This is a genomic window from Brevibacillus schisleri, assembly GCF_055685845.1.
Genome location: NZ_JBVNDM010000001.1, coordinates 192,501 through 248,305, shown reverse-complemented (window position 1 = coordinate 248,305; position 55,805 = coordinate 192,501). Strand labels below are relative to the sequence as shown.

The 55,805-nt window shown below is 47.9% G+C and carries 69 protein-coding genes, 1 rRNA gene and 2 other annotated features (2 of these 72 cut by a window edge); of the genes, 2 read left to right on the top strand and 68 right to left on the bottom strand.

Translation table 11 applies throughout. The features are described 5' to 3' along the window. From ACUUHJ_RS01470 to rpsJ, 32 genes are all read right to left on the bottom strand, one after another. On the bottom strand, positions 1-679 hold the 5' portion of the coding sequence (locus ACUUHJ_RS01470) for an energy-coupling factor transporter ATPase (protein ID WP_056493554.1). The gene continues 194 nt to the left of window position 1, outside the view; only the first 679 of its 873 coding nucleotides appear in the window; the start codon lies at positions 677-679; its stop codon lies beyond the left edge, outside the window. Beyond that, entirely contained in the window at positions 655-1,506 is an 852-nt protein-coding gene (locus tag ACUUHJ_RS01465; protein ID WP_289675652.1) for an energy-coupling factor transporter ATPase, read from the bottom strand. The genes ACUUHJ_RS01470 and ACUUHJ_RS01465 overlap by 25 nt, the downstream gene beginning before the upstream one ends. Positions 1,507-1,674: 168 nt before the next feature. Continuing rightward, positions 1,675-2,034, bottom strand: coding sequence for a 50S ribosomal protein L17 (rplQ, locus tag ACUUHJ_RS01460; RefSeq protein WP_012684000.1), 360 nt, complete (start codon positions 2,032-2,034; stop codon positions 1,675-1,677). Positions 2,035-2,090: 56 nt separating this feature from the next. After that, on the bottom strand, positions 2,091-3,035 hold the full coding sequence (locus ACUUHJ_RS01455) for a DNA-directed RNA polymerase subunit alpha (protein ID WP_005828801.1): 945 nt from the start codon (positions 3,033-3,035) through the stop codon (positions 2,091-2,093). A gap of 156 nt (positions 3,036-3,191) precedes the next feature. Continuing rightward, positions 3,192-3,593, bottom strand: a complete 402-nt coding sequence (gene rpsK, locus ACUUHJ_RS01450) for a 30S ribosomal protein S11 (protein ID WP_005828803.1) — start codon at positions 3,591-3,593, stop codon at positions 3,192-3,194. A gap of 16 nt (positions 3,594-3,609) precedes the next feature. Then, the gene (rpsM, locus tag ACUUHJ_RS01445; RefSeq protein WP_012683999.1) at positions 3,610-3,978 is read right to left on the bottom strand and encodes a 30S ribosomal protein S13; all 369 of its coding nucleotides are present in this window, start codon (positions 3,976-3,978) and stop codon (positions 3,610-3,612) included. Between the two features lie 21 nt (positions 3,979-3,999). After that, entirely contained in the window at positions 4,000-4,113 is a 114-nt protein-coding gene (gene rpmJ / locus ACUUHJ_RS01440) for a 50S ribosomal protein L36 (protein ID WP_003333770.1), read from the bottom strand. 34 nt (positions 4,114-4,147) lie between these two features. Further along, the gene (infA, locus tag ACUUHJ_RS01435; RefSeq protein WP_003333772.1) at positions 4,148-4,366 is read right to left on the bottom strand and encodes a translation initiation factor IF-1; all 219 of its coding nucleotides are present in this window, start codon (positions 4,364-4,366) and stop codon (positions 4,148-4,150) included. A gap of 118 nt (positions 4,367-4,484) precedes the next feature. After that, positions 4,485-5,231, bottom strand: coding sequence for a type I methionyl aminopeptidase (gene map / locus ACUUHJ_RS01430; RefSeq protein ID WP_012683998.1), 747 nt, complete (start codon positions 5,229-5,231; stop codon positions 4,485-4,487). A 6-nt stretch (positions 5,232-5,237) separates the two neighbouring features. Then, positions 5,238-5,882, bottom strand: a complete 645-nt coding sequence (locus ACUUHJ_RS01425) for an adenylate kinase (RefSeq protein WP_012683997.1) — start codon at positions 5,880-5,882, stop codon at positions 5,238-5,240. A gap of 60 nt (positions 5,883-5,942) precedes the next feature. Continuing rightward, positions 5,943-7,238 (bottom strand): preprotein translocase subunit SecY, encoded by a 1,296-nt coding sequence (gene secY / locus ACUUHJ_RS01420; RefSeq protein WP_016742841.1) that lies wholly within the window; start codon positions 7,236-7,238, stop codon positions 5,943-5,945. Beyond that, entirely contained in the window at positions 7,238-7,678 is a 441-nt protein-coding gene (gene rplO, locus ACUUHJ_RS01415; protein ID WP_007716272.1) for a 50S ribosomal protein L15, read from the bottom strand. The genes secY and rplO overlap by 1 nt, the downstream gene beginning before the upstream one ends. 33 nt (positions 7,679-7,711) lie before the next feature. After that, positions 7,712-7,897 carry a 50S ribosomal protein L30 gene (gene rpmD, locus ACUUHJ_RS01410; RefSeq protein WP_012683995.1) on the bottom strand — a complete coding sequence of 62 codons (186 nt, stop codon included), beginning with the start codon at positions 7,895-7,897 and terminating at the stop codon, positions 7,712-7,714. A gap of 16 nt (positions 7,898-7,913) precedes the next feature. Then, complete coding sequence (rpsE, locus tag ACUUHJ_RS01405; protein ID WP_007716268.1) at positions 7,914-8,411, bottom strand: 30S ribosomal protein S5; 498 nt, start codon at positions 8,409-8,411, stop codon at positions 7,914-7,916. Between the two features lie 18 nt (positions 8,412-8,429). Further along, positions 8,430-8,792: a 50S ribosomal protein L18 gene (gene rplR / locus ACUUHJ_RS01400; RefSeq protein WP_017247053.1), complete on the bottom strand. Its 363-nt coding sequence runs from the start codon at positions 8,790-8,792 to the stop codon at positions 8,430-8,432. 32 nt (positions 8,793-8,824) lie between these two features. Then, positions 8,825-9,361, bottom strand: coding sequence for a 50S ribosomal protein L6 (gene rplF, locus ACUUHJ_RS01395; RefSeq protein WP_016742843.1), 537 nt, complete (start codon positions 9,359-9,361; stop codon positions 8,825-8,827). A gap of 35 nt (positions 9,362-9,396) precedes the next feature. Beyond that, positions 9,397-9,795 (bottom strand): 30S ribosomal protein S8, encoded by a 399-nt coding sequence (gene rpsH, locus ACUUHJ_RS01390; protein WP_012683992.1) that lies wholly within the window; start codon positions 9,793-9,795, stop codon positions 9,397-9,399. Between the two features lie 27 nt (positions 9,796-9,822). After that, on the bottom strand, positions 9,823-10,008 hold the full coding sequence (locus tag ACUUHJ_RS01385) for a type Z 30S ribosomal protein S14 (RefSeq protein ID WP_007716256.1): 186 nt from the start codon (positions 10,006-10,008) through the stop codon (positions 9,823-9,825). Positions 10,009-10,032: 24 nt separating this feature from the next. Continuing rightward, entirely contained in the window at positions 10,033-10,575 is a 543-nt protein-coding gene (gene rplE / locus ACUUHJ_RS01380; protein ID WP_047074703.1) for a 50S ribosomal protein L5, read from the bottom strand. A gap of 26 nt (positions 10,576-10,601) precedes the next feature. Further along, positions 10,602-10,916, bottom strand: coding sequence for a 50S ribosomal protein L24 (rplX, locus tag ACUUHJ_RS01375; protein WP_007716253.1), 315 nt, complete (start codon positions 10,914-10,916; stop codon positions 10,602-10,604). A 49-nt stretch (positions 10,917-10,965) separates the two neighbouring features. Beyond that, positions 10,966-11,334 (bottom strand): 50S ribosomal protein L14, encoded by a 369-nt coding sequence (gene rplN, locus ACUUHJ_RS01370; protein WP_012683990.1) that lies wholly within the window; start codon positions 11,332-11,334, stop codon positions 10,966-10,968. Positions 11,335-11,375: 41 nt separating this feature from the next. Then, entirely contained in the window at positions 11,376-11,642 is a 267-nt protein-coding gene (gene rpsQ / locus ACUUHJ_RS01365; RefSeq protein ID WP_012683989.1) for a 30S ribosomal protein S17, read from the bottom strand. 22 nt (positions 11,643-11,664) lie between these two features. Then, complete coding sequence (rpmC, locus tag ACUUHJ_RS01360; protein ID WP_012683988.1) at positions 11,665-11,862, bottom strand: 50S ribosomal protein L29; 198 nt, start codon at positions 11,860-11,862, stop codon at positions 11,665-11,667. Beyond that, positions 11,852-12,286: a 50S ribosomal protein L16 gene (rplP, locus tag ACUUHJ_RS01355; protein ID WP_007716249.1), complete on the bottom strand. Its 435-nt coding sequence runs from the start codon at positions 12,284-12,286 to the stop codon at positions 11,852-11,854. The genes rpmC and rplP overlap by 11 nt, the downstream gene beginning before the upstream one ends. A gap of 2 nt (positions 12,287-12,288) precedes the next feature. After that, entirely contained in the window at positions 12,289-12,951 is a 663-nt protein-coding gene (rpsC, locus tag ACUUHJ_RS01350; RefSeq protein ID WP_012683987.1) for a 30S ribosomal protein S3, read from the bottom strand. Positions 12,952-12,964: 13 nt separating this feature from the next. Further along, a complete protein-coding gene (gene rplV / locus ACUUHJ_RS01345; RefSeq protein ID WP_012683986.1) occupies positions 12,965-13,297 on the bottom strand; it encodes a 50S ribosomal protein L22 in 333 nt (110 codons plus the stop codon). A 29-nt stretch (positions 13,298-13,326) separates the two neighbouring features. Further along, entirely contained in the window at positions 13,327-13,608 is a 282-nt protein-coding gene (rpsS, locus tag ACUUHJ_RS01340; RefSeq protein ID WP_007716246.1) for a 30S ribosomal protein S19, read from the bottom strand. 49 nt (positions 13,609-13,657) lie between these two features. Then, complete coding sequence (gene rplB, locus ACUUHJ_RS01335; protein ID WP_012683985.1) at positions 13,658-14,488, bottom strand: 50S ribosomal protein L2; 831 nt, start codon at positions 14,486-14,488, stop codon at positions 13,658-13,660. Positions 14,489-14,520: 32 nt separating this feature from the next. After that, complete coding sequence (gene rplW / locus ACUUHJ_RS01330; protein ID WP_007716243.1) at positions 14,521-14,811, bottom strand: 50S ribosomal protein L23; 291 nt, start codon at positions 14,809-14,811, stop codon at positions 14,521-14,523. Then, entirely contained in the window at positions 14,811-15,434 is a 624-nt protein-coding gene (rplD, locus tag ACUUHJ_RS01325) for a 50S ribosomal protein L4 (protein ID WP_016742844.1), read from the bottom strand. The genes rplW and rplD overlap by 1 nt, the downstream gene beginning before the upstream one ends. A 20-nt stretch (positions 15,435-15,454) precedes the next feature. Then, positions 15,455-16,084, bottom strand: coding sequence for a 50S ribosomal protein L3 (gene rplC / locus ACUUHJ_RS01320; RefSeq protein ID WP_012683983.1), 630 nt, complete (start codon positions 16,082-16,084; stop codon positions 15,455-15,457). Positions 16,085-16,234: 150 nt separating this feature from the next. Beyond that, positions 16,235-16,543 (bottom strand): 30S ribosomal protein S10, encoded by a 309-nt coding sequence (gene rpsJ / locus ACUUHJ_RS01315; protein WP_005828858.1) that lies wholly within the window; start codon positions 16,541-16,543, stop codon positions 16,235-16,237. A 356-nt stretch (positions 16,544-16,899) separates the two neighbouring features. Here rpsJ and ACUUHJ_RS01310 point away from each other — a divergent pair, with 356 nt between their 5' ends. Continuing rightward, positions 16,900-17,286 (top strand): globin domain-containing protein, encoded by a 387-nt coding sequence (locus ACUUHJ_RS01310; RefSeq protein WP_472298094.1) that lies wholly within the window; start codon positions 16,900-16,902, stop codon positions 17,284-17,286. Positions 17,287-17,312: 26 nt separating this feature from the next. On the opposite strand, the gene ACUUHJ_RS01305 is transcribed toward ACUUHJ_RS01310, so the two are convergent. The 26 genes from ACUUHJ_RS01305 to ACUUHJ_RS01180 form a co-directional block, all read right to left on the bottom strand. Beyond that, positions 17,313-18,248, bottom strand: a complete 936-nt coding sequence (locus ACUUHJ_RS01305; protein ID WP_472298093.1) for a DMT family transporter — start codon at positions 18,246-18,248, stop codon at positions 17,313-17,315. Positions 18,249-18,401: 153 nt separating this feature from the next. Beyond that, positions 18,402-19,592 (bottom strand): elongation factor Tu, encoded by a 1,191-nt coding sequence (gene tuf, locus ACUUHJ_RS01300; protein ID WP_012683980.1) that lies wholly within the window; start codon positions 19,590-19,592, stop codon positions 18,402-18,404. A 120-nt stretch (positions 19,593-19,712) separates the two neighbouring features. Further along, complete coding sequence (gene fusA, locus ACUUHJ_RS01295) at positions 19,713-21,791, bottom strand: elongation factor G (RefSeq protein ID WP_016742848.1); 2,079 nt, start codon at positions 21,789-21,791, stop codon at positions 19,713-19,715. A 69-nt stretch (positions 21,792-21,860) separates the two neighbouring features. Continuing rightward, entirely contained in the window at positions 21,861-22,331 is a 471-nt protein-coding gene (gene rpsG / locus ACUUHJ_RS01290) for a 30S ribosomal protein S7 (RefSeq protein WP_007716226.1), read from the bottom strand. A 56-nt stretch (positions 22,332-22,387) separates the two neighbouring features. Then, positions 22,388-22,822, bottom strand: a complete 435-nt coding sequence (rpsL, locus tag ACUUHJ_RS01285; protein WP_012683978.1) for a 30S ribosomal protein S12 — start codon at positions 22,820-22,822, stop codon at positions 22,388-22,390. 123 nt (positions 22,823-22,945) lie between these two features. Continuing rightward, the gene (locus ACUUHJ_RS01280; protein WP_012683977.1) at positions 22,946-23,200 is read right to left on the bottom strand and encodes a 50S ribosomal protein L7ae-like protein; all 255 of its coding nucleotides are present in this window, start codon (positions 23,198-23,200) and stop codon (positions 22,946-22,948) included. 137 nt (positions 23,201-23,337) lie between these two features. Beyond that, a complete protein-coding gene (gene rpoC / locus ACUUHJ_RS01275) occupies positions 23,338-26,964 on the bottom strand; it encodes a DNA-directed RNA polymerase subunit beta' (RefSeq protein WP_016742849.1) in 3,627 nt (1,208 codons plus the stop codon). 29 nt (positions 26,965-26,993) lie between these two features. Further along, on the bottom strand, positions 26,994-30,533 hold the full coding sequence (rpoB, locus tag ACUUHJ_RS01270) for a DNA-directed RNA polymerase subunit beta (protein ID WP_172143225.1): 3,540 nt from the start codon (positions 30,531-30,533) through the stop codon (positions 26,994-26,996). Between the two features lie 309 nt (positions 30,534-30,842). Continuing rightward, complete coding sequence (locus tag ACUUHJ_RS01265) at positions 30,843-31,439, bottom strand: class I SAM-dependent methyltransferase (protein ID WP_173606576.1); 597 nt, start codon at positions 31,437-31,439, stop codon at positions 30,843-30,845. A gap of 102 nt (positions 31,440-31,541) precedes the next feature. Next, on the bottom strand, positions 31,542-31,904 hold the full coding sequence (gene rplL / locus ACUUHJ_RS01260) for a 50S ribosomal protein L7/L12 (RefSeq protein ID WP_007716218.1): 363 nt from the start codon (positions 31,902-31,904) through the stop codon (positions 31,542-31,544). Between the two features lie 55 nt (positions 31,905-31,959). Continuing rightward, the gene (gene rplJ / locus ACUUHJ_RS01255) at positions 31,960-32,475 is read right to left on the bottom strand and encodes a 50S ribosomal protein L10 (protein WP_012683973.1); all 516 of its coding nucleotides are present in this window, start codon (positions 32,473-32,475) and stop codon (positions 31,960-31,962) included. A 24-nt stretch (positions 32,476-32,499) separates the two neighbouring features. Next, positions 32,500-32,663: a sequence feature (ribosomal protein L10 leader region), on the bottom strand. A gap of 42 nt (positions 32,664-32,705) precedes the next feature. Further along, positions 32,706-33,389 (bottom strand): 50S ribosomal protein L1, encoded by a 684-nt coding sequence (gene rplA, locus ACUUHJ_RS01250; protein WP_064202934.1) that lies wholly within the window; start codon positions 33,387-33,389, stop codon positions 32,706-32,708. A gap of 89 nt (positions 33,390-33,478) precedes the next feature. After that, positions 33,479-33,904 (bottom strand): 50S ribosomal protein L11, encoded by a 426-nt coding sequence (gene rplK / locus ACUUHJ_RS01245; protein WP_005828886.1) that lies wholly within the window; start codon positions 33,902-33,904, stop codon positions 33,479-33,481. 187 nt (positions 33,905-34,091) lie between these two features. Continuing rightward, the gene (nusG, locus tag ACUUHJ_RS01240; protein WP_012683971.1) at positions 34,092-34,628 is read right to left on the bottom strand and encodes a transcription termination/antitermination protein NusG; all 537 of its coding nucleotides are present in this window, start codon (positions 34,626-34,628) and stop codon (positions 34,092-34,094) included. Between the two features lie 45 nt (positions 34,629-34,673). Beyond that, positions 34,674-34,922 carry a preprotein translocase subunit SecE gene (secE, locus tag ACUUHJ_RS01235; RefSeq protein ID WP_012683970.1) on the bottom strand — a complete coding sequence of 83 codons (249 nt, stop codon included), beginning with the start codon at positions 34,920-34,922 and terminating at the stop codon, positions 34,674-34,676. Further along, the gene (gene rpmG / locus ACUUHJ_RS01230; RefSeq protein WP_003392018.1) at positions 34,922-35,071 is read right to left on the bottom strand and encodes a 50S ribosomal protein L33; all 150 of its coding nucleotides are present in this window, start codon (positions 35,069-35,071) and stop codon (positions 34,922-34,924) included. The genes secE and rpmG overlap by 1 nt, the downstream gene beginning before the upstream one ends. Before the next feature lie 237 nt (positions 35,072-35,308). Next, positions 35,309-35,959 (bottom strand): RNA polymerase sporulation sigma factor SigH, encoded by a 651-nt coding sequence (gene sigH / locus ACUUHJ_RS01225; RefSeq protein ID WP_005828894.1) that lies wholly within the window; start codon positions 35,957-35,959, stop codon positions 35,309-35,311. 83 nt (positions 35,960-36,042) lie between these two features. Continuing rightward, positions 36,043-36,567 carry an NYN domain-containing protein gene (locus tag ACUUHJ_RS01220; protein WP_472298092.1) on the bottom strand — a complete coding sequence of 175 codons (525 nt, stop codon included), beginning with the start codon at positions 36,565-36,567 and terminating at the stop codon, positions 36,043-36,045. A 1-nt stretch (position 36,568) separates the two neighbouring features. Next, positions 36,569-37,324, bottom strand: coding sequence for a 23S rRNA (guanosine(2251)-2'-O)-methyltransferase RlmB (rlmB, locus tag ACUUHJ_RS01215; RefSeq protein ID WP_289675577.1), 756 nt, complete (start codon positions 37,322-37,324; stop codon positions 36,569-36,571). Between the two features lies 1 nt (position 37,325). Then, positions 37,326-37,730 carry a Mini-ribonuclease 3 gene (locus tag ACUUHJ_RS01210; RefSeq protein ID WP_289675576.1) on the bottom strand — a complete coding sequence of 135 codons (405 nt, stop codon included), beginning with the start codon at positions 37,728-37,730 and terminating at the stop codon, positions 37,326-37,328. A 17-nt stretch (positions 37,731-37,747) separates the two neighbouring features. Continuing rightward, positions 37,748-39,154, bottom strand: a complete 1,407-nt coding sequence (gene cysS, locus ACUUHJ_RS01205) for a cysteine--tRNA ligase (RefSeq protein ID WP_289675574.1) — start codon at positions 39,152-39,154, stop codon at positions 37,748-37,750. Continuing rightward, entirely contained in the window at positions 39,135-39,800 is a 666-nt protein-coding gene (gene cysE, locus ACUUHJ_RS01200; RefSeq protein WP_472298091.1) for a serine O-acetyltransferase, read from the bottom strand. Before cysE ends, cysS begins: the two co-directional genes overlap by 20 nt. An 88-nt stretch (positions 39,801-39,888) precedes the next feature. Then, positions 39,889-40,148 (bottom strand) — a binding site (T-box leader). A 27-nt stretch (positions 40,149-40,175) separates the two neighbouring features. Continuing rightward, positions 40,176-41,642 (bottom strand): glutamate--tRNA ligase, encoded by a 1,467-nt coding sequence (gltX, locus tag ACUUHJ_RS01195; protein WP_289675572.1) that lies wholly within the window; start codon positions 41,640-41,642, stop codon positions 40,176-40,178. 87 nt (positions 41,643-41,729) lie between these two features. Beyond that, positions 41,730-42,203 (bottom strand): 2-C-methyl-D-erythritol 2,4-cyclodiphosphate synthase, encoded by a 474-nt coding sequence (gene ispF, locus ACUUHJ_RS01190; protein ID WP_289675570.1) that lies wholly within the window; start codon positions 42,201-42,203, stop codon positions 41,730-41,732. A gap of 3 nt (positions 42,204-42,206) precedes the next feature. Then, positions 42,207-42,893, bottom strand: a complete 687-nt coding sequence (gene ispD / locus ACUUHJ_RS01185; protein ID WP_472298090.1) for a 2-C-methyl-D-erythritol 4-phosphate cytidylyltransferase — start codon at positions 42,891-42,893, stop codon at positions 42,207-42,209. A 27-nt stretch (positions 42,894-42,920) separates the two neighbouring features. Further along, a complete protein-coding gene (locus ACUUHJ_RS01180) occupies positions 42,921-44,009 on the bottom strand; it encodes a PIN/TRAM domain-containing protein (RefSeq protein ID WP_012683961.1) in 1,089 nt (362 codons plus the stop codon). A 286-nt stretch (positions 44,010-44,295) separates the two neighbouring features. On the opposite strand from ACUUHJ_RS01180, the gene ACUUHJ_RS01175 reads away from it, so the two are divergent. Then, a complete protein-coding gene (locus tag ACUUHJ_RS01175) occupies positions 44,296-44,691 on the top strand; it encodes a nucleoside triphosphate pyrophosphohydrolase family protein (protein ID WP_007716195.1) in 396 nt (131 codons plus the stop codon). Between the two features lie 97 nt (positions 44,692-44,788). Here the strand turns inward: ACUUHJ_RS01175 and pssA are convergent, their stop codons facing one another. The 10 genes from pssA to ACUUHJ_RS01125 all read right to left on the bottom strand — a co-directional run. Continuing rightward, a complete protein-coding gene (gene pssA / locus ACUUHJ_RS01170) occupies positions 44,789-45,517 on the bottom strand; it encodes a CDP-diacylglycerol--serine O-phosphatidyltransferase (RefSeq protein ID WP_017247027.1) in 729 nt (242 codons plus the stop codon). Positions 45,518-45,631: 114 nt separating this feature from the next. Next, positions 45,632-46,708 (bottom strand): DNA integrity scanning diadenylate cyclase DisA, encoded by a 1,077-nt coding sequence (gene disA / locus ACUUHJ_RS01165; protein WP_012683959.1) that lies wholly within the window; start codon positions 46,706-46,708, stop codon positions 45,632-45,634. Between the two features lie 8 nt (positions 46,709-46,716). Further along, positions 46,717-48,084 carry a DNA repair protein RadA gene (radA, locus tag ACUUHJ_RS01160; protein WP_016742863.1) on the bottom strand — a complete coding sequence of 456 codons (1,368 nt, stop codon included), beginning with the start codon at positions 48,082-48,084 and terminating at the stop codon, positions 46,717-46,719. Between the two features lie 106 nt (positions 48,085-48,190). Beyond that, the gene (locus ACUUHJ_RS01155; RefSeq protein WP_016742864.1) at positions 48,191-50,641 is read right to left on the bottom strand and encodes an ATP-dependent Clp protease ATP-binding subunit; all 2,451 of its coding nucleotides are present in this window, start codon (positions 50,639-50,641) and stop codon (positions 48,191-48,193) included. A gap of 60 nt (positions 50,642-50,701) precedes the next feature. Next, positions 50,702-51,775, bottom strand: a complete 1,074-nt coding sequence (locus ACUUHJ_RS01150; RefSeq protein WP_172143232.1) for a protein arginine kinase — start codon at positions 51,773-51,775, stop codon at positions 50,702-50,704. Positions 51,776-51,794: 19 nt separating this feature from the next. After that, positions 51,795-52,313 (bottom strand): UvrB/UvrC motif-containing protein, encoded by a 519-nt coding sequence (locus tag ACUUHJ_RS01145; protein WP_012683955.1) that lies wholly within the window; start codon positions 52,311-52,313, stop codon positions 51,795-51,797. 16 nt (positions 52,314-52,329) lie between these two features. Continuing rightward, positions 52,330-52,794 (bottom strand): CtsR family transcriptional regulator, encoded by a 465-nt coding sequence (locus ACUUHJ_RS01140; protein ID WP_064202944.1) that lies wholly within the window; start codon positions 52,792-52,794, stop codon positions 52,330-52,332. A 188-nt stretch (positions 52,795-52,982) separates the two neighbouring features. Further along, a complete protein-coding gene (locus ACUUHJ_RS01135) occupies positions 52,983-53,669 on the bottom strand; it encodes an HAD hydrolase-like protein (protein WP_289675564.1) in 687 nt (228 codons plus the stop codon). 20 nt (positions 53,670-53,689) lie between these two features. Then, entirely contained in the window at positions 53,690-54,811 is a 1,122-nt protein-coding gene (locus tag ACUUHJ_RS01130; protein ID WP_199926594.1) for an MGDG synthase family glycosyltransferase, read from the bottom strand. Positions 54,812-55,060: 249 nt separating this feature from the next. Beyond that, positions 55,061-55,805, bottom strand: a 23S ribosomal RNA gene (locus tag ACUUHJ_RS01125) (it continues 2,184 nt past the right edge of the window).

The window sequence follows — 55,805 nt, the reverse complement described above, 5'->3', positions numbered from 1 at the left end:
CCTGCAAAGCTACTTGACCTTGTGCCATCACAAGCAAATAGTCTGCATAGCGGGCTGCCTCTTCCATGCTGTGCGTGACCAATAGTGTCGTCAGGTTTTGTTCCCGATGAATCCGGTAGATCCCTTCGAGAATCGTGACTCGTCCCGCAGGATCAAGACCCGCAGTTGGTTCATCCAATACCAGAACCTTCGGCTGCATGGCAAGAACACCAGCCAAAGCAACACGTCGCATTTGTCCGCCACTCAAATGAAATGGCGAACGATCCTTGATCGTGGCATAATCCAGGCCAACAATTTCAAGGGATTCCTTTACGCGCGCTTCCACCATTTCCGTTGGCAAGTCAAAATTGAGCGGTCCAAAAGCAACATCCTTCGCAACCGTTTCTTCAAACAACTGATGTTCAGGATATTGAAAGACGAGCCCAATATCGCGCCTCTGTGCATGGGGTAATCGCCGCTTTGGAGTAATGACCGCATCACCCAGGGTAATCTGCCCTGAACTAGGCATCAGCAACCCGTTCAAGTGCTGAATCAGCGTTGACTTACCTGAGCCCGTATGGCCAATAATTCCGACAAACGAACCGGATGGAATCGTCAGCGAAATATTGTGTAAGGCAACTCTCTCGAACGGTGTTCCCTTTGCGTAGATATGGCTTACTTGGTCAAAAGTAATTTGCATACGTGCTCCACCAGCTCCTCTTGATGCAGGACAAACGGTAAATCAATCCCTTTGGACTGAAGTGCATATCGCAGTCGTACGGCAAATGGCACATCCAGTCCCACCTGTTTCAAACGATCTACCTCATTAAACACTTCACTCGGCTTACCTTCCATCAGGACTTCACCCGCATTCATGACGATGACCTTATCCGAATAGATGGCTTCTTCCGGAAAGTGGGTAATGTTTATGATCGTGAGTCCCTCATCACGGTTCAGTTGACGAGCCAGGTTCAGCACTTCCATTCTCCCTTGTGGATCAAGCATCGCTGTCGCTTCATCCAAGATGATGACAGATGGACGCATCGCCATAATCCCTGCAATCGCCACTCGTTGCTTTTGACCACCAGACAGACGATGAGGTTGTGCTTGTAAATAAGACTCCATCCCTACAGAAACGAGCGCCTCATCGATACGATCTCGCATCTCTTTGGGGTCCACACCCATGTTCTCTAGGCCAAAGGCGACATCATCTTCCACAGTAGCCCCAACAATCTGATTGTCCGGATTCTGAAAGACCATGCCAACATGTCGTCGAATTTCCCAAAGCTGCTCCCCATCTTTCGTATCCATTCCACTGATAAGTACTGTGCCGCCTTCTGGAAGCAACAGAGCATTCATCAGCTTTGCCATCGTTGATTTGCCGGAACCGTTGTGACCCAATACGGATACAAAGGAACCTTTTTGAATGGTAAGGTCAACACCTTGTAATACCGGAACCCGTTGGCCATCCTCACCATCGTAGGTATAAGAAACATCTCGCAATGCCAGCAGGTTATCTTCATTCATGAGGCATTCACAACCTCCCCAGCCTTCACAGGGAACTGACTAGCAGGATTTCGCAGAGAAAGGAAAAAAGGGTTGAATCAGAGTCCAGCCTATGACCAGATCTGCCCCCACCCTTTTCGCGGTAATCTACCAGGCTTACAACCTGAGTAAATGACCAGTTTACATGTATTAAACGAATTCGATGTACGCCATTGGAGCAGCGTCGCCACGGCGAGGGCCGGCTTTCAGGATACGAGTGTATCCACCGTTGCGCTCTTTGAAGCGAGGAGCGATTTCATCGAACAGTTTTTGAACAGCATCGCGGCCTTCAGCATTCGCAACTTCTTTGCGAACGAAAGCAGCAACTTGACGGCGAGCATGCAGATCGCCACGTTTCGCGAGCGTGATCATTTTTTCAGCGATTGGGCGCAGTTCTTTCGCCTTCATCTCTGTAGTTTCGATGCGCTCGTTGATGATCAGGTCTGTTACCAAGTCGCGGAACAGCGCTTTACGAGCTGAGCTACGACGACCCAATTTACGTTGTGCCATGTGGTTTACCTCCCTCTTAATCGAGAGAACAAAAGTTTGCTTCTTGGTTTGCTACTCTAGTCGTCGCTGCGCAGGGACAGGCCCAGTTCAGCTAACTTTTCTTGAACTTCTTCAAGAGATTTGCGCCCCAGATTGCGTACTTTCATCATGTCCTCTTCGGTCTTCTGCGTCAGCTCTTGCACGGTATTAATACCGGCACGCTTCAAGCAGTTGTAGGAACGAACAGAAAGATCGAGCTCTTCGATAGTCATCTCCAAGACTTTCTCTTTCTTGTCCTCTTCCTTCTCTACCATGATTTCTGCATCCTTCGCCTCGTCAGTCAGACCGACGAACAGGTTCAGGTGCTCCGTCATGATTTTTGCGCCGAGACTCACGGCTTCTTCCGGACTGATGCTACCGTTAGTCCAAACCTCAAGTGTTAACTTGTCATAGTTGGTCATTTGCCCTACACGGGTATTTTCCACTTGATAGTTAACGCGCTTGATCGGCGTGTAGATCGAATCAATCGGAATCACACCAATAGGCAGATCCTCAGACTTGTTTCCATCAGATTGAACATAACCACGACCACGTCCAGCTGTCATGCGGATATGCAGACGACCGCCATTGGCCAACGTTGCAATATGAAGATCAGGGTTTAAGACCTCCACATCACTGTCAGCACGGATATCTCCCGCTTTGACAACGCCTTCGCCTTCTGCATCGATCTCGATTACTTTTTCTTCATCGGAATGGATCTTCAGCGCCAAGCCTTTGATGTTCAGGATGATCTCGGTTACATCTTCAACGACGCCTTCAACCGTAGAGAATTCGTGAAGAACCCCATCGATTTGAACAGTACGAACTGCCGCGCCTGGCAAGGACGAAAGAAGAATTCGTCTCAGCGAGTTGCCAAGGGTAGTTCCGTATCCGCGCTCTAGAGGTTCTACAACAAACTTTCCATACGAGTTGTCGTCGCTAACTTCCACAACCTCGATTTTTGGTTTTTCTATTTCTATCATTAAACAAACCCTCCTTCAAAACGTCGAAATCCTTGGGTGGGCCGCATACGTGCCCACTCAGGAATTTCCCCGGCGGTTTACCGTTTGCGTGCATGACAAGCTATAAATCAGAATTTACCATTCTAGTATGGACATGTTCTGAACGATATAAACCAGTTACACGCGGCGACGTTTTGGTGGACGGCAACCGTTGTGCGGAATTGGCGTCACGTCTTTAATCATGTTCACTTCAAGACCAGTTGCTTGCAGGGAACGGATCGCAGCTTCACGACCTGCACCTGGGCCTTTTACCGATACTTCAAGGGAACGCATGCCGTGTTCCATAGCAACGCGTGCAGCCGCTTCAGCAGCCATTTGCGCAGCAAATGGAGTGCTTTTACGGGAGCCTTTGAAGCCGAGGGAACCAGCACTGGACCAAGAGATCGCGTTACCGTGTGGATCCGTGATTGTGACGATCGTATTGTTGAAAGTAGAACGGATGTGTGCTACGCCGACTTCAACATTCTTACGGTCACGACGACGGGTACGTGTTGCTGTAGCTTGTTTTCTTTTCGCCATGTCAGATTACCCTCCTTTACTTCTTCTTGTTTGCTACTGTACGGCGTGGACCTTTACGCGTACGAGCATTTGTTTTAGAACGTTGACCGCGAACTGGAAGTCCACGACGATGGCGGATGCCACGGAAGCAACCGATTTCCATCAGACGCTTGATGTTGAGGGAGATCTCACGACGGAGGTCACCTTCTACCTTCACAGTTTTGTCGATGTACTCACGAAGTTTGTTCACTTCATCTTCTGTCAGATCGCGAACACGAGTGTTCATGTCTACGCCAGTAGCGGACAGAATTTTTTGAGACGTGGGGCGGCCAATACCAAAAATGTAGGTAAGAGCAACTTCAACGCGTTTTTCGCGCGGCAAGTCTACGCCTGCAATACGTGCCATGTGTCAAAAGCACCTCCTTGTTTACCCTTGTTTTTGCTTATGCTTCGGATTTTCACAAATAACCATTACGTTACCTTTGCGACGGATAACCTTGCATTTCTCGCAGATCGGTTTAACCGAAGGTCTCACTTTCATGGTTCTTGCCTCCCTTTTCTAGGGGTTTTGCTTACTATTTATAGCGGTACGTAATACGTCCGCGGGTTAAGTCGTACGGCGACAGTTCAACAGTTACTTTATCCCCCGGCAGGATACGGATAAAGTGCATGCGGATTTTTCCGGAGACGTGAGCAAGGACTTTATGTCCATTCTCTAATTCTACTCGAAACATAGCATTTGGCAAAGGTTCGATTACCGTACCTTCCACCTCAATTACATCATCTTTTGCCATGGTAAACTCTCCTTTCTTCTGCTCTTCAGTCGGACCATGAGTTTTGCGAAATGATCACACAACGAACTTATCGTCGACACGTTGGACGACAATCCCGAATCGTTCGGAACTACCGTTTTTATGTCCGTGTAAAAATCTCATAGCCATCTTCCGTAATCGCGATGGTGTGTTCAAAATGAGCACAAGTTTTCCGATCCACTGTTACTACCGTCCAATTGTCCTCCAATGTGCGGACATAACGTTCGCCGGCATTTACCATTGGCTCAATTGCCAACACCATGCCTGGTTTTAACCGTGGTCCTCGATCAGGAGGGCCGTAGTTAGGAACCTGCGGATCTTCGTGCAAGTTTTGCCCGATCCCATGCCCCACATACTCGCGAACGAGTGTGAAGTCGGCAGCTTCTGCATGAACCTGAATCGCATGAGAGATATCGGATAAGCGTCCACCTGGAACAGCTTTTTCAAGCCCCTTGTACAACGACTCTTCCGTTACTCTGAGTAGCTTCTGGTTTTCTGTTGAAATCTTACCGACCGGATACGTCCAAGCGGAGTCGCCATGATACCCCTGAAACTGGGCACCAATGTCGATACTGATAATGTCTCCTTCTTGTAACGCCCGTTTACCTGGGATCCCGTGTACGAGTTCTTCATTGACTGAAGCACAGATACTTCCTGGAAAGCCACCATAGCCTTTAAACGATGGAATTGCTCCCATGCTTCGAATAAAGGTCTCGGCAATTTCGTCTAGCTGCTTCGTCGTGACACCAGGCTTGATCGCCTTGGCCAGTTCTTGATGGGTGAGTGCGACGATACGACCAGCTTCGCGCATAACCTCAAGTTCTGCTTTCGACTTTAGGATAATCATTCGCAATTACCCTCGCAACAAAGACTTAATTTCCGCAAACACTACCTGGATATCTTGTTCTCCATCGATATCTCGCAGAAGTTCCTGTGCGGAGTAGTAGTCGATAAGTGGCTGTGTTTGAGCGATATTCACGTCAAGGCGTTGTGTTACCACTTCGATCTTGTCGTCTTCACGCTGATACAGCTTACCACCATCTTTATCACATACGCCAGCCTCTTTTGGAGGATTGAACATCGTGTGATAGCTAGCACCGCAAACAGGGCAGATCCAGCGACCGGTCAGACGTTCAATCAATTGCTCGCGTTGAACGTTGATGTTAATTACATGGTCAATTTCGCGTCCCAGCTCTTTTACTGTAGCTGTCAACGCTTCCGCCTGAGGAACTGTGCGCGGAAAACCATCTAAGAGGAATCCCTTTGCGCAGTCATCCATCGAAAGGCGCTCCCGCACAATACCAATGACAACCTCGTCTGGGACGAGATGACCTTTATCCATGTAGGATTTAGCCTCTAGTCCGAGCGGCGTTTCGTTTTTGACCGCAGCTCGGAACATGTCTCCAGTCGAAATGTGCGGGATGTCAAACTCTTTTACGATACGTTCTGCCTGTGTCCCTTTACCGGCTCCAGGCAGTCCCATCAGAATTATATTCACGTCCATTCCCTCCGTCCCATCAAAAAAGCTACAGAAGCTTTTCTGTAAACATCTAAGTCATTACTTGATAAACCCTTGGTAGTGGCGTTTGATCATTTGACTTTCAATCTGCTTCATTGTATCCAAGCTTACCCCAACCACGATCAACAGCGATGTACCACCGATGTAAATGGATTGTGGCAAGTTTGCAAGACTACCGAAGAAGAATGGCAATATCGCAATAATCATCAAGAACAAAGCGCCCGCCAATGTTAACCGGTTTAATGTGCGAGTAATGAATACCTCAGTGTTTTTACCAGGTCGGATACCAGGAATGTAACCGCCATTTTTTCTCATGTTTTCTGCCATTTGTACAGGGTTGATCTGTACAAATGTGTAGAAGTAGGTGAATCCGAGAATCAAGATAGCGTAAAGCGTCATTCCTAATGGTTTGTTGACTTGGAAGTTCTGATAAATCCAGTTAGCAAATCCTTGTCCAGATGCATCCACCCAGAACTGAGCAATCGTTGACGGGAACATTACCAGCGATACCGCAAAGATAACAGGAATAACACCAGCAGAGTTGATTTTCAGTGGAATGTGGGTAGATTGACCACCGTACATTTTGCGTCCAACCACTCGTTTCGCATATTGCACTGGAATCTTACGAAGGCCTTGCTGCATAAAGATAACCCCGACAATAATGGCGAGGATCACCAATAGGATAAGCAGAACTTTGACGACGCTGAAGAATACGTTTTGAGATGGGTCAGCGAACTGTGTTGTGTAAATCGTCGTAATCCCTTGCGGAATGTTAGCGACGATCCCGCCAACGATCAGGATCGAAATCCCGTTTCCGATACCCTTCTCCGTAATCTGTTCCCCCATCCACATCATGAATGCGGTCCCAGCTGTCAAAGTCAACGCAATGAGTGCATAGCTGCTAGCCGACGTGTCGTTTAGCAAACCAGGCGCCATATTGTTGAATCCAATCGTCATCCCTACAGACTGAATCAAACCAAGGATAATTGTAGCGTAACGGGTAACGGTGGCAATCTTGCGACGACCAACTTCCCCTTCACGAGCCCATTGCGTAAGCTTAGGCACAACATCCATGGACATCAGCTGCATGATAATCGATGCCGTAATGTACGGCATGATACCCATGGCAAAAATCGAGAAGTTATGCAGTGCTCCACCTGAGAAGGTGTTCAACAAGCCCAGTAATTGGTTTGTGTTCTGCTGAAACAACGCGACATTTACGTTAGGAACTGGCACATAGCTACCGATCCGGAAAACGACCAGCATCATGAGCGTAAAAAGGATTTTGCGACGAAGGTCGCTAATTTTGAAAATGTTAGTTAAGGACGCTAACATTAGATCACCTCGGTTGTTCCACCGACTTGTGCGATCTTCTCAGCAGCAGCTCCGGAGAACTTGTGAGCTTTTACAGTCAGCTTCACAGTCAGTTCACCGTTAGCAAGAACCTTAACACCGTCGCGCAGCGCGCTGATAACACCAGTTTCTTTCAACAGCTCAGGTGTTACTACAGTGCCCTCTTCGAAACGGTTCAGCGCGTCCAAGCTAACAATCGCAAATTCTTTGCGGCTGATGTTAGTGAAACCACGCTTAGGCAGACGACGGTACAATGGGTTTTGACCACCCTCGAAACCTGGGCGTACGCCGCCACCGGAACGAGCGTTTTGACCTTTGTGACCTTTACCAGCAGTTTTGCCAGTACCGCTACCAATACCGCGACCGATGCGCTTACGAGTGTGACGGGATCCTTCTGCAGGTTGCAGTTCATGCAATTTCATACGTTGCACCTCCTAACTAATTGAGATGTTCAATTAAGCTTCTACTTCTTTCACTTCTACCAAGTGCTTCACTTTGAAAACCATTCCACGAATTGCAGGATTATCTTCCTTCACTACAGTGGAGTTGATTTTGCGAAGACCCAGAGCTTTTACAGTGTCTTGCTGATCTACAGTACGACCGATCAGGCTGCGTTTGAGGGTGATTTGCAATTTTGCCATGTTCATTCCCTCCTTATTAACCCAACAACTCGTCAACAGTCTTACCGCGCAATTTCGCGACATCTTCCGCTGTTTTCAGACGACCGAGGCCTTCCAGCGTAGCGTTGACCATGTTGATAGGATTGTTGGAACCAAGAGACTTACTCAAGATATCGCCTACACCAGCCAGTTCGAGTACGGCACGAACAGGTCCACCAGCGATAACACCTGTACCAGGGGCAGCAGGCTTGATGAGAACCTTACCAGCGCCGAATTGGCACAGTACTTGGTGCGGAACAGTTGTTCCTCTCATCGGTACACGGATCAATTTTTTCTTAGCATCGTCAATCGCTTTGCGAATGGCGTCTGGAACTTCTTGAGCTTTACCCATACCAGCACCTACGTGGCCGTTACGGTCTCCCACAACAACCAAGGCGCTGAAGCTCATACGACGTCCACCTTTAACCGTTTTTGCTACACGGTTAACTGCGACTACTTTTTCTTCGAGCTCTAATTTGCTAGGGTCGATACGCATTCCTTACCCTCCTTGTTGTTAGAATTGCAGACCAGCTTCACGAGCTGCTTCTGCCAGTGCTTTAATACGTCCATGATAGATGTAACCACCGCGGTCAAAAATCACTTCAGTCGCACCTTTTTCTTGTGCACGCTTAGCGATCAGTGTGCCAACAGCTGTAGCAGCTTCCACGTTAGCGCCATTATTCAGGCCCAGCTCTTTATCCAAAGAAGATGCAGATACCAGTGTTACGCCAGTTGCATCGTCGATCAATTGAGCGTAGATGTGCTTAGAAGAACGGAATACGTTCAGACGTGGGCGAATGGTAGAACCAATCACACGTTTGCGGATTCGCAGATGACGTTTTTTCCGAGCTTTGTTTTTATCAGCTTTCGTAAACATTAAGCGGCCTCCTTTCTCATGAAGCTAGAAGCTTATTTACCTTTTTTACCTTCTTTACGACGAACAACTTCATTGCTGTACTTGATACCTTTACCTTTGTATGGCTCAGGTTTACGCAGAGAACGGATTTCAGCAGCAATTTGGCCTACGCGCTCTTTGTTGATACCTTTTACCACCAAAGTGGTTTGGTTTGGTACATCAATTTCGATACCCTCTTCTGGAGTAACTTCCACTGGGTGGGAGAAACCAAGAGAGAGAGTAACACCGTTGCCGGACTTAGCAGCACGGTAACCTACACCGACCAGTTCCAGGGTACGAGTGAAGCCTTCAGATACGCCAGTTACCATGTTGGATACCAGCGCACGAGTCGTACCATGCAGGGAACGGTGAAGTTTGTTATCGCTTGGACGCTCAATGATTACTTCGTTTTCAGCGATGTTGATTTTGATATCTTCATGGAAGCTACGAACGAGTTGACCCTTAGGGCCTTTTACCGTCAGCTCAGTACCGTTCAGAGTGAGGGTAACGCCTGCAGGGACCACGATCGGTTTTCTACCGACACGAGACATGTGGTGCACCTCCTGTGCTATTTACAATCTGTTAATTACCAAATGTATGCGAGAACCTCTCCACCTACGTGAGCTTGACGAGCTTGCTTGTCAGTCATTACACCAGTGGATGTAGAGATGATCGCGCAACCGAGACCACCCAAAACCTTAGGTACTTCATTGTTCTTTGCATAAACACGAAGTCCTGGCTTGGAGATACGTTTCAGACCTGTGATAACACGCTCGTTGCCTGCACCATATTTCAGGAATACGCGGATGATTCCTTGTTTGTTGTCTTCAACAAACTCCGCATCGCGGATGAAGCCTTCTTCTTTCAGAATGCGCGCGATTTCCTTCTTGATGGTGGACGCCGGGATTTCCACTTTCTCGTGGCGAACCATGTTGGCGTTACGAATTCGAGTCAACATATCTGCGATTGGATCAGTCATAACCATGAGAGAAAACCTCCTTCCCGTTTCAAATTACCAGCTTGCTTTTTTCACGCCTGGAATTTGACCTTTATAAGCAAGTTCACGGAAGCAAATACGGCAGAGTTTAAATTTGCGCAATACGGAGTGAGGACGTCCGCAACGCTCGCAACGTGTGTACGCGCGTACTGCAAACTTCGGCTCCCGCTGTTGCTTGATGATCATTGATTTCTTTGCCACATTCTTCCCTCCTTACGAGTGGGTTTATTTACGGAATGGCATACCCATTTGAGTCAGCAACTCACGAGCTTCCTCATCCGTTTTCGCGGAAGTAACAATAACGATGTCCATACCACGAACTTTATCAATTTTATCGTACTCGATCTCAGGGAAGATCAGTTGTTCCTTCAGACCAAGTGTATAGTTACCGCGACCGTCAAAAGCCTTGGAAGAAATTCCACGGAAGTCACGAACACGTGGGAGAGATACGTTCATCAATTTGTCGAGGAAGTGGTACATACGCTCGCCGCGCAGAGTAACCTTCGCACCGATCGGCATACCTTCACGCAATTTGAAACCCGCGATGGATTTCTTAGCCTTTGTTACTACAGGCTTTTGACCAGCGATGATTTGCAGGTCTTCAATTGCAGTATCCAAGGACTTAGCGTTCGCTACCGCTTCGCCAACACCCATATTGATGATGATCTTTTCTACTTTCGGCACTTGCATGATGGAAGTGTAGTTGAACTTGCTCATCAAGCTAGGCACGATTTCGCTCGTATACTTTTCTTTCAATCTTGTTGCCATCTAGGATATCCTCCTTTCCAACCTGACTACTTGTCGAGTACTTCGCCAGACTTTTTCGCGTACCGAACTTTCTTGCCGTTATCCAAAACTTTGTAACCGATGCGAGTAGCTTTTCCGGACTTCGGATCGATCAAAGATACGTTGGATACGTGAATAGCTGCTTCTTGAGTCACAATGCCACCTTGCGGGTTAGCTTGGGACGGACGGCTATGTTTCTTCACGAGGTTGATACCTTCAACCAGAACGCGTTCTTTCTTTGGATAAGCAGCGAGAACGCGACCTTTTTTGCCTTTATCTTTGCCCGCATTTACGATAACAGTGTCGCCTTTTTTAACGTGCATCGCTTGGTGCACCTCCTATCGAACAAACTGCCTGAGTTTTGCCGTTCAATTAGATAACCTCTGGAGCCAGAGAGATGATCTTCATGAAATCCTTATCGCGGAGCTCACGAGCCACAGGTCCAAAGATACGAGTACCACGTGGGGATTGATCGTCTTTGATAACTACAGCTGCATTTTCATCGAAACGGATGTAAGAACCATCGTTACGACGAACGCCACTTACTGTGCGTACTACTACCGCTTTAACTACTTGACCTTTCTTGACAACGCCGCCGGGTGTAGCGGATTTTACGGAGCACACGATAACATCACCGATGTTCGCCGTTTTACGACCGGAACCACCCAGAACCTTGATGCACATGAGTTCCTTTGCACCGGAGTTGTCAGCAACAGCCAATCTCGTCTGAGTTTGGATCATTTACTGTTCCTCCTTTCGGAATTAATATCCGAAAATCTGACTTATACGATTACTGCCTCTTCGACGATACGTACCAAACGGAAACGCTTGTCTTTAGACAATGGACGAGTTTCCATGATTTCTACGATGTCGCCCACTTTTGCCGTGTTGTTCTCGTCGTGAGCCTTGAACTTTTTCGAGAATTTCATGCGTTTGCCGTACAAAGGATGTGTCTTGTAAGTTTCAACAAGAACAACAATGGTTTTATCCATCTTGTCGGAAACAACGCGACCTACAACTGTTCGACGCATATTGCGATCTGCGGTCATCGTTCAAACCTCCTTCCTATAATTAGCCGATTCCCAATTCTCTCTGGCGCAGGACGGTTTTCGCACGAGCAATATCCTTACGCACTTGTTTAATACGAGATGTGGTTTCGAGTTGACCCGTAGCCAGCTGGAAACGAAGGTTGAACAACTCTTCTTTCAAAGAAGTAACGTTTTGTTCGATCTCGGCAGTGGTCAAATTACGGTACTCATTAGCCTTCATGTGCGTCACCACCCACTTCTTCACGCTTCACGAACTTGCACTTGATTGGCAGTTTGTGCATAGCCAGACGCATAGCTTCGCGAGCGACTTCTTCAGGAACACCAGCAAGCTCGAACATGATCTTGCCTGGCTTCACTACCGCTACCCATTTCTCAGGAGAACCTTTACCGGAACCCATGCGGACTTCGAGCGGTTTTTGTGTTACTGGTTTATCTGGGAAAATCTTGATCCAAACTTTACCACCACGTTTGATGTAACGAGTCATCGCGATACGAGCTGCCTCGATCTGACGGTTAGTTACCCAAGATGGTTCCATTGCTTGCAATCCGTATTCACCGAACGCAACAGTAGTACCGCCTTTTGCGTTACCAGCCATTTTCCCGCGGTGTTGTTTACGGTGTTTCACGCGTTTTGGCGTCAACATGATTACTTGCCTCCTTCCTCAGTAGCGACGTTCTTTCTCGCTGGAAGGACTTCTCCACGATAGATCCACACTTTAACACCGATGCGACCATAAGTGGTATGTGCTTCAGCAGTACCGTAGTCGATGTCAGCGCGCAATGTGTGAAGTGGAACAGTACCTTCGCTGTAACCTTCAGAACGTGCGATGTCCGCGCCGCCAAGACGACCGCTTACCAAGGTTTTGATACCTTTAGCACCAGAGCGCAGCGTACGAGTGATCGATTGCTTTTGCGCACGGCGGAAAGAAATGCGGTTTTCCAATTGGCGTGCAATATTTTCAGCTACCAGAGTAGCATCCAGATCCGGACGTTTGATTTCATTGATATTGATATGAACGCGTTTGCCAGTCAGATCAGTCAGGGTTTTGCGCAGAGTTTCAACCTCTGAACCACCTTTACCAATTACCATACCAGGCTTAGCGGTGTGAATCGTAACGTTCACGCGATTAGCTGCGCGCTCGATTTCGATCGTGGATACAGCAGCATCTTTCAGACGCCCTTTTACATACTTGCGGATTTTCAAGTCTTCGTGCAACAGAGTTGCGAAGTCCTTGTCAGCGTACCATTTGGACTCCCAGTCACGAATGACACCGATCCGAAGACCTACCGGGCTTACCTTTTGACCCACACGTAATCCCTCCTTATTTCTCGTTTAGTACCACTGTGATGTGGCTCGTGCGTTTATGGATGCGGCTAGCGCGACCCATAGCGCGCGGACGGAAACGCTTCAACGTAGGACCTTGGTCTACGAAGACTTTACCCACTACGAGGCTGTTTGGATCCATCTCATAGTTGTGCTCAGCGTTTGCAATAGCCGACTTCAGGAGTTTTTCAACAACTGGAGAAGCTGCCTTTGGCGTGTGTTTCAAGATCGCCAAAGCTTCACCTACTTGCTTGCCTCTGATCAAGTCTACCACCAGGCGGACTTTACGAGACGCGATGCGAATGTTGCGTGCAACTGCTTTTGCTTCCATCTTTGTACCTCCTCTCTGTCAAGAGAAAATTAGCGCTTCTTGGACTTCTTGTCGTTGTCGACGTGACCCTTGAAGGTACGAGTTGGTGCGAATTCACCCAATTTATGACCAACCATGTCTTCCGATACGTATACTGGTACATGTTTGCGGCCATCGTAAACTGCAAACGTGTGTCCTACGAAATCAGGGAAGATGGTGGAACGGCGAGACCAAGTTTTGATCACGCGTTTCTCGTTCTTTTCATTTTGCTCGTCAACTTTTTTCATCAAGTGGTCATCCACGAAAGGACCCTTTTTTAAGCTACGTCCCATTAGTGAACCTCCCTTCGCCAAAGGCGTTCGGTTATAGTATCAGCCTACCTTACTTCTTGCGGCGGCGGATGATGTATTGGTCGGACTTGTTCTTCTTCTTACGAGTCTTGAGACCCAGAGTTGGTTTACCCCAAGGAGTAACAGGAGCCTTACGACCGATTGGAGCGCGACCTTCACCACCACCGTGTGGGTGATCGTTAGGGTTCATTACGCTACCGCGAACAGTTGGACGAATACCCAACCAGCGGGAACGTCCTGCTTTACCGATGTTCAGCAGTTCGTGATCCAGGTTACCTACTTGACCGATAGTAGCGCGGCATACGTTGTGGATGCGGCGAGTTTCACCGGAAGACAGGCGAACGATTACGAACTCACCATCACGACCAAGCAATTGAGCAGATGTACCAGCAGCGCGCACCAATTGGCCGCCTTTACCAGGTTTCAGCTCGATGTTGTGGATGGTAGTACCTACCGGGATTTTCTCCATTGGCAGTGCGTTACCGATTTTGATGTCGGCATCTGCTCCGGATACGATCTGGTCGCCCACTTTCAGGTTGTGTGGAGCGATAATGTAACGCTTTTCACCGTCTGCATAGTTGATCAGCGCGATGTTAGCGGAACGGTTTGGATCGTATTCAATGGTTGCTACGCGACCAATGATACCATCTTTGTTACGTTTGAAGTCGATAATACGGTATTTACGTTTATGACCGCCACCTTGATGACGAACGGTAATTCTACCTTGGTTGTTGCGACCAGCTTTTTTGCTGAGAGGCGCCAACAAGGATTTTTCGGGAGTCGACGTGGTGATCTCCTCGAAAGTAGAAACCGTCATTTGGCGACGACCAGGAGAAGTCGGTTTAAACTTTTTGATACCCATGTTAATACCCTCCTTTTCGGTAGTCGTCGAGGTTATACTCCCTCGTAGAAGGCCAATTCTTTGCTGTCATCAGTCAGCTTAACGATTGCTTTCTTCCACTCGGACGTGTAACCGGAGTATTTTCCGTAGCGTTTTGGTTTCGCAGGTACACGAACTGTGTTAACTGCTTCTACTTTTACGCCAAATACTTTTTCAACAGCTTGTTTGATTTCTGTTTTGTTAGCTTTGAGAGGTACTTCGAAAACGTACTTCTTCTCAGCCATCATATCAGTGGTGCGCTCGGTAATGACAGGGCGTTTAAGGACATCATGAAGGCTCTTCATTATGCGAGCACCTCCTCTACTTTCGCAACCGCTTCTTTCGTCACGATTACTTTGTCATGCGCTACCAGATCAAGAACGTTAATGCCTGCAGCATCTACGATTTTTGCACCTGGGATATTGCGGGAAGCGAGCGCTACGTTTTGGTCGTACTCGGAAGTAACGATCAGAACTTTGCGATCTACTTTCAAGCTGCTCAGCACAGCTGTCATTTCCTTAGTTTTTGGAGCTGCGAAGTTCAAAGCTTCCAATACCAGGAGTTCGTTGTTTTGTACTTTCGTGGAAAGTGCAGATTTCAGAGCCAAACGGCGAACTTTACGGTTCAGTTTGTAACCGTATTTGCGCGGAGTTGGACCGAATACAACACCGCCACCTTTCCATTGCGGAGAGCGAATGGAACCTTGGCGTGCACGACCTGTACCTTTTTGGCGCCATGGCTTGCGGCCACCACCACGTACTTCAGAACGGTTCTTTACATCATGTGTACCTTGGCGTTGGGATGCTTGTTGCATCACGATCGCATCGTACAGAACTGCGCTGTTAGGCTCAATACCAAATACGCTGTCTGCCAGATCGATTTCGCCAACTTGAGAACCGGTTTGGTTATAAAGAGCTACTTTCGGCATGTCAGTTCCTCCTTTCCTTACTAGTTCTTCTTGACTGCCGTGGATACCAGTACGCAGCTGTTTTTCGGACCAGGCACGGAGCCTTTTACGAGAACCAGGTTACGCTCTGTATCTACTTTAATTACTTCCAGGTTTTGAATAGTAACGTTGTCGCCACCCATTTGACCTGGCAGTGTTTGACCTTTAAATACGCGGTTCGGAGCTACAGCACCCATGGAACCTGGACCGCGATGGTAACGCGAACCGTGAGCCATAGGACCGCGGGATTGATTGTGACGTTTGATCGCACCTTGGAAACCTTTACCCTTGGATACGCCAGCTACGTCCACCATTTCTCCCTCGGCAAAAATGTCAGCCTTCAACTCTTGACCAACCTCGTAATCAGCGAGGTTAACTCCGCGAATTTCGCGAATGAAGCGCTTAGGAGCAGTGTTAGCTTTCGCTGCATGTCCTTTTTCCGGCTTGTTAGCGCGCTGTTCTTTTTTGTCTTCGAAGCCGATTTGAATCGCTTCATAACCGTCAGTCTCAACGTCTTTCTTCTGAAGAACTACGTTGGAACCAACCTCGATGACCGTTACAGCAGTCGCTGTTCCGTTTGGACCAAAAACTTGAGTCATACCAAGTTTTTTCCCTAAGATTCCTTTGGTCATTTGTGCCACCTCCTGTGCTTATTTCAGTAAAACGCTTTTTATGTTGTATCAAGTCCCCATCGATGCGCAGGGGTGCCATTTTAAGGGTTTGTTGCTTGGTGTAACACGCTTATCAAGACAACGTCTGCGCGTGTATCGCTTTTTGGGACCTTACAGTTTAATCTCGATATCCACACCAGATGGCAGATCCAGACGCATCAAAGCATCTACTGTTTGTGGTGTTGGGTTCAAGATGTCGATCAAACGTTTGTGTGTACGCATCTCGAATTGCTCGCGAGAATCTTTGTACTTATGAACCGCACGCAGGATCGTGTAAACTGCTTTCTCCGTAGGGAGTGGAATTGGACCGGATACGTTAGCACCGGAACGCTTCGCAGTGTCCACAATTTTTTCTGCGGACTGATCCAGGATTTTGTGATCATACGCCTTCAAACGAATACGAATCTTTTGCTTTGCCATTGAAGTCCCTCCTTTTTCGCCCATTTTTTAAACAGACATTTCTCCGTGGAAATATCCTGCACCCCGGTCATGGCAAAGGGGCCGGGTGTGTCAGCAACCTCCCACATCATCGCAAGTCCATGACCAACATTCAATATTGTACTAAAAAGATATGGGCAACGCAAGTTTTTTCTTGGGTTTCCGTATATTTTTTTGTACATGGTGTGCCTACTGAATGGCTCACCTTGACCATCATACAGATTTCAGGGAAGAAAGGCAAGCGGGATTACCTGCCAACCTGCCAGGTCATCTATCTATAATAGTAGGAAGACGTTATACTTAGGATTGTAATCGTTATGAAATGGAGGTTTTCCTCAATGTCTGATGTGAATCAAACCCCTTATGAAATCACTGGCGGTGCTGATACTTTGGCCCGTCTTGTCGATACCTTTTACGATCTGGTAAAACAGCATCCCGATATTAACGATCTCTTCCCTGAAGATTTAACCCACGTGAAGGAGCGTCAATATCAGTTTTTGACGCAGTTTCTCGGTGGTCCAAGCCTTTATTCGGACGCCCATGGTCATCCGATGCTGCGAGCACGGCACATGCCTTTCCCCATTGGACCTATACAAGCAGAGGCTTGGCTATCTTGTATGGATAAAGCCATGGACCTGACAGGGCTGGAAGGCGAAATCCGGAAGCAAATCTTTGATCGCTTGCGTTTAACTGCTCACCATATGGTCAATAAGTGGGATCAATAAGAAAAAGCGTAGGATAATTTACTGTCCTACGCTTTTGTTGTTATATCAGAGGGTGCTGCTGCACGTGTAGCTTTCGGTCTCACCAAGCTACGCGATCCCAAATATACACCGCCTACAATCATGCACAGTGCTAGTAGGTGTACGAGTTGAAGGCTTTCTCCCAGGAAGATCGAAGCAAATACCAAACTGGCCATTGGCATTCCATTTAAGAAAACAGCTGTTCGACTCGCTCCGAGCTGTCGTATCCCATAATTCCACCCGATTGAGCCGAGCGCAGTTGACAGCGCACCTGATGCAAAAATCACAAGCCACTGGAAGGATGAAACGTCCAAAGAAAGATAGTAGGAAGCTGGTTGAACAGTCAATGCGACTCCCCACAAGAAGATGACCCCAAACGTTTGCGATAAAGCCGTAATTAAGAGTACTGGTACACCTCTTACGACCAACTTTCGAATGAGTAAACCACCCGTTACATACATGAGCATGGAGAAAAACATAATGGCATCTCCCCAGCCATTCATATGAAGGCCACCGTGCTGAGAGATGACGACAATCAACACTCCTGCAAACCCCATTCCAATGCCAAGCCCTTTTTTCAAAGACATGCCTTCCCCTAAGAATAGCATCGCCAAGAGAGCAGTTGCCAATGGATTTAATCCAAGTATAAGAGATGCATTTCCTGCCGTCGTATATTGAACACCTGCTGCAAGGGTTATTTGATGAAGGGCGATAGAACTAGCTCCGACTCCAGCTAACAAGAACCAATCCGTTTTGCTAAATCGCAAACTCTTTCTGTATATGAAGATGAGTGGTGATAAACAGATTCCACCAACAGTCATGCGTATAGCCGCGACATATAATGGAGGAAACGTTGTTAAATACTTGACCATGACGACATTCAAGCCCCACAGTGTGACAACACCCGCAAGCATAAGAAACAATAATCGCTCATTATTCTTCATCTCTACTATCCCCCATCCAATCCTGATGGTATTGTAGCATATTGCTACGAGAGGCAAATTGAATGATTTTGATGGGAGTTATTTAAAAGTTCGATAAATGCACATAAAAAAACCCGACAACCAAAGTTGTCGGGTTTTGTGTATCCGTATATCTTACGCGTCGATAGAAGCTACAACGCCAGCGCCTACTGTACGGCCACCTTCGCGGATCGCGAAGCGAGTACCTTGTTCCATCGCTACTGGAGCGATCAGTTCTACAGTGAACTCAGTGTTGTCGCCAGGCATGATCATTTCAACGCCTTCTGGCAGTTGGATGATACCTGTTACGTCAGTTGTACGGAAGTAGAATTGTGGACGGTAGTTAGCAAAGAAAGGAGTGTGACGTCCGCCTTCTTCTTTGGACAGAACGTAAACTTCTGCTTTGAACTTAGTGTAAGGCTTAACGGAACCTGGTTTCGCCAAGCATTGTCCACGCTCGATGTCGTTACGGTCTACACCGCGCAGCAGAGCACCGATGTTGTCACCAGCTTGAGCTTGATCCAGCAATTTGCGGAACATCTCAACACCAGTTACAGTTGTGTTTTTAGTTTCTTCAGCCAGACCAATGATTTCTACTTGGTCACCAACTTTAACGATACCGCGCTCTACACGACCAGTAGCAACAGTACCACGACCAGTGATCGTGAACACGTCCTCTACAGGCATCAGGAACGGCTTGTCAGTTGCACGCTCAGGAGTTGGGATGTAGCTGTCAACAGCTTCCATCAGTTCGCCAATTTTCTTAGCCCACTCACCAGTTGGGTTATCCAAAGCTTCTTTAGCAGAACCTTTGATTACTGGAGTGTCGTCACCTGGGAACTCATATTGAGACAACAGGTCACGGATTTCCATTTCAACCAGTTCCAACAACTCTTCATCGTCTACCATGTCGCATTTGTTCATGAATACTACGATGTAAGGTACGCCTACTTGTTTGGAGAGCAGGATGTGCTCACGAGTTTGTGGCATAGGGCCATCAGCTGCGGATACAACCAGGATCGCGCCGTCCATTTGAGCAGCACCAGTAATCATGTTTTTCACATAGTCCGCGTGACCAGGGCAGTCAACGTGAGCATAGTGACGGTTTTCAGTTTCGTACTCAACGTGAGCAGTGTTGATAGTGATACCGCGCTCTTTTTCTTCTGGAGCAGCGTCGATAGATGCATAGTTCATTGCTTGTGCTTGACCTGTTTGTGCCAAAACAGTTGTGATAGCAGCAGTCAGGGTAGTTTTACCATGGTCAACGTGACCGATAGTACCAATGTTAACGTGTGGTTTATTACGCTCAAATTTCGCTTTTGCCATGAGAGGAAAGCCTCCTTATAGATAAGGGTTTTATGGTTTGAAGAAAGGTTTACCTTACGAATGGTTGTCCCTTCCATATTGTAAACCTTTCTGATTGCAAGATAAAGCTGTAACCTGTAATTATTCGCCTTTAGATTTCTTGATGATCTCTTCAGCGATAAATTTAGGTACTTCTTCGTAGTGGTCGATCACCATGGAGTAAACGCCACGGCCTTGGGTACGGGAACGAAGAATTGTGGAGTAACCAAACATCTCGGACAGTGGTACCATTGCACGGATTACTTGTGCATTTGCACGAGCTTCCATACCTTCGATACGACCGCGGCGGGAGTTCAGGTCGCCCATAACGTCGCCCATGTACTCTTCTGGCATTGTAACTTCTACTTTCATGATTGGCTCGAGCAGTACAGCGCCACATTTTTTCGCAGCTTCCTTCAATGCGAGGGAACCTGCTACTTTAAATGCCATCTCGTTGGAGTCAACATCATGGTAGCTACCGTCTACGATAGTAGCTTTGATATCAACCAGCGGGAAGCCGGCGATAACACCATTTTTCATGGACTCTTCGATACCCGCTTGAACAGCAGGGATGTATTCGCGTGGTACTACACCACCAACGATTTTGTTTTCGAATTGGAAGCCTTGACCAGCTTCGAGTGGAGCGAATTCCACCCAAACGTGACCGTATTGACCACGACCACCGGACTGACGAACGAATTTACCTTCCACTTTTGCTGCGTTACGGAATGTTTCACGGTAAGCAACCTGTGGAGCACCTACGTTCGACTCGACTTTAAATTCGCGTTTCAGACGGTCTACGATAATCTCCAGGTGAAGCTCACCCATACCGGAGATGATTGTTTGACCAGTCTCTTCATCTGTGCGAGTTCTGAACGTTGGATCCTCTTCAGCAAGCTTGGACAGGCCGATACCCATCTTGTCTTGGTCTGCTTTGGATTTTGGTTCGATCGCAACAGAAATAACTGGCTCTGGGAAGTCCATAGACTCAAGGATTACTGGAGCCTTTTCATCACACAGAGTATCACCAGTTGTTGTATCTTTCAAACCTACAGCTGCAGCAATGTCACCGGAGTAAACCGTTGTGATCTCTTCACGGTGGTTTGCGTGCATTTGCAGGATACGGCCTACGCGCTCACGTTTACCCTTGGTAGAGTTGAGAACGTAAGAACCGGAATTCAGTACACCGGAGTATACGCGGAAGAAAGTCAAACGACCAACATACGGGTCAGTCATGATCTTGAACGCAAGAGCAGAGAACGGACCGTTGTCGTCAGCTGGACGATCAACTTCATCTTCAGTATCTGGCAATGTACCTTTAATTGCAGGGATATCTACCGGAGACGGCAGGTAAGCAACTACGTTGTCCAGCATAGGCTGAACACCTTTGTTCTTGTAAGAAGAACCGCACATTACCGGCGTCAGTTTGCACTCGATAGTACCCTTGCGCAGAGCAGCACGGATTTCGTCGTTGGTCAGCTCTTCGCCTTCCAAGTACTTCATCATGAGCTCTTCGTCTTGTTCTGCAGCTGCCTCAACCATCGCCATACGAAGTTCTTCGCAACGAGCGAGCAGGTCAGCAGGGATTTCAGCGGAGTCAGAAGTTTTACCCAAGTCATCAGTATATACGATTGCCTTCATTTCAATCAGGTCAACCATACCTTTGAATTGATCTTCTGCGCCGATTGGATATTGGATCGCTACTGGATTTGCACCCAGGCGAGATTTGATCTGACCCAAGCACATCTCAAAGTTAGCACCCATGATATCCATTTTGTTGATGTAGCACATGCGTGGTACGCCATAGCGGTCAGCTTGGCGCCATACGGTTTCGGTTTGCGGCTCAACGCCACCTTTTGCGTCAAAAACGGTTACAGCACCGTCAAGAACGCGGAGGGAGCGCTCAACTTCTACAGTGAAGTCTACGTGGCCTGGCGTATCGATAATGTTGATTCGATGGCCATTCCATTGAGCAGTAGTAGCAGCCGAAGTGATCGTGATACCACGCTCTTGCTCTTGTTCCATCCAGTCCATGGTTGCTGCACCTTCGTGCACCTCACCAATTTTATGAACGCGACCAGTGTAGAACAGAATACGCTCAGTAGTCGTCGTCTTACCAGCATCGATGTGAGCCATGATACCGATATTACGCGTATTCGGCAAAGAGAACTCGCGAGCCATTAGGTATGCTCCTTCCATACTCGAGTTTGAGAATAAACGGGTATCCAATACGGACACCCGATTCAATTCCTACCAGCGATAGTGAGCAAACGCTTTGTTCGCTTCAGCCATCTTGTGCGTGTCTTCACGCTTTTTAACTGCTGCACCGGTGTTGTTAGCAGCGTCCATGATCTCGTTAGCAAGACGTTGTTCCATGGTTTTCTCTCCACGGTTACGGGAGTAGTTAACCATCCAACGCAGGCCAAGAGTGGTACGGCGCTCCGGTTTTACTTCGATTGGTACTTGGTAGTTAGCACCACCTACACGGCGAGCTTTAACTTCCAGTACTGGCATTACGTTTTTCAGTGCTTCTTCAAACACTTCCATCGGGTTGCGACCTGTGCGCTCCTGGATGATGTCAAATGCGTTGTAGAGAATGTTCTGAGCTACACCACGCTTACCATCCAACATCAGGCGGTTAATCAAGCGAGTAACCAACTTGCTGTTGTGAATAGGATCAGGCAGCACGTCACGACGGGTTACAGGACCTTTACGAGGCATCGTATTCCCTCCTTCTTTTCGTTATCAATTCACGCCACTTCACAGGCGTTTTTTTATTACTTCTTCGCTGCTGCTTGACCTGGCTTCGGACGCTTAGTACCGTATTTAGAACGACCTTGTTTACGGTTGTTCACACCAGCAGTGTCAAGAGCACCACGAACGATATGGTAGCGTACCCCTGGCAAGTCTTTTACACGACCGCCGCGCACCAGCACGACGCTATGCTCTTGCAGGTTGTGGCCAATACCACCGATGTAAGCTGTTACCTCGATTCCGTTAGTCAAACGCACACGAGCGTATTTACGCAACGCGGAGTTCGGTTTTTTCGGAGTCATGGTACCTACACGAGTGCAAACACCACGTTTTTGAGGAGAGCTTTGGTTAGTTTGGCTTTTCTTGAAGCTGTTGTACCCCTTTTGAAGAGCTGGGGACTTCGACTTCACAACCTTATCCTCGCGACCTTTACGCACCAATTGGTTAATTGTAGGCATGATGTTACCTCCCTTCTTAATACCCAATCTTCAAGACCACAGATCCAGGTGAGTCATTTTTAGGTCAAATAGAAAGTCCTTGTCCATCATTACGCAACGTGTAAGGCACGGACAAAAACATCGTTAACCACTTTTTTTAATCGCAGCAGTAGCCGCTCCCACTTCAATTCCGCACGCTTTGCCTAAGCGATACATGGAATCTACATGGATGACTGGAACACCCTTCTCTTTGCAAAGGAGCTCGACTTTTTGGGTCAAACGCTTATCTGCATCAACAGCGATATACACTGCTTCTACCTGTTGGCTTTCAACAGCTTTGATCGTCTGCTTAATGCCGATTGTCAAGTCCTTGGCCCGCTCGACTTTTTCATAAGACATGATTCTCATATCCTCCAAAGTACAGATGTCAGGCACACTTGAATATAATATCAGGTGCGCTAGTTATTGTCAACGCCCTTTTGATATTTTTTATTTAGGAAAGCGCCCACCAATCGGTGATGGGCGCTTTCCCGCCATTACTCTACAGAAACTGCTTCTTGCTCAGCTTTCGCTGCTTCCAGCTCTGCTTCGTAATCTACTTGACTAGCAACTTTTACATTGCGGTAACGTGACATACCGGTACCTGCTGGAACCAGCTTCCCGATAATAACGTTCTCTTTCAAACCTAGCAAGCGATCGACTTTTCCTTTGATAGCTGCATCGGTAAGAACGCGAGTCGTTTCCTGGAAGGATGCTGCCGACAGGAAGGAGTCGGTTTCGAGGGATGCTTTGGTGATCCCCAAAAGAACCGGACGGCCCACTGCTGGATTTCTGCCTTCCATGAGAACTTTTGCGTTCGCTTGCTCAAATTCAGGAACCTCAACATAGGAACCTGGCAAGAGGTCTGTATCTCCGCTGTCGATAACGCGCAGTTTGCGCAGCATCTGACGAATCATAACCTCTACGTGCTTGTCGTTAATTTCTACCCCTTGCATACGGTAAACTTTTTGTACCTCTTGCAAGATGTAGTTTGAAACGCCGCGCATACCGCGAACTTTGAGCATTTCTTTCGGGTCTACGGAACCCTCTGTGAGCTCGTCACCAGCATTCAGCTTGACACCAACAGAAACCTTGATGCGCGAGCCATACGGTGCCGCATACACTTTGTTCTCCGCTTCTCCACGCACTTCGATCTCGCGACGATCTTTCCCTTCGCGAATATCAACAACTTCACCATCGATTTCGGAGATGACTGCTTGCCCTTTCGGATTGCGCGCCTCAAACAACTCTTGAATACGCGGCAAACCTTGGGTAATATCGTCTCCCGCAACCCCACCGGTATGGAAGGTACGCATGGTCAGCTGGGTACCCGGCTCACCAATGGATTGTGCAGCGATAATACCGACTGCTTCTCCCACTTCCACCTCGGCTCCTGTAGCCAGGTTGCGTCCGTAGCACAGTTTGCAGACACCGTGACTGGTGCGGCAAGCAAGTACGTTACGGATGTAAACGTCAGTGATTCCAACTTTTTCGATATACTCGGCAACCTCTTCAGAGATCTCCTCATTGCGGTGCACGATGATTTCTTTTGTCTCAGGGTGGCGTAAAGTCTCGAAGCAAGTACGTCCTGTCAGACGGTCAGATAGCTTCTCGATCTCTTCTTTACCATCCTTGATCGCTGTTACACGGATACCTTTATCTGTTCCACAATCGGTTTCGCGTACAATCACGTCTTGAGCAACGTCCACCAGACGACGAGTCAGGTAACCCGAGTCCGCTGTACGCAAGGCCGTATCGGCGAGACCTTTACGCGCACCGTGCGTAGAGATAAAGTACTCCAATACCGTCAGACCTTCACGGAAGTTGGATTTAATCGGCAACTCGATGATTCGACCGGATGGGTTCGCCATCAGACCGCGCATACCAGCCAGCTGAGTGATCTGGGATACGTTACCACGGGCACCGGAGTTCGCCATCATGAAGATCGCGTTAAACTTATCCATGGACTTCATCAAAACTTCTGTTACCTCATCCTTCGCTTTGGACCAGATGGAAATAACGCGGTCATAGCGCTCGTCCTCGGTGATCAAACCGCGACGGAATTGCGTCATAACAGTTGCTACCTTCTCATCTGCAGCGTCAAGGATGTCTTTTTTCTTTCCTGGTACCGCGATGTCCGCTACGGCAATCGTGATACCTGCTTTCGTCGAGTACGTGAAGCCCAGTTCCTTGATTCTGTCGAGAATCATGGACGTTTTCATCGTACCGAAGCGGCGGAAGCACTCGGAAATAATGGTACCTAGGAAGCCTTTTTTTACAGCCCCTGGATCAGGGAGGTTCTTAATGAACTCAGAAACATTCGTACCTTTATCAAAAATAAAGCACTCATCTGGAACCATCGTTTGCAGGTTAGCTCGAGTTGGCGCATTAATGAACGGCAAATCAGCAGGGAAAATCTCGTTGAAAATCACTTTCCCAACTGTCGTTACGATCAGTGCGTTCTCTTGACGCTCAGTAAAGCTGATTTTGTTCAGGCGTTTCGCTGGCAGAACGATACGCGTATGCAAGCTGATAAAGCCTTGCTGATAAGCGGCAATCGCATCGTGAGGATCGCGATAAATCGTACCCTCGCCTTTGTCGCCTTCGCGCTCTAGCGTCAGGTAGTAAGAACCAAGCACCATATCCTGGGATGGTGTTACTACCGGTTTACCGTCTTTCGGGTTCAAGATGTTCTGCGCTGCCAGCATGAGGATACGGGCTTCTGCCTGTGCCTCAGCAGACAACGGAACGTGAACCGCCATTTGGTCACCGTCAAAGTCCGCGTTGTACGCTGTACAAACGAGTGGATGCAGACGGATCGCACGGCCTTCAACCAGAACTGGTTCGAATGCCTGGATACCCAGACGGTGCAAGGTGGGGGCACGGTTCAACAGTACCGGGTGCTCACGAATAACGTCCTCGAGAACGTCCCATACCTCTGGCTGAACGCGCTCAACCTTGCGCTTTGCGCTCTTGATGTTGTGAGCGAGGCCTTTGGAAACCAGCTCTTTCATCACGAACGGCTTGAAGAGCTCCAGTGCCATTTCTTTAGGCAAACCGCACTGATACATCTTCAGGTTAGGTCCTACAACGATAACGGAACGACCGGAGTAGTCAACACGCTTACCGAGCAGGTTTTGACGGAAACGACCTTGTTTACCTTTCAGCATGTGGCTGAGAGATTTCAAAGGACGGTTACCTGGTCCTGTTACCGGACGTCCACGACGACCGTTGTCGATGAGCGCGTCTACTGCTTCCTGCAGCATGCGTTTCTCGTTTTGTACGATAATGTCAGGCGCACCCAGTTCGAGCAGGCGCTTCAGACGGTTATTACGGTTGATTACACGGCGGTACAGGTCATTCAGGTCGGAAGTGGCAAAACGTCCACCATCCAACTGAACCATTGGACGAAGCTCTGGCGGGATAACCGGTAATACGTCGAGAACCATCCAATCCGGGTGGTTACCGGAGTTGCGGAATGCCTCGAGCACTTCCAGACGCTTGATCGCACGGTTGCGACGCTGGCCTTGTGCCGTTTTCAAATCTTCTTTTAACGTTTCCACATCTTTATCCAAATCGATTTCTGCAAGCAGGCGTTTGATCGCTTCTGCTCCCATCATCGCTTGGAAGGAGTGACCGTATTTCTCACGATAATTGCGATACTCTTTTTCGGAGAGCAATTGCTTTTTATCGAGAGGAGTGTCACCTGGATCGGTAACTACGTAAGAAGCAAAGTAGATTACTTCCTCCAGGGAACGAGGGGACATGTCGAGCACCAAGCCCATACGGCTTGGAATCCCTTTGAAGTACCAGATGTGAGAAACTGGGGCAGCCAGTTCAATGTGCCCCATACGCTCACGCCGTACTTTGGCGCGGGTTACTTCCACGCCACAACGGTCGCACACTACACCTTTATAACGAACACGCTTGTATTTACCGCAATGGCATTCCCAGTCCTTGGTTGGTCCAAAGATGCGTTCACAGAACAAGCCGTCTTTTTCCGGTTTCAGTGTGCGGTAGTTGATCGTCTCTGGCTTCTTCACTTCCCCGAAAGACCACGAACGGATCTTATCGGGGGAAGCCAAGCCGATCTTCATATATTCGAAGTTGTTCACGTCAATCACAGGGCGTTACCTCCCTTGGTACCGGAATCTTACTCTTCGTTCAAGCTTCCGCCTTCGAGAACGAGGTTCAGTTTTTCACCGTTGCCTTCATCCTCGTCTTCCATTTCACGCATTTCAATCTCCTGCTCGTCACCGGACAGAATTTTCACGTCCATACCCAAGCTCTGCAGTTCCTTGATCAATACCTTGAAGGACTCCGGAACACCTGGTTCTGGAACGTTTTCGCCCTTAACGATCGCTTCGTACGTTTTCACGCGACCCACGACGTCATCCGACTTGACAGTAAGAATTTCTTGCAAGGTGTAGGCAGCACCGTATGCCTCCAATGCCCAAACCTCCATCTCCCCGAAACGCTGTCCACCGAATTGAGCTTTACCACCCAATGGCTGCTGCGTAACAAGAGAGTAAGGACCAGTAGAACGAGCATGGATTTTATCGTCAACCAAGTGAGCCAGTTTCAGCATGTATACACAACCAACTGTTACACGGCGATCAAACGGTTCACCAGTACGACCATCAAACAAGATCGTTTTTCCGTCACGATCCAGACCTGCTTCTTCCAACGTTTCGAATACTTCTGCCTGACGTGCACCGTCGAATACCGGCGTTGCTACGTGGATACCCAGAAGTTTCGCTGCCATACCCAAGTGAGTCTCCAATACCTGACCGATGTTCATACGCGAAGGTACGCCCAACGGGTTAAGTACGATCTCTACTGGAGAACCATCTGGCAGGAACGGCATATCTTCTTCCGCCATGATGCGGGCGATAACCCCTTTGTTACCATGTCGACCGGCCATTTTGTCACCCACGGAGATTTTCCGTTTTTGGGCGATGTAAACGCGAACGAGTTGGTTTACGCCTGGTGGCAATTCGTCGCCATTCTCACGCGTAAATACTTTTACGTCTACGATGATACCGGAACCACCATGCGGTACGCGCAGGGATGTATCACGAACTTCACGAGCTTTTTCACCGAAGATGGCATGCAGGAGGCGTTCTTCTGCTGTCAGCTCAGTAACCCCTTTAGGTGTAACCTTACCAACGAGAATGTCGCCGTCCTGAATCTCCGCACCAACACGGATGATACCGCGTTCGTCCAGGTTTTTCAGAGCATCTTCCCCGACGTTTGGAATATCGCGAGTGATTTCCTCTGGACCCAGCTTGGTGTCGCGAGCTTCGGACTCGTATTCTTCAATATGAATAGACGTATACACGTCATCTTTTACAAGTTTTTCACTTAGAAGAATCGCGTCTTCGTAGTTGTATCCTTCCCACGTCATAAACGCAACGATTACGTTACGACCGAGAGCCAATTCACCTTTTTCAGTGGATGGGCCGTCCCCAACGATATCGCCTTTTTCAATCCAGTCTCCAGTGCTTACAATTGGACGCTGGTTGATGCAGGTACCTTGGTTGGAACGGATAAACTTGTGCATTTTGTATTTATCGAGATCGCCAGCAACTTTTCTGCCATCGATTTCTTGGTAACGACGAATCCAGATTTCGCGAGCCGTTACGCGCTCTACTTGACCTGGATGTTTGGCAACGATCGCCACCCCAGAGTCTTGCGCTGCTTTATGTTCCATACCCGTACCGACAAACGGTGCTTGTGGAATCAAAAGCGGAACGGCCTGCCGCTGCATGTTTGAACCCATCAGTGCGCGGTTGGCGTCATCGTTCTCGAGGAACGGAATCAGCGCGGTCGCAACAGATACAACCTGCTTCGGCGATACGTCCATGAAGTCTACCTTGTCGCGCGGTACGCTCAAGATCTCACCTTTACGACGGCAGATTACCATGTCGTTTACGAAACGGCCATCTTCATCAAGTGGCTGATTCGCCTGTGCCACGTTGAACACGTCTTCCTCATCAGCAGTCAAGTAGCTGATATCAGTCAACACGAAGCCTGTTTCTGGATCTACTTTACGACGCGGCGTTTCGATGAATCCGTAATCGTTAATGCGTGCAAAGGACGACAAAGAGTTGATCAAACCAATGTTTGGTCCCTCTGGCGTCTCAATTGGACACATACGACCGTAGTGGGAATGGTGAACGTCGCGCACTTCGAAGCCCGCGCGCTCACGCGTCAAACCACCAGGTCCGAGTGCGGACAAACGGCGTTTGTGCGTCAGCTCAGCCAATGGATTCGTTTGATCCATGAACTGGGACAACTGCGAGCTACCAAAGAACTCCTTCAGCGAGGCAATCACTGGACGGATGTTAATGAGAGCTTGCGGTGTAATTTGGTTTTGATCCTGGATGGACATGCGCTCACGAACCACACGCTCCATACGGGACAGACCAATACGGAACTGGTTCTGCAACAGTTCACCTACGGAACGCAGACGACGGTTACCCAAGTGGTCGATATCATCTGTGGAGCCTACACTGTGCAGCAGGTTCATGAAATAGTTGATCGCCGATACGATGTCCGCCGGCGTAATATGTTTGAAGGACTTATCTACATTTCCGTTTCCGATTACTTTGATGATCTTGCCATCTTCGATCGGAGAAAAAATATTGATAGATTGTAGATGGATTGCTTCATCTTCCAGAACGCCGCCATGCGTGCGAACGTCGATAAATCCGATGCTGCCTTCCAGAGCTGGCACAATACGTTCCAACACACGACGGTCAATCATTTGACCTGCTTCGGCAAAAATTTCACCTGTTGTCGTATCGATCAACGTTTCAGCCAGACGTTGGTTGTACAGACGGTTTTTCAAATGAAGCTTTTTGTTCATTTTATAGCGACCAACAGAAGCCAAATCATAGCGCTTAGGGTCGAAGAAACGAGAGATCAAGAGGCTCTTCGCGTTTTCGACTGTTGGTGGCTCACCCGGACGAAGACGCTCGTAGATTTCAATGAGCGCTTTTTCCGTAGAATCGGTATTGTCTTTTTCCAGCGTGTTCTTGATGTATTCATCTTCACCCAGCAAGTTGAGAATCTCGATGTCGGAACCAAAGCCCAACGCACGCAAAAGAACCGTTACCGGGATTTTTCGCGTACGGTCGATGCGGACATAAATAACGTCCTTCGCATCGGTCTCCAGCTCCAGCCAAGCACCCCGGTTCGGGATTACTGTAGCTGTAAACGTCTGCTTGCCGTTTTTGTCCACTTTGGTGTTGTAATATACACTGGGGGAACGAACAAGCTGGCTGACAATTACGCGCTCAGCACCATTAATAATGAAGGTTCCCGTTTCGGTCATGAGCGGGAAATCCCCCATGAATACTTCTTGTTCCTTCACTTCACCCGTCTCTTTGTTCAACAAACGTACCTTCACACGCAGAGGCGCCGCATAGGTGACGTCACGTTCTTTCGACTCGTCAACATCGTACTTCGGCTCTCCCAAGCTGTAGTCGATAAACTCCAGCACGAGATTACCTGTGAAGTCCTGGATTGGCGAAATGTCTTGGAACATCTCACGGAGCCCCTCATCAAGGAACCATTGGTAGGACTTTTGTTGAATCTCGATGAGATTTGGAAGGCCCAGCACTTCGTTAATACGTGAATACGTACGACGCTGGCGGTGTCGGCCACTTTGAATCACTTTACCTGCCAACTTATTCACCCCTCAGGTTGTGTTTTCACACATAGAAACTCGGCATTCGGCAACTTCTTTCAGTCGCATTCGAATGCCTAAAAATAAAAATGGGTTAAAGCAGCTTCAACCATTTTTAACCCAGAGAAACTCTATTTTAAAAGAATTCCCATGTTTTCACCCAAACATTCCTATCTCAGGAAAAAAGTAGAAACGCTTGATGGACAGGGAATTGCTGAAAAATAGACATTTATCCCATATTGACATTTTATAATACTATCACATTCAATTATTCACGTCAAGAAAAGTTTTCTAATGATTTCTTCTTGCTTATTTGATAGCCCTGAATATGTGATAGCCTTTTTCCCGATCTACCTCTATTACTTCGCGGTACACTTCCTGCAGCTTCTTTAATGCAGATGGGGCGCCTTGCTTCTTCTGAATGACAACCCACATTTCTCCGCCTTCTACCAACAGGTCGTATCCCTCAACAAAAATGCGATGAACGATTTCCTTACCCGCACGAATCGGCGGATTGGTCAGAATGACATCAAACTGCTCGCCTTGCACGCCGCTGTAGACATCACTCACTCGAACCTCAACATTTTTTATTCCATTTGCTTCTGCATTACGACGAGCCAGGTTAACCGCACGCTCGTTCACGTCGATCATCGTCACCCGACCATGATCAGCAAGCTTGGCAGCCGTCAATCCCATCGGACCATACCCGCATCCCACATCGAGTACACGTGCATGACTGTTAATTTCCATGTTCTCGATGAGCAATACACTTCCAAAGTCAATCCGGTCTCGGGAAAAAACGCCAGCATCCGTTATGAAACGAAATTCATTACCACGGAGTTTGAACGTAAATTGCTGTTCATCATGTGCAGCGCCCGGTTGATTGGTATAGTAATGGTCTGCCACGTGTGATTCACCCTTCCTCATCGTTTACGAAAACCTCTAACATCAAAAGCTTACAGAAAATCCCCCTGCCGCAGGCAAGGGGATATCCTAAAGGAAGCTAACTTACTTTACTTCTACTTGTGCGCCAGCTTCTTCGAGTTTTGCTTTGAGGGCTTCTGCTTCGTCTTTGGAAACGCCCTCTTTGAGTGTTTTTGGAGCGTTGTCTACCAGGTCTTTTGCTTCTTTCAGACCCAAGCCAGTCAGCTCGCGAACAACTTTGATTACGTTGATTTTGGAAGCGCCGCCGCTTACCAGGTTAACAGTGAACTCAGTTTGCTCAGCAGCAGCTTCTGCTCCGCCACCAGCAACTACAGCTACAGGAGCAGCAGCAGTTACACCGAATTCTTCTTCAATTGCTTTTACCAGATCGTTCAGTTCGAGAACGGACATGCCTTTAATGGCTTCCAAGATTTGGTCTTTAGACATTTGTAAATCCTCCATTCAAGGAATAGTATTTGTAAAACATTAACCGATCAGACGATTACGCGCCTTGACCTTCTTTTTGTTCTGCCACTGCTTTGACTGCCAGTGCAACGTTGCGCATTGGAGCTTGCAGGACGGAAAGAAGCATGGACAAGAGACCTTCGCGGTTCGGCAGGGAAGCCAGAGCTTTAATTTGCTCAGCATCAACTACTTTACCCTCGATAACGCCACCCTTGATTTCCAGCTTGTCGTTTTTCTTAGCGAATTCAGCGATAACTTTAGCTGGAGCGATGATATCGTCTTTGGAGAACGCCAGAGCGTTTGGTCCAGTCAGATATTGATCCAGTTCAGTCAGGCTTTCCTTCTCAGTAGCCAAACGAGTCAGGGAGTTTTTCAACACCTGGAACTCAACACCAGCTTCACGCAATTGCTTACGGAGCTCAGTTACTTGTGCTACTGTCAGACCGCGGTAGTCAGCTACCACTGTAGTTTGGCTTTCGCGAAGCTTAGCTGCGATTTCGTTGATCGCTTGTACCTTTTCTTCACGAATAACGGTTGGACGAATTTCTGCCATTGATTACACCTCCCGTGCTCTAATCCTAGAAAATGAAGAATGCCCTCGCAGACTCACGAGGGCATAATGCTATATCGTCAAAGGAAAACAGCGTTTCCTCATTCGTACATTACACGCCTCGGAGGGGTATTAAGCGTTACTCTCACAAGCACCGCACCTTCTGTCTACGGCATATTCTTTTCATCAACAGGGACTATCTTAACAACTCCCGTAAAGGAAGTCAAGTGTCATTATTTTACAGCTACACGTACGCCAGGGCCCATAGTGGAGCTCAGGGTTACGTTTCTCATGTAAACACCTTTAGCAGCAGCTGGTTTCGCACGGTTCAGTGCTTCAGTCAGAGCAGCCAGGTTTTCTACCAGTTTGTCAGCATCGAAGGATGCTTTTCCGATAGGAGCGTGGATGTTACCCGCTTTGTCTACACGATACTCAATTTTACCTGCTTTGATTTCGTTAACCGCTTTGGTTACATCGAAAGTAACTGTACCGGTCTTAGGGTTTGGCATCAGGCCTTTTGGACCGAGTACACGACCCAATTTACCTACTTCACCCATCATATCAGGAGTAGCTACTACAACGTCAAAGTCGAACCAGCCACCTTGAATTTTTGCGATCATGTCTGCATCGCCTACGAAGTCTGCGCCAGCTGCTTCAGCATCTTTTGCTTTTTCGCCTTTTGCGAATACGAGAACACGTTGTACTTTACCAGTACCATGTGGCAATACAACTGCGCCACGAATTTGTTGGTCAGCACGCTTAGGATCTACGCCCAAACGGAAAGCTGCTTCAACAGTTTCGTCGAATTTAGCTGTAGCTGCTTTTTTAACCAGCTCAACGCCTTCAACTACTTCGTATACTTTGTTTTTATCAACGAGCTTTACAGCATCTTGATATTTCTTACCTTTTTTCGCCATGATTAAATCTCCCTTCAATGTGGTCGTAGCGGTTGATCCTCCCACAGACAGGGGGGCACAACGTCTGTGCCCCCTTGCACTCAAGACAATTAGTCTTCGATTACGATACCCATAGAACGAGCTGTACCTTCTACCATGCGCATAGCCGCTTCAACGGATGCAGCATTCAGGTCAGGACGCTTCAGTTCTGCGATTTCACGAACTTTATCACGCTTCAGCGTAGCAACCTTTGTTTTGTTTGGTACGCCAGAACCGGACTCAATACCAGCAGCTTTCTTCAACAGAACTGCAGCTGGAGGAGTTTTTGTGATAAAAGTGAAAGAACGGTCTTCAAACACGGTGATTTCCACCGGAATGATCATACCTACTTCGCTTTCAGTGCGAGCATTGAATTCTTTACAGAATCCCATGATGTTTACACCAGCTTGACCGAGAGCCGGACCTACTGGAGGTGCAGGATTCGCTTTACCTGCTGGGATTTGTAATTTAATTACGCGGATAACCTTCTTAGCCACGTAACACACCTCCTTACTTCACATGTGGTTATTACGGGGGAATGCCCCCTCCCACCGTTTTTTGAAAGTCTGTATGTAAAAGACTTTCGATCTATAGTGAGAGTGCAAGAAACCCCAAATTAGTTTTGTGGGATTGTTAAAACAAAATGAAATGTACCACATAGCGCGATACTTTTCAAGTTGAATCCTAATCCAATTGTTGAACTTGTGTAAAGTCTAGCTCTACCGGTGTTTCGCGACCGAAGATGTCCACCAACACGCGAACCTTCTGCCTGTCCGGGTAAATCTCGATAATCTCCCCGGTGCGATTGGAAAACGGACCATCTGTGACGCGCACCATATCGCGGAGAGCAAAATCGACTCTGATCTTGGGAATTTCGATCCCCATTTGCTTGAGAATCGTATCGGCCTCTTCAGGACGCAGCGCTGTCGGTTTAGAGCCAGCACCCGTGGATCCGACAAAGCCGGTAACCCCAGGGGTGTTGCGCACGACATACCAAGAGTCGTCCGTCATCACCATTTCAACAAGGACGTATCCAGGAAACACTTTTTTCGTGACGGTGCGCTTTTTACCATCCTTGGTTTCCACCTCTTCTTCAGTGGGAACAAGAACGCGAAAGATCTTGTCTTCCATGCCCATCGACTCGAGTCGCTTCTCCAGATTTGTTTTTACCTTGTTTTCGTAACCTGAGTACGTATGAAGTACATACCATGCTTTTTCCATATCCAACAGGACGATAACCGTCCGTCCCTCCTAAGACTTGCATAATTACGTTCCTAGAATCAAATCGATCAAGCGCGAGATACCCAAATCAACGACGAAGAAGAATATTGCCAGGAGCACAACCGTGACAAGGACAACGAGCGTATAGGTCGTCAATTCTTTACGGTTGGGCCAACGGACTTTCTTTAGCTCGGACATTACGTCACTAAAAAAACCACCGGTACGGCGAAAACTGGCTCCAATTCGTGATAAAAAACCCACTTTGCCACCCCCTGACTTCGTCGCATCAACCATTACTTCGTCTCGCGATGAAGGGTTTGCTTCTTGTCACGGGAGCAATACTTTTTCAGTTCAACACGTTCAGTAGTGGTGCGCTTGTTCTTTGTGGAGATATAGTTACGCTCGCCACACTCGGTGCACGCCAACGTGATGTTTACTCGCATTTATTGCCACCTCCATCTCATTTCAAACCTGCTATTAGTTAAAAGTACCCCGATGATAAATAGTACGGGAAAACCGCTACTTTTTCCAGACCATTTCATTCACCTAAGTAACCATAGAACAGAGAGATAAGAGTCTATGGCTACCTAAATAAATTTATCATACCGAAATACCCATGTCAAACAAAATGACTTGACAAGAGATAGTCCTTTTGCTTCCAAAATAAAAAGAGAGATTCTCTACAGATGAATCTCTCTTCCTTCCAAATAGCGCTCTAGCTTGCGCTTTACTCGCTGCAATGCATTATCAATAGACTTGACGTGACGCTTCAGCTCGACGGCAATCTGCTGATAGGATCGCCCATCCAAATAGAGCATGAGAACCTGACGCTCCAAGTCACTCAAAATTTCACTCATTTTGCCCTCGATATCATCGAACTCTTCCCGATTGATAAACAATTCCTCTGGATCGGTCACTTTTGTTCCCGAGATCACATCGAGGAGCGTGCGGTCAGAATCTTCATCATAGATAGGCTTGTCCAGTGAGACGTAAGAATTGAGCGGGATGTGCTTTTGGCGTGTCGCTGTCTTGATCGCGGTAATGATCTGACGGGTAATACATAGCTCTGCAAATGCCTTGAACGACGTGAGCTTGTCTCCTCGGAAGTCGCGAATAGACTTGTACAGTCCGATCATCCCTTCCTGCACGATGTCTTCGCGGTCAGCCCCAATAAGAAAATAGGATCTCGCTTTGGCACGAACGAAGTTCTTGTATTTGTTGATCAAATACTCCAAAGCTTCGGCGTCATTATCGCGAACCAGGTCGACTACTTCTTCGTCGGTCATTAGTTCATATTGGGCATGTTTTAACTCCTTGAGGTCAACACTCACAAATGATCCCTCCGCCAACCGGTTTCTCCAATAGATAGCGCTATTATACATGATGCCGTAAAAAAGCGTCAACCGAATCCAAGTTATTCCCTTCTCCATTTTTCGAATATTTTCGCTATTTCATCATTCAGCGTAATCCGCGTGGAGAAACGTTCTTCTTGCGTTTTTTCGACTTGTTTCTTGATTTCCTTGCCCGCATTTTCCATTTCGAGCAACAACTCCCGCGCTGATTTGCGCAAAGCCCCCTGCCCAAATATGACACGTTGAGAGGTATAGTCAGAAGTTGCTACATAAATTTGTCGATTTTTATTGTGAAATTGGGAGACTAATTGCTCAATTTTCTCGTCCGCCGTCTCCTTTTTTTTCGTAAAATAAACTTCAACCTGGAAGTCTTCCATTTGACGGCCAATACCAGGAACGTTGTACGCATCAAAGACAATGATGACCTTCACACCAGTGTAGCTCTGGTACTCAGCCATTTTTGCGATTAATTGATCACGCGCCTCGTCCATCCGCTCTTGATCCTTCAGCAGGCGCAGATCGGGCCAGGCGCCGATGATATTGTATCCATCTACGATCAACAGCTGCTTGGCTTTTCGTTTCGCCATGTCATTTCACCCGCGTCGGAATTGGACTCCTGGAGCGATAGACTTCATACATCAACAAGGCAGCTGCTACAGAAGCATTGAGAGATGTAACATTGCCCGCCATCGGAAGGCTGTATAGAAAATCACAGTTTTCCCGAACGAGACGACTCATGCCTTTTCCTTCGCTGCCAATGACAATTGCAAGCGGCATCGTATAATCACCCTGGCGGAAATCTTGCTTGGCACTCGCGTCTGTTCCCGCGATCCAAACACCGCGTTCTTTGAGTTCTTCCATGGTACGAACCAAGTTCGTCACTCGCGCTACCGGTACGTAGTTGATCGCCCCTGCCGAAGCTTTTGCCACTGTTGCTGTAAGACTGACTGAACGTCGTTTTGGAATGATGACACCATGAGCCCCGACTGCATCGGCTGTCCGCATGATGGAACCGAGGTTATGCGGATCTTCCAGCTCGTCCAGCAACAAAATGAACGGCACCTCGTTTTTCTCCTCTGCCCGCTTCAAAATATCGTCTACTTCTACGTAATCGTAAGCAGCAACAGAAGCCACTACACCCTGGTGGTTGTCCGTCGACACGAGCTGATCCAGCTTTTTGCGGTTCGCTGTCGTCACAATGACACCCTGTTCTTTTGCCAAGGCAAAGACAGGTCCCATCAGATTTTTATTTGTTCCCTCTGCAACCCAAATTTTATTGATCGTACGGCCTGATCGCAAAGCCTCGATGACGGGGTTTTTCCCCAGAATCCATTCTTCACTCATTTCATGATTCTCCTTCCACTATGGCAAAAGCCTGCTGCACAATTTCAGCGATCCGCTCTTCTTTTCCACTCAAGTACAGGTACCCGATCAATGCTTCAAAAGCCGTTGCATGACGGTAGTCGATAATATCCGCGTTTTTGGCACTGGAGCCGGATTTGGCATTCCGCCCCCGCTTCACTACATTCAATTCTTCCTCCGGCAATGCGGGCATTAACGTCAACAACACATTGGCCTGTGCTTTCGCTGAAACATAGCGGTTGGCCGCCTTGTGGAGCTGGTTTGGTTTAACCAGCCCCTTAGCGATCAAATGATACCTGACACAATGCGAATAGGTAGCATCCCCGAGGAAAGCAAGCACGAGTGGATTTGTCAGATTAGGATCTCGGGTCAGTTCTTCTTTTTGCATCTATTTTCTTCGGCCCCTTATTTTCGACGCCAGCGAACACCTTGTGGCGTGTCCTCCAGCACGATTCCTTTTGCAGCGAGCAGATCGCGGATTTCATCAGAACGCGCAAAGTTTCTTGCTTTGCGAGCTTCTGTGCGCTCTTCAATCAACGCATCAATCTCACTATCCAACAGCTCTTGCTCTTCTGCAATGTCAAGACCAAGAACCTCCGTCAACTCCACCAACAAATCCATGTATGCACGAACTTCGGTTTCGCCTACATTTTGATGACGCAAATAAAGGTTGGCTTCCTTCACCACATCAAAAATAACGGTAATAGCATTCGCTGTATTGATATCATCATCCATCTCAGCAATGAAGCGCTCGCGAAGCTCTCCAATGATTCGTGCCTGCTCCTGTGCCTGACCATTCGGCTCTTCTGCTCGGGCGGTATCCAGACGATGGGAAAGATTCGTATACGCCGTCGTGATTCTATCCAAACCATTGGCTGCTTGTTCGATCAACTCTTCGCTAAAATTAATCGGGTTGCGATAGTGTCCCTGAAGCATAAAGAAGCGAATTAATTGACCGCCGAATTTCTCCGAAAGATCACGTGCAAGTAAAAAATTCCCGAGGGATTTGGACATTTTTTCGTTATCGATATTGAGCATGCCGTTGTGTAGCCAGTAGCGAGCAAAAACTTTACCCGTAAAGCACTCCGACTGGGCAATTTCGTTCTCATGGTGTGGAAACACAAGGTCTGTTCCGCCCGCATGAATATCGATTTCCTCCCCTAAAAACTTCAGGGCCATTGCCGAGCACTCAATATGCCATCCCGGTCTTCCTTCGCCCCACGGACTATCCCAAGTTACTTCTCCAGTCTTGGCCGCTTTCCAAAGTACAAAGTCCAGGGGATGTTCCTTTTTCTCGTTGATTTCTACACGAGCACCTGCCTGCAAATCATCCAACGGTTGATGCGAAAGCTTTCCGTATTCCTGAAAACGTCCCGTGCGGAAATAGACGTCACCTTCACTCTCGTAGGCAAAGCCTTTTTCAATCAGCCCTTGCACGAATTCAATGATCTCCGGAATGGTCTGCATCACTCGCGGTTGAATATCTGGTGGCGATACGTTCAGTGATTTCAGATCAGCATTGTACGCATCTGTGTAACGATCCGCCACTTCTTTGACAGTGACACCTTCCTGGTTCGCCACACGAATCAGTTTGTCATCTACGTCCGTAATATTTTGCACGAATGTCACTTCGTAGCCACGATATTTCAAGTAACGGCGCAGTGTATCAAATACAATAGCCGGGCGCGCATTTCCAATGTGAATGTAATTGTACACGGTCGGACCGCACACGTACATTTTTACCTTTCCTGGCTCCAATGTGTGAAACGGTTCCTTTCGCCGCGTCATCGTGTTAGTCAACTGAATGCCCATCGTTCTTTTTATCCTCCCTCAAAAGCTCCAATTCTTTGCGTAATTGATCAATTTCCTTTTGCATCATGCGAATCGTATCCGCTACCGGGTCTGGCATGTTTACATGGTCCAGGTCATTTTTGACCCGCTTGCCATCCTGGATCACGATACGCCCCTTGATTCCTACTACGGTCGAGTTCGGCGGTACCTCCTGCAAAACAACGGCACCAGCCCCTATCTTTGAATTATCGCCAATTTTGAAGGAGCCCAACACCTTTGCTCCCGTTGCAATAATGACATCATTGCCGATCGTAGGGTGACGCTTTCCTTTTTCCTTACCTGTTCCCCCGAGTGTAACCCCTTGATAAATCGTTACATTGTCTCCGATTTCGCACGTCTCTCCGATCACAACACCCATGCCATGGTCAATAAACAGGCCGCGGCCAATTGTCGCGCCCGGGTGAATCTCAATTCCCGTGAAAAAGCGGGATAGTTGAGAGACAATTCGGGCGAGTGTACACAGCTCAGCTTTCCAGAGCCCGTGGGCAATCCGGTGCCCCCATATCGCGTGCAATCCGGAATAGGTCATGACGACTTCCAGCGTACTGCGCGCAGCCGGGTCTCGTTCAAAAACAGCATGAATGTCATCTCTCATCTGTGCTAACATTTTTGGGTGGCACCTCCTGCCTGATTTACCTGCCGAGTGTTCAACTTCCTCTAAAATAAAAAACGTCCCTATCCCTCCATTACGAAGGGACAGAGACGGGTTTACCGTGGTTCCACTCTGCTTAGATCGTCTTGGCTGCAAAGACATAACAAACAACCTCGAACGATCTCGCTCATATCCCGATAACGGCGGGAAGCCGATGGCGCCTACTGATATCTTTTCAAAAAGATAGGTTCAGCTCATTGCTCACAGGGGCATTTCCATACAGGACACATCAGATGGCTCTCACCTATCCATCCTCTCTGTAGATGTGCAGACTGTTGTACTTCTCCTGATCGTCGCATTCCTTATTTATAAAAGATAGCCAGCCAATACTTACTGACCGTTTGCAATTACTTGTTGTGCACGTGCAATTACCTTGTCGCGTCCAAGCAGATACAACGTCTCTGCCAAATCACGACCATGCGCCTGGCCAGTTGCTCCTACGCGAACCGGCATAAACAACGCCTTGCCTTTGTGACCCGTTTCCTTTTGCACGTCCTTGAGTACCGCTTTAATAACATCCACATTATATGCATCCTGGGCAGAAAGGTGTTTCACAAAGGAAGCAAGTACTTCCGGCAATTGCGGTTCTTTCAGCACCAGAGTTGCTTCTTCATCGTACACCACTTCGTCGAGGAAGAAAAGGGCTGCCAACGGAACGATTTGCGCACAGTAGGACATTTGCTCTTGGTACAGGCCTACGATACTGCGAACCCATTCGCGCTTCTCAGCAGACAAAGCCTCTTCGATGAAGCCAGCTTTCTGCAGATGCGGGATACACATGTCTGTAATCATATCCAGCGGTTGACGCTTCAAATAGAAGTTGTTCATCCAGTTCATCTTCGTTGCATCAAACACAGCTGGCGACTTGTTCACGCGATCCATTGAGAACAGCTTGATCAGATCTTCCATTAAGAAAATCTCTTCTTCGCCACCTGGAGACCATCCCAAGAGAACAAGGAAGTTCACGATTGCTTCTGGCAAGAAGCCCAGGTCACGGTACTGTTCAATGAACTGAAGAATGCTCTCGTCGCGCTTGGACATCTTTTTGCCATCTTGGTTGAGGATCAGTGCCAAGTGAGCAAAGTCAGGCGCTTCCCACCCAAACGCTTCGTAAATCATCAATTGACGAGGCGTGTTGGACAGATGCTCTTCTCCACGAATAACGTGGCTAATTTTCATCAAATAGTCGTCCACTACAACGGCGAAGTTGTATGTAGGAATCCCATCCGGACGGCAAATAACGAAATCGCCCATCTCGTTGGAGTTGAAGGTTACCTGACCACGAATCAGGTCGTTCACGACATATTCGCGATCATCCTGAACGAGGAAGTGAATGGATGGCACTCGACCTTCTGCTTCGTACTGAGCACGCTGCTCGTCAGTCACATGGCGGTGCTTTTCCAGAATGCGTGGTGTTTCTCCACGCGCGAGCTGTTCTTCACGTTCTGCATCCAGCTCTTCTTTTGTCGCGTAGCAGTAGTATGCTTTGCCTTCTGCTAGCAGTTGATCGATATATTTCCGATAAATGTCCAGGCGCTCTGTTTGACGGTACGGTCCATATGGTCCACCAACGTCTGTACCTTCTTCCCATGTTACGCCGAGCCATTTCAGGTTTTTCATTTGCTCTTCGTCCGCATTTTCCTTATTGCGCGTTTGGTCCGTATCTTCAATCCGAACGATGAACGAACCACCGTGATGTTTCGCAAAAAGATAATTAAAGAGCGCTGTTCGCGCACCGCCGATGTGTAAATGCCCCGTAGGACTCGGCGCATAACGAGTGCGAATTTCTTTCGCCATTGGTAGCACCATCCTTATGAATGTAAAAGGCTATAACCTTGACCTAAGTAAAAACGTATCTAAGGCTTTATGTTACACCTTGCCCCTCTACTTGACAAGCAAGCATACCGCCTGCGCAGCGATTCCTTCCCCTCTGCCTGTAAAACCGAGTTTCTCGGAGGTCGTCGCCTTCACATTCACTTGCGAGAGATCGTCTGCCTCCAGCACGCGTGCAATGACTTCACACATTTGCGGAATGTACGGTGCCATTTTCGGCGCTTGAGCAATGATCGTTGCATCCACGTTACCTAATCGGTAGCCGCGCTCCCGAACCAACTTCCATACATGCTCCAGCAGCTTTACGCTATCTGCATCCTTAAAAGTCGGGTCTGTATCCGGAAAATGACGGCCAATATCCCCCTCACCAATCGCTCCAAGAATCGCGTCACTAATCGCATGGAGGAGTACATCCGCGTCAGAATGCCCTAGCAAGCCTTTTTCATACGGGATGGTGACGCCTCCAATGATGCATGGACGCCCCTCTACTAATTGATGCACGTCAAAACCTTGTCCAATACGCATGAGCTACTCTCCCTTTCGTTTCCGCAATATCTCTTCACCAAACCACAGATCGTCTGGTGTCGTAATCTTAATGTTCTCATAGCTTCCCTGCATAATCGATACCGGATGACCCAGCCACTCAACCAGCATCGCATCATCCGTGCCCAGCTTCCCTGCTTCCCCTGCTGCCTGATGTGCCTCTCGCAATAAAGACATACGAAAAGCTTGTGGGGTTTGAACCGCCCACAAGCTTTCCCGTGCCGGGGTTGACTCTACAAGTCCATTTGCCCCCACCACTTTAATCGTATCTTTGACAGGTACTGCCATGATCGTTGCCTGATCTTGTTGTACCTGTTTGATCATGTCACTGATCTGTTTGCGAGTGACGAAAGGACGGGCAGCATCGTGAACCAGTACGTAATCGCAATTTGCCGATAATGAAGCCAAGCCATTTCTCACACTGTCCTGTCGCTCTGCTCCACCCATAGTAACCACAACCATCAGCTTCTCAGCAAAGATCAAGGTCATTACTTCTGCGTGGTCTGCTTCACTCACCACCAGCACGACTTCATCAATGTCGGGATGAGTAGCAAATAGACGTACCGTATGAGCCAGGATCGGCTCGCCCGCAAGCGGTAACCACAACTTGTTCCGTTGCCCACCCATTCGTTTACCCGAACCGGCTGCAACGATCACGACACCCGTACTCACTGATTCATCCCTCTCCTGTTGTCTTTTCTATAACGCTCGTTCCAGCAACTTTGGTTTGGCGAAGATCATTCGTCCTGCTGAAGTTTGCAGCACACTCGTTACAAGAACATCGACGTCGTTTCCGATGTATTCTCGTCCGCCCTCTACAACAATCATCGTGCCATCGTCCAGATAAGCGACACCCTGACCATGCTCTTTCCCATCCTTGATGACTTGGACGTTCATCTCTTCTCCAGGCAAAACTACAGGCTTGACTGCATTCGCTAAATCATTGATGTTCAATACCGCAACACCTTGCAGCTCACATACCTTGTTCAGGTTGAAGTCGTTTGTTACAACCTTTCCGTTAATGAGCTTTGCGAGCTTGATCAGCTTGCTGTCCACCTCGGATACTTCTTCAAAATCGCCTTCCCAAATCTGAACCTTTACCTTCATTTCTTTTTGAATCTTGTTCAAGATATCCAGACCCCGACGACCGCGGTTTCTCTTCAGTACATCGGAGGAATCGGCGATATGCTGCAACTCCTCTAACACAAATCCCGGAATGACCAGAACCCCTTCCAGAAAGCCGGTACGGCAAATATCTGCGATGCGTCCGTCAATAATGACACTGGTATCGAGGATTTTATTTTCCAGGTTAACGGTAGTGGTTGCGCTATCCTTTTTCTTATCCTTACGTCCAATTGAAAATACCGACATAATCTCGTCCCGCTTGCGAAACCCTACCTGGAAGCCCAAATAACCGAGCAACCCGGAAACAATTAACGGCAAAAGATCTCCCACAAATGGAATCGGAATTTTACTGATGGGCAGGAATAATAAGAATGCAACAATAAGACCACTAATCAACCCCATCGCTCCGAACATCACATCGACAACCGGCATTTTGACGAGTGTCTCTTCACCCCATCGAACGATGCGCAGAACATAATCCACAACCCAATTCGCTAAAAAGAAAAACAAGATGGCACCTAGTACAGCCCCAATATATTGCGATCCGGCTACTACACCAAAGTTTAACAGTGGGTCGAGCAACGAGAACAATTCGTCACCAAATCGATACCCCAATCCGGCACCAATCAAAACAAAAATGAATTTTCCTACTCGGCGTAACATGCCTTCACCTCCTTTTACTAATATAGACAGAAGCCTAAGAGTAAAAACCTATTTTTTTCCAAATCATTATAATGCTTCATCTTACTTTCCCTCACTATAGCAAAAAAGATTTTGCCATGTCAAATAGCCAAAAATTTTAACATAGTTGTCATTTTCTCGTCAACCCGGGAACACTCGTTTCCTTCGATGTTAAATTGACAGGGAGCTGACTCCCTTCTTATAATGTCAGTATCGTAATGAGAGAAAATTATGACGATACCAACAGCCTAAAGCAGAGGTGAACCAGATGGACAATCGAAACATAGACGACTTTCAAACGCAAGTATCTGAGCTTTTGATCAGACATCGTAGCGTACTGGACGTCATGTCCAAAGTTCAGGAAACGGCATCCCGCATTAACCGTTCACTGACAAAAGCCATCACCGAATGCGGCTGTGTCGAAGTGGTTGCCAAAAAACAGACGTACGATTCAAACAAGAACCTGGAGGACAACAAGTCCCATTTGGACACCCACTTTAACGGACCGCTGTGCGAGCATTGTCGCGATGTAGTTACTGCTGAGCTTGGCAAAAACCTCTTTTACCTCACTGCCTTGTGCAATATTACAGACATTAAGCTAGAAGATGTCCTTCAGAAAGAATCCAACCGATTGAATACTTTGGGTGTCTTCAACCTGTCTTAAAAGTCCGCTACTCGTATTACGAATGAACCCTAAAAAAAGTTGCATACAAAAAAGAAAAACCCGCACATTGAAGTGTGGGTTTTTTTTTATGCCGAAACTATTCAAACGGAACGGATTCTTCCTCTTTGTTTTTACGCTTGCGTAATTTTTTGACGAGAAAGTCAACGTTTTTTTTTATTCCGTACAGTGCATAAAAAGCAAGTGGCAGGAAAACAATTTTTGGAAATTGTTGCGGATACTTAATCGCTACAACAACCACAATCGCGATGATAATAGGCGTGATCCAATAAGCAGACTTTGGAATCCCCACTTTTTTAAAGTTAGGATACTTGACCTTTGATACCATCAAAAAGGCAAGCAGCAACATACTTACGGCAAGCAATACCGGAGTGAATACTTGGTGATAGAGTGCGAGCGTAGCCAGTACGCCCCCCGCTGCCGTAATCGGCAAACCGATGAAATACCCCGGAACCCCGGCCTGTACGTTAAAACGCGCCAAACGCAGCGCACCACAGATCGGAAAAATGGCTGTAATGAGAATCCCAAGCAAATCAAAGTGTTGCAAGACGACAACATACATAATGAACGCTGGCGCAATCCCAAAAGTAATAACGTCAGAAAGAGAATCCAATTCCTTCCCGAACTCACTTTGGGCGTTCAACATACGAGCTACACGTCCATCCAGCCCGTCTGCCAGCATACCAATGATCACTGTGATCGCTGCATATTCGACGTATTGATCGCCTCGAAACGCAAGAATAATTGCTAAAACTCCCAGAAACAAGTTGCTTACGGTTAGTATGTTCGGTAACGATTTCACGAACATAGACTACCTCCTGATTTCTTTTGCGTAAGGAGCAGGTTATCCTGTTGACCTTGTTTTTATCCAAGTCCCTTAGGCAAATGTTGAATACAAATAATGCCTTTATCCTATTCTACTTTAAATGTGCCTGTCAATGAACACTTGTTCTTGAATCCGTTTCAGTCCCTCTTTAATCGCTCTCGCTCGAACCTCGCCAATGCCTTCCACTTCGTCCAATTCCTGAATCGTTGCCATCATGATTCGTGGCAGATGATGAAAATGCTCTACCAGATTCGAGATGATTGTAACGGGCAGACGCCTGATCTTGTACAGGATCCGATAACCTCTAGGGGAAACGGATTCGTCGAGCATACTGGCATTGGAGGAATACCCCAGCGTTCGCAAAAAAGAAGTGAGTTCCAGCATTTCCTCCGAGTTCAATTTTTTCATGTCCCGCAGTACAAGATCAGGTGAATAGGATGGATCTCGGGAATAATCCCGAATAAGCATATGAGCCTCTTCCTCAATGTTTGAAACCAGTTCCTCCAACTGCATACTGACAAGCCTTCCTTCTACCCCTAGCTCACATATGTACTTGGAGACCTCTGTCTTAATACGTAACACCATCTCAATCCGTTGCAAAACCGAGGCAACTTCATGCAAAGTAACGAGCTCCTCAAATTCTAACGCACCAAGATTCGTCAAAGTTTGATCAAGAACGGCCTTGTATTTCTCAAGGGTAGATACAGCTTGATTCGCCTTGGCCAGAATGACGCTGATTTCGCTTAAGACATACCGGAAACTCCCCTGATACAGCGTGATCACATTGCGACGCTGCGAGATAGCAATCACCAGATGATTCGTTTGAATGGCAGTACGTTGTGCTGTACGATGCCGTGTGCCCGTCTCGCTCGTGGGGATTGAGGAGGGTGGGAAGATTTGTGTATTCGCGTACAGGATGCGTTTTGCGTCTTCACTTACTATAATCGCCCCATCCATCTTCGCTAATTCATACAAATGGGCAGGAGAAAAATCACAATTGATGGAAAAACCGCCATCGACAATCGACTTCATCTCCGGACCGCACCCAATAACGATCAAGCCCCCGGTTTTGGCCCGTAAAACATTTTCCAACCCTTCACGAAGCTGTGTGCCGGGTGCCACGAGACGAAGCACATCACCGATTTGCGGAGTTCTTTTGATGTTCCCCTGCATGCCCACTCCTACCTCCTTATCACCTCGTTCAACGCATCGGCAATATTGCTCACACCAATTACTTGAATATCTGCTGGCGCATCCAGCCCGCGGATGTTTTTCTCCGGTATGATGACACGCTTAAAGCCTAATTTATGGGCTTCTCGTACTCGTTGCTCAATACGGGAGACACCGCGCACCTCACCAGTCAAGCCAATTTCTCCGATAACGACATCATGCGGATTGGTAGCGTGGTCACGGAAACTGCTTGCAATGCTTACGGCAATCGCCAAATCAACTGCTGGCTCATCCAATCTGACCCCACCTGCTACGTTTACATAAGCATCCTGATTTTGCAGCATCATGCCCATGCGCTTTTCCAACACTGCCATGATCATTGCCACACGCTGATGATCGACCCCTGTTGCCGTTCTCCGTGGGGTTACAAAGCTGGTCGGGGCAACGAGAGCTTGCAGCTCAACCAAAACGGGACGTGTGCCCTCCATACTGGCTACGACTGTGGAACCCGCAACACCAAATGGACGCTCTGCCAAAAATATCTCAGATGGATTCGCCACTTCCTCCAGACCGCGATCCTTCATCTCGAAAATACCGATTTCGTTTGTCGAACCAAAACGGTTTTTGACGGCGCGCAAAATTCGAAACGTATTGTGACGCTCCCCTTCAAAATAGAGAACAGCATCCACCATGTGCTCAAGCATACGCGGACCTGCGATGGAGCCTTCCTTGGTTACGTGACCGACGATGAAGGTACCAATCCCTTTTCCTTTTGCAATCCGCATCAATTGGGCTGTTGCCTCCCGCACTTGTGCAACGCTTCCCGCAGCCGATTGAATCGTCGGGTGAAACACGGTCTGGATCGAGTCAATAATCAGCACATCCGGGTCTACTTGATTAATATGCTGTTCGATCAAATCTAAATCATTTTCTGCCAATACAAACATCGGCGGCGTTTGCAAATGGAGTCGATCCGCGCGAATTTTGATTTGTTTTGCCGACTCCTCTCCAGATACATAGAGAACCTTCGCTCCTTGATGAGCCAAGGCAAAAGAAGTTTGCAAAAGCAATGTCGATTTCCCGATTCCAGGGTCTCCCCCAACCAAAATGAGTGAACCCGGAACAAGTCCTCCACCAAGAACACGATTCAATTCTCCGATCGTGGTATCCATGCGTGGCTCTTCCTCACTAGCTACCTGGGTCAACGGAATCGCAGATTGACGCTGGCCGCCGCTCATCCCTTCGTGACGATGTGGATTTTTTACCGTCACTTCCTCTACCAGGGTGTTCCAACTGCTGCATCCCGGACATTTCCCCATCCATTTTGGCGATTCATAGCCACATTCTTGACACGCGTATTTCGTTTTATACTTTGACATAATCGCACCCTCACTTGGATTTCTTTCTCTACTTTTATCATAATTACGCACCCAAAAAAAGAATACCTCCCGAATCAGGAGGCATTCTATTACGTTTCAACCCAGCTTATGATTTCGTTTTTTCAAGGCGCTTGACTACCAGCTTGCCTTCTTCCGCTTCGATATTGACGGTATCGCCTTTACTGATCGTACCCTTGAGCAATTCCTCGGACAAATTATCCTCGATGTGGCGCTGGATAGCTCGACGCAGAGGACGCGCACCATAGGCCGGATCAAAGCCTTCTTTTGCCAATACCTTCTTGGCTTCTTCGGTCAATTGGAAATCAATGTCCTGCTCTTTCAAACGTTTACGCAGCTCTTCTGTCATGAGAGATACGATTTGCTCGATGTGCTCTTGCTCCAAGGAGTGGAACACGATGACTTCATCGATACGGTTCAAGAACTCAGGACGGAAGCTCTTCTTCAGCTCATCCATGACTTTGTCCTTCATATCCTGATACTTTCTTTCCGAATCGTTGGTCGTGAAGCCGAGCGTTGTATTTTTCTTAATCATGCTGGCTCCGACGTTGGAAGTCATGATGACAACTGTATTGCGGAAGTCGACGGTACGTCCCTTGGAGTCTGTCAGACGACCATCATCCAATACTTGCAAGAGGATGTTGAATACGTCTGGGTGAGCCTTCTCGATTTCGTCCAGCAAAATGACGGAGTAAGGCTTGCGACGTACTTTTTCGGTCAGCTGACCGCCTTCGTCAAAGCCTACGTAGCCAGGAGGGGCACCTACCAGACGAGCGGTAGAATGCTTCTCCATGTACTCGGACATATCCACGCGGATCATGGCATCCTCGTCACCGAAAAGCGTCTCCGCCACGGCACGAGCCAATTCGGTTTTACCCACACCGGTAGGCCCCAGGAAGATAAACGAGCCGATTGGGCGTTTTGGGTCTTTCAAACCAGCACGGGCACGGCGGATCGCACGCGAAATGGATTTGACTGCTTCATCTTGACCAATGACGCGATCGTGCAAAATCTCTTCCATCTTCAACAAGCGCTCTGTTTCTTCTTCCTTCAGCTTTAACACAGGAATACCAGTCCAGCTCGCCACTACTTGTGCGATGTCTTCTGGCGTAACCTCCATGTTCAGCTGGCCTTGGCGTTCTTTCCAGTCTTTTTTCGTTTTATCCAGTTCTTCACGCAGTTTTTGCTCCTGATCGCGAAGTGCTGCTGCTTCCTCGAACTCTTGTGATTGTACGGCAGCGTCTTTTTCCTTGCGCACCTCTTCCAGACGTCCCTCCAGCTCTTTGAGGTTTGGCGGAACCGTAAAGGATTGCAAGCGGACTTTGGATGCCGCCTCGTCGACCAAGTCGATGGCCTTGTCAGGCAGGAAGCGTTCCGTAATATAGCGGTCAGACAGCTTTACTGCCTGCTCGATTGCTTCATCGGTAATTTTGACACGGTGGTGGGCTTCATAACGATCACGAAGGCCATGCAGAATACGAATGGCATCCTCCGCTGTCGGTTCATCAACCTGAATTGGTTGGAAACGACGCTCCAGTGCCGCGTCTTTTTCGATGTACTTGCGATATTCATCAAGCGTAGTAGCACCTACGCACTGTAGCTCACCACGTGCCAGGGCAGGCTTCAGAATGTTAGAGGCGTCAATTGCGCCTTCTGCTCCACCAGCACCAATCAGGGTGTGCAGCTCATCAATAAACAGGATGATGTTTCCTGCTTGGCGAATTTCGTCCATGATTTTTTTCAGACGATCTTCGAACTCACCGCGATATTTGGTTCCCGCAACAACGGTTCCCATATCGAGGGTCATGACGCGCTTATCACGAAGGGTCTCCGGAATTTCGTTGTTCACGATTTTTTGGGCAAGACCTTCTGCGATAGCTGTTTTCCCGACACCAGGCTCCCCAATTAAAACAGGGTTGTTCTTGGTGCGTCTGCTAAGTACTTGGATCACACGCTCGATTTCTTTTTGGCGACCGATGACCGGGTCTAGACCGCCGTCACGAGCGATTGCAGTCAGATCCCTTGCCAAGCCGTCCAACGTCGGCGTATTCGCCGCTGGATTCCCTCCAGACGGTTGATGAGATGCCATCATTTCCGAGCTGCCGAGCAGCTGGAGCACCTGTTGACGAGCCTTGTTGAGGCTAACTCCCAAATTGTTCATGATTCTCGCAGCAATGCCTTCTCCTTCACGGATCAAGCCAAGCAGAATATGTTCAGTCCCCACATAGGTATGACCCAGCTTGCGGGCTTCGTCCATCGACAGTTCAATGACCTTTTTGGCGCGAGGTGTATAGTTTGGTGTGTAATTACTACCGGACTGCTCTGTTCCTCGCCCGATTAACGACTCCACTTCACTCTGGATTTTATCGAGGCCAAGCCCAAGTGATTGCAGTGCCTTCGCCGCAATCCCTTCGCCTTCTCGAATGAGTCCCAGCAGCACATGCTCTGTCCCAATATCTTTGTGTCCGAGACGAACCGCCTCTTCCAGGGCAAGCGCCAGTACTTTTTGTGCTCGTTCTGTAAAACGTCCAAACATCATATCGTACACCTCCGTATAACCGTGTTTTTTCTCTATATGGTTAACAATTGCGTGATACCATTACTCTTGTGATTCTACTACGCGCAGACGCTCGCGGATCAGCCTTGCCCTTCTTTCGTCGCGTTGGTCCGGAGTGAGCTTTTGACCAGCGTGGTGTTGTAAAAACCCTGGCTGTGTCGTGACTAACAGTTCGTTTAGGACCAGCGGAGATACATTCGGAATGATGCCTAGATCGATCCCTAGACGTACATCTGACAGGCGTTGAGCCGCTTCCTTGGACTCTACCGTGCGGGCATACATCAAGATACCATACGACCGGAAAATCCGATCCTCCAAAGAAACCCGGGTATGCTCCAGCAAGTAAGTGCGTGCCACACGCTCTTGCTCAATAATCTGTCTGGCCACACCATAGAGATTGGAAAGGATATCCGACTCAGACATCCCCAGTGTGACCTGATTGGATAACTGAAAAAGATTCCCTAGAGCTTCGCTACCCTCTCCGTAAATTCCTCTAACGACCAGACCAACTTGATTAATTGCCTGTAAAATTCTGCTGATCTGCTGCGTCATCACCAGAGCGGGCAGGTGCAGCATCACGGATGCACGAATTCCCGTACCCACATTGGTTGGGCAGCTTGTAAGATATCCTCGAGTTTCGTCGAACGCGTAGTTCAAGCTTTTCTCAAAAATGTCGTCTATCTTCGTACCTATTTCCCATGCCTCGTTCAAACGAAACCCGGGTAATAGTACCTGTATTCGAATGTGGTCTTCTTCATTAACCATAATGCTAACAGACTCATCTTCCCGAAGTAATACGGCACCTTTACGGGATTCCTCTGCCAGATGAGGGCTAATCAGATGCTTTTCTACGAGCACCCGTTTTTCTAACGGATTAATTTGATCCATATGGATGACCTGAAGCTGATGCCGTTTGCGCATTGCCTCCGAATCGCTTACTTCCGTTACCTTTCTGACGACTTCCTCGCCCTGCGAGTCCGTTGCCAATAACGGAAAGGGGTGCTGGCGCAGGTTACGGGCGATACGCAGCCGTGTACTAATGACAATGTCGGAATCAGGACCTTCTCCTTTCATCCAATTGCTCCACGGGTTTTGCATAAACTGCTTTTGGGACATAACCAGCTAACCTCCCTTGCTACGATTGGGCCATTTTTTGTTCCAATGCTCGAATTCGATCACGCATTTCTGCTGCCTTCTCGAACTCTTCACTGGCGACATGACTTTGCAGCGCTTGCTTTAGTTGCTCCAGCTCTTTACGGATCTTCAGTTTGCCACCGGTACGCTCTGGTACTTTTCCACTATGCTGTGTGTTTCCATGAATCCGGCGGAAAAGTGGGTCCAGTCGATCCCCCAAAAAGGTGTAGCAATCACTACAGCCAAATCGGCCGCTTTTACTAAATTGAGCATATGTGAGTCCACATGTTTCGCATTGAAGCGGCTTATTCGTTGCCGTTTCGCGTCCATTCTTTTGCATGGGATCAAATTTTAAAAGTCCTGACAGGAGATTGTTGATGCTGAAGTTGTGAAAGCCGGTAAAGACGTCCCCTTTTTCATGAGCACATTGCTCGCAAATATGGTATTCGGTTTTTTCGCCATTGACGATTTTCGTCAAATGAAGTGTCGCCGGTCGTTTTCCGCATTCCTCACAGTTCATAACATCATACCTCCTTTTACTTCAACAAGATTGCTGCGATCATCTGCTTTAAAATATTTGCCCGCAAACGATCCCGCAATTCAGCTTCTAGAGTCAAAACGTTTCGCGAGGTAGCGATTTTCATCAAGGTAGCTTCTCTAATGTTGACTAACCCTTCCTCCAGTAGTCTTTCTACGATCGCATTTCCCACACTCTGACTAATGCTCTCTCCAATCAGTTCTTCTGTTAACAATTCCTGCAAGCGTGCTTTGCTGACAATCTGCACCTTGCGTATGCGAATATACCCGCCGCCCCCGCGCTTACTCTCTACGAGGTATCCTTTTTGAACGGTAAAGCGCGTATTGATGACGTAATTGATCTGAGACGGCACACATTGAAAATGGTCGGCAAGCTCACTACGCTGAATCTCGATCGATCCATTGGGACTGTTAGTAAGGATGCTTTTCAAGTGATGTTCAATGATGTCCGAGATGTTTCGCAAGTCATCGCCTCCTATTCCTCTGTGTATGTTCTTATGAGGTCACCTATTGACTTTGACTATCTTTGACGTTAATTATAATGGGTTTAGTGCGTGCCCGCAAGTGTCCCTTACACATTCTAGTGTGGGCAAAAGAGGGTCGCTTGAAACTTGGACATGATCAACAAAAAAACCACTCCCTGAGGAATGGTTTATGCTTGTTCTTGCGTATTGGTGTCGATTGCTGGCAAATGATTCAGTAGCTGAGAGAAGCTGGTGATAATAACATCTGCCCCATCAAGCTCGCCTGGTTTCGCAAAACCAAAGTCGCATCCAATGGTAAATAAACCGTTTGTCTTGCCTGCTTCCACGTCGGAGTGACGATCTCCTACCATGATGGCCTGCCCGATTTTGTAATCAGACAACAGTTTTGCAACCAGGTCATTTTTGGAATGCGTGCGGAAACGACCAGCCGAGTACAGGTCGGTCATCAGCGGCTTTAACTCGTATGCCTGACAAATGGCATCGATGTACTCTTCCTGCCCATTGCTTGCTACAAATAAAGCAAATCCTTTTTCACGCAGCTTCTCTAAGGTTGATTTTACATCCGGATATAGCTCGGTCACTCGTTCTTTGAGTAACTGGATTTCATTGTCTAGCAAGAAAGCATCTGCTGAGCGAATGGCTTCTTCACTCGCACCCGGCAGTAATTTGTCCCAGATCTGCTCGATCGTCATTCCCAGTACATTGATCAGTTCACGTTCGTCAGGGGTTTCCCCTTGCCATAGCCCTTTTTGACGAAGCTGGTCAAACGTTCGAATAAAAGCGGGAGTCGACAGCTTTTCTGTTTGCAGTAATGTGCCATCCATATCAAATAATATCGCGAATGGTACAGTCATGGGTTCCTCCATTTTGTCTGCTATTCTACTTTTCTTGGCAACATATTCATATCATCCATGATAAACTCAGTAATTCGTTGTGCAGCATCTGGCTTCGAGATTTTTTGTCCCATTCTACGCATATATTCCACCTTGGACGGGCTATGCAATAGTTCATCGATAAAGTAAATCAACTGCTCGGATAGATTCGCGTGTACCGCACACCCATTATTGAGCAAAAAGTGGCTATTCCTCTCTTCCTGTCCAGGCAGAGGGTTGTAAACAATCATAGGTACCCGTTTACTCATTACTTCAGCTGATGTAAGTCCGCCTGATTTGGTGACAATTAAATCAGCCGTTTCCAAGTATTCGTGGAAGTTATTGATGAATTTTAGCGGAATGACTTCATGCCGATACGTACGATTTGTCACCTTATTGTATAGCTTGTCGTTTGTCCCCGTTAACACAAAGGTTTTCAGGGGAATGTTAATCTCTTCTAGCCCATCTAATACCTTTTCCATCGAGCCGAGACCCAATCCGCCCCCCGAAAGAATAATGCTCTTTTGTTCAGGAGCGAGACCGAGCTTTTGCCGAATCAATTCGGGTTCCAATGGCAAGCTGAATTTCTTCATGATAGGAATGCCCATCGGAATGAATTTTTGATGATCCTGTCGATAAACGTCTAACAGGTAATACAGCTGTTCATGACCGATGAAGTAATAATTGATATGGTGATTAATCCATGAAGGATGGATGGTATAGTCAGTAATGATCGTATAGATTGGTTCCTTCCAATCATTTCTTCCTTTCAATACGGAGAGCATACAGCTTGCAAACGGATGAGTAGCAATAAAGGCATCGGGCTGTACACTGTTGATCAGCTTTTTCAGTTTGTTTGCCAATAACTTATTCATCAGCACATTCATATCGAAGAAACGGGTTTTTTCTGTATTATGATAAATTCTGCCCCACATCTTGGGTGACAGCCTCAACAGATTCATATAGCTTTCCAGCAAAATTTTGTGAAAGGTGGGGCTAATATACTCTAACGTATCGATGATCATTGATGTGCAACCACTCTCAGCCAAGCTTTCTTGCATGGCCCGCGCTGCCTGGTTGTGTCCGTTACCGATGGAAGCGGAAAAGATTAGAATTTTTTTCATGAACGATTCTCCTTCATAACCTCGCCTACTCCAACGCCTGGATCAGGTACCTTCTCATGTTAGTCTACCCCAAGACCCGTCTGCAAGAGGGAACTTGTCGGTCATTCGGCCTAACTTATCGACAAAATAATCGCGAGTTTGACTTTTGGCTGTAAGATACGTTAAAACAAAAAACCTCCTTACCCATTCTGGGGTAAAGAGGTTCGTTTCATTCCCTGAAAACTGAATACGCATGATTGCTAAGAGTGTGTGGATAAGTCCTCGACCGATTAGTATTCGTCAGCTCCACGCGTTACCGCGCTTCCACACCGAACCTATCAACCTCATCGTCTATGAGGGGTCTTACCAGCTTGCGCTGTGGGAAGTCTCATCTTGGAGGGGGCTTCACGCTTAGATGCTTTCAGCGCTTATCCCGTCCGCACATAGCTACCCAGCTGTGCCACTGGCGTGACAACTGGTGCACCAGCGGTGCGTCCATCCCGGTCCTCTCGTACTAAGGACAGCTCTCCTCAAACTTCCTACGCCCGCGACAGATAGGGACCGAACTGTCTCACGACGTTCTGAACCCAGCTCGCGTACCGCTTTAATGGGCGAACAGCCCAACCCTTGGGACCTACTTCAGCCCCAGGATGCGATGAGCCGACATCGAGGTGCCAAACCTCCCCGTCGATGTGGACTCTTGGGGGAGATAAGCCTGTTATCCCCAGGGTAGCTTTTATCCGTTGAGCGATGGCCCTTCCATGCGGAACCACCGGATCACTAAGCCCGACTTTCGTCCCTGCTCGACTTGTAGGTCTCGCAGTCAAGCTCCCTTCTGCCTTTACACTCTACGAATGATTTCCGACCATTCTGAGGGAACCTTTGGGCGCCTCCGTTACCTTTTAGGAGGCGACCGCCCCAGTCAAACTGCCCACCTGGCATGGTCCTCTCGCCCGATAAGGGCGACGAGTTAGAAACTCCGTACATCAAGGGTGGTATCCCACCGACAGCTCCA

Excerpts from the sequence above, each read along its gene's own strand:
- rpmC (WP_012683988.1), bottom strand. The coding sequence starts at position 11,862 with ATGAAGGCTAATGAGTACCGTAATTTGACCACTGCCGAGATCGAACAA.
- rplX (WP_007716253.1), bottom strand. The coding sequence starts at position 10,916 with ATGCACGTTAAAAAAGGCGACACTGTTATCGTAAATGCGGGCAAAGAT.
- ACUUHJ_RS01180 (WP_012683961.1), bottom strand. The coding sequence starts at position 44,009 with ATGTTACGCCGAGTAGGAAAATTCATTTTTGTTTTGATTGGTGCCGGA.
- rpmJ (WP_003333770.1), bottom strand. The coding sequence starts at position 4,113 with ATGAAAGTGAGACCTTCGGTTAAACCGATCTGCGAGAAATGCAAGGTT.
- pssA (WP_017247027.1), bottom strand. The coding sequence starts at position 45,517 with ATGTTCGTGAAATCGTTACCGAACATACTAACCGTAAGCAACTTGTTT.
- rpmG (WP_003392018.1), bottom strand. The coding sequence starts at position 35,071 with ATGCGAGTAAACATCACGTTGGCGTGCACCGAGTGTGGCGAGCGTAAC.
- ACUUHJ_RS01455 (WP_005828801.1), bottom strand. The coding sequence starts at position 3,035 with ATGATAGAAATAGAAAAACCAAAAATCGAGGTTGTGGAAGTTAGCGAC.
- tuf (WP_012683980.1), bottom strand. The coding sequence starts at position 19,592 with ATGGCAAAAGCGAAATTTGAGCGTAATAAACCACACGTTAACATTGGT.
- rplE (WP_047074703.1), bottom strand. The coding sequence starts at position 10,575 with ATGGCAACAAGATTGAAAGAAAAGTATACGAGCGAAATCGTGCCTAGC.
- radA (WP_016742863.1), bottom strand. The coding sequence starts at position 48,084 with ATGTCAAAGTATAAAACGAAATACGCGTGTCAAGAATGTGGCTATGAA.
- ACUUHJ_RS01465 (WP_289675652.1), bottom strand. The coding sequence starts at position 1,506 with ATGAATGAAGATAACCTGCTGGCATTGCGAGATGTTTCTTATACCTAC.
- rpsJ (WP_005828858.1), bottom strand. The coding sequence starts at position 16,543 with ATGGCAAAGCAAAAGATTCGTATTCGTTTGAAGGCGTATGATCACAAA.
- ACUUHJ_RS01310 (WP_472298094.1), top strand. The coding sequence starts at position 16,900 with ATGTCTGATGTGAATCAAACCCCTTATGAAATCACTGGCGGTGCTGAT.
- rplC (WP_012683983.1), bottom strand. The coding sequence starts at position 16,084 with ATGACCAAAGGAATCTTAGGGAAAAAACTTGGTATGACTCAAGTTTTT.
- rpmD (WP_012683995.1), bottom strand. The coding sequence starts at position 7,897 with ATGGCAAAATTGCAAATCACCCTCAAACGCAGCCTGATCGGTCGTACT.
- ACUUHJ_RS01305 (WP_472298093.1), bottom strand. The coding sequence starts at position 18,248 with ATGAAGAATAATGAGCGATTATTGTTTCTTATGCTTGCGGGTGTTGTC.
- rplF (WP_016742843.1), bottom strand. The coding sequence starts at position 9,361 with ATGTCTCGTGTCGGTAGAAAACCGATCGTGGTCCCTGCAGGCGTTACC.
- ACUUHJ_RS01220 (WP_472298092.1), bottom strand. The coding sequence starts at position 36,567 with ATGGCGAAACGAAAAGCCAAGCAGCTGTTGATCGTAGATGGATACAAT.
- rplD (WP_016742844.1), bottom strand. The coding sequence starts at position 15,434 with ATGCCGAAAGTAGCTCTTTATAACCAAACCGGTTCTCAAGTTGGCGAA.
- cysS (WP_289675574.1), bottom strand. The coding sequence starts at position 39,154 with ATGGGCATTCAGTTGACTAACACGATGACGCGGCGAAAGGAACCGTTT.
- rplL (WP_007716218.1), bottom strand. The coding sequence starts at position 31,904 with ATGTCTAAAGACCAAATCTTGGAAGCCATTAAAGGCATGTCCGTTCTC.
- cysE (WP_472298091.1), bottom strand. The coding sequence starts at position 39,800 with ATGTTAGCACAGATGAGAGATGACATTCATGCTGTTTTTGAACGAGAC.
- rplJ (WP_012683973.1), bottom strand. The coding sequence starts at position 32,475 with ATGGCAGAAATTCGTCCAACCGTTATTCGTGAAGAAAAGGTACAAGCG.
- rplA (WP_064202934.1), bottom strand. The coding sequence starts at position 33,389 with ATGGCGAAAAAAGGTAAGAAATATCAAGATGCTGTAAAGCTCGTTGAT.
- secE (WP_012683970.1), bottom strand. The coding sequence starts at position 34,922 with ATGGTTGATGCGACGAAGTCAGGGGGTGGCAAAGTGGGTTTTTTATCA.
- ACUUHJ_RS01150 (WP_172143232.1), bottom strand. The coding sequence starts at position 51,775 with ATGTCCCAAAAGCAGTTTATGCAAAACCCGTGGAGCAATTGGATGAAA.
- rpsM (WP_012683999.1), bottom strand. The coding sequence starts at position 3,978 with ATGGCACGTATTGCAGGCGTAGACTTGCCGCGCGAAAAACGCGTTGAA.
- nusG (WP_012683971.1), bottom strand. The coding sequence starts at position 34,628 with ATGGAAAAAGCATGGTATGTACTTCATACGTACTCAGGTTACGAAAAC.
- ACUUHJ_RS01130 (WP_199926594.1), bottom strand. The coding sequence starts at position 54,811 with ATGAAAAAAATTCTAATCTTTTCCGCTTCCATCGGTAACGGACACAAC.
- rpsL (WP_012683978.1), bottom strand. The coding sequence starts at position 22,822 with ATGCCTACAATTAACCAATTGGTGCGTAAAGGTCGCGAGGATAAGGTT.
- ACUUHJ_RS01135 (WP_289675564.1), bottom strand. The coding sequence starts at position 53,669 with ATGACTGTACCATTCGCGATATTATTTGATATGGATGGCACATTACTG.
- ACUUHJ_RS01210 (WP_289675576.1), bottom strand. The coding sequence starts at position 37,730 with ATGCAAAAAGAAGAACTGACCCGAGATCCTAATCTGACAAATCCACTC.
- rpsS (WP_007716246.1), bottom strand. The coding sequence starts at position 13,608 with ATGGGACGTAGCTTAAAAAAGGGTCCTTTCGTGGATGACCACTTGATG.
- rplQ (WP_012684000.1), bottom strand. The coding sequence starts at position 2,034 with ATGGCACAACGTAAATTGGGTCGTCGTAGCTCAGCTCGTAAAGCGCTG.
- gltX (WP_289675572.1), bottom strand. The coding sequence starts at position 41,642 with ATGGCGAAAGAAATTCGCACTCGTTATGCGCCGAGTCCTACGGGGCAT.
- disA (WP_012683959.1), bottom strand. The coding sequence starts at position 46,708 with ATGCAGGGGAACATCAAAAGAACTCCGCAAATCGGTGATGTGCTTCGT.
- secY (WP_016742841.1), bottom strand. The coding sequence starts at position 7,238 with ATGTTAGCGTCCTTAACTAACATTTTCAAAATTAGCGACCTTCGTCGC.
- rpsE (WP_007716268.1), bottom strand. The coding sequence starts at position 8,411 with ATGCGTATCGACCCTAGCAAATTAGAGCTCGAAGAAAAAGTAGTCGCA.
- fusA (WP_016742848.1), bottom strand. The coding sequence starts at position 21,791 with ATGGCTCGCGAGTTCTCTTTGCCGAATACGCGTAATATCGGTATCATG.
- ispF (WP_289675570.1), bottom strand. The coding sequence starts at position 42,203 with ATGCGTATTGGACAAGGTTTTGACGTGCATCAATTAGTAGAGGGGCGT.
- rplO (WP_007716272.1), bottom strand. The coding sequence starts at position 7,678 with ATGAAATTGCATGAACTGCAACCTGCAGAAGGATCCCGTCACACTCGT.
- rplB (WP_012683985.1), bottom strand. The coding sequence starts at position 14,488 with ATGGGTATCAAAAAGTTTAAACCGACTTCTCCTGGTCGTCGCCAAATG.
- rlmB (WP_289675577.1), bottom strand. The coding sequence starts at position 37,324 with ATGAGTGAAGAATGGATTCTGGGGAAAAACCCCGTCATCGAGGCTTTG.
- rpsG (WP_007716226.1), bottom strand. The coding sequence starts at position 22,331 with ATGCCTCGTAAAGGTCCTGTAACCCGTCGTGACGTGCTGCCTGATCCT.
- ACUUHJ_RS01175 (WP_007716195.1), top strand. The coding sequence starts at position 44,296 with ATGGACAATCGAAACATAGACGACTTTCAAACGCAAGTATCTGAGCTT.
- rplV (WP_012683986.1), bottom strand. The coding sequence starts at position 13,297 with ATGGAAGCAAAAGCAGTTGCACGCAACATTCGCATCGCGTCTCGTAAA.
- map (WP_012683998.1), bottom strand. The coding sequence starts at position 5,231 with ATGATTATCCTAAAGTCGAAAGCAGAACTTGAGGTTATGCGCGAAGCT.
- ACUUHJ_RS01155 (WP_016742864.1), bottom strand. The coding sequence starts at position 50,641 with ATGATGTTTGGACGTTTTACAGAACGAGCACAAAAAGTACTGGCGCTT.
- rpsH (WP_012683992.1), bottom strand. The coding sequence starts at position 9,795 with ATGGTTATGACTGATCCAATCGCAGATATGTTGACTCGAATTCGTAAC.
- rplW (WP_007716243.1), bottom strand. The coding sequence starts at position 14,811 with ATGAAGAGCCTTCATGATGTCCTTAAACGCCCTGTCATTACCGAGCGC.
- rplP (WP_007716249.1), bottom strand. The coding sequence starts at position 12,286 with ATGTTGACGCCAAAACGCGTGAAACACCGTAAACAACACCGCGGGAAA.
- rplR (WP_017247053.1), bottom strand. The coding sequence starts at position 8,792 with ATGTTTACGAAAGCTGATAAAAACAAAGCTCGGAAAAAACGTCATCTG.
- ACUUHJ_RS01145 (WP_012683955.1), bottom strand. The coding sequence starts at position 52,313 with ATGAACTGTGAGGAATGCGGAAAACGACCGGCGACACTTCATTTGACG.
- ACUUHJ_RS01280 (WP_012683977.1), bottom strand. The coding sequence starts at position 23,200 with ATGTCTTATGAAAAAGTCGAGCGGGCCAAGGACTTGACAATCGGCATT.
- rpsQ (WP_012683989.1), bottom strand. The coding sequence starts at position 11,642 with ATGACCGCAGATCGCAATATGCGTCGAACAGTTGTAGGTCGCGTTGTT.
- infA (WP_003333772.1), bottom strand. The coding sequence starts at position 4,366 with ATGGCAAAAGATGATGTAATTGAGGTGGAAGGTACGGTAATCGAACCT.
- rplN (WP_012683990.1), bottom strand. The coding sequence starts at position 11,334 with ATGATCCAAACTCAGACGAGATTGGCTGTTGCTGACAACTCCGGTGCA.
- rpsK (WP_005828803.1), bottom strand. The coding sequence starts at position 3,593 with ATGGCGAAAAGAAAACAAGCTACAGCAACACGTACCCGTCGTCGTGAC.